General features: G+C 61.3%; 41 protein-coding genes, 1 tRNA gene and 2 pseudogenes. 33 read left to right on the top strand and 11 right to left on the bottom strand.

Annotation, left to right across the window (positions count from 1 at the left end; genetic code table 11):
- The 10 genes and pseudogenes from HMPREF2712_RS09165 to mutM form a co-directional block, all read left to right on the top strand.
- Positions 1-903, top strand: a pseudogene (locus HMPREF2712_RS09165) (hypothetical protein); the annotation flags it as partial.
- Positions 904-981: 78 nt separating this feature from the next.
- Positions 982-2,349: a thiamine-phosphate kinase gene (locus HMPREF2712_RS06185; RefSeq protein ID WP_070819517.1), complete on the top strand. Its 1,368-nt coding sequence runs from the start codon at positions 982-984 to the stop codon at positions 2,347-2,349.
- A 254-nt stretch (positions 2,350-2,603) separates the two neighbouring features.
- Complete coding sequence (locus HMPREF2712_RS06190; RefSeq protein ID WP_070819518.1) at positions 2,604-3,899, top strand: DAK2 domain-containing protein; 1,296 nt, start codon at positions 2,604-2,606, stop codon at positions 3,897-3,899.
- On the top strand, positions 3,896-7,546 hold the full coding sequence (locus HMPREF2712_RS08945; RefSeq protein WP_083323945.1) for an ATP-dependent DNA helicase RecG: 3,651 nt from the start codon (positions 3,896-3,898) through the stop codon (positions 7,544-7,546). Before HMPREF2712_RS06190 ends, HMPREF2712_RS08945 begins: the two co-directional genes overlap by 4 nt.
- Before the next feature lie 109 nt (positions 7,547-7,655).
- Complete coding sequence (gene rsmD, locus HMPREF2712_RS06200; protein WP_070615964.1) at positions 7,656-8,315, top strand: 16S rRNA (guanine(966)-N(2))-methyltransferase RsmD; 660 nt, start codon at positions 7,656-7,658, stop codon at positions 8,313-8,315.
- A 132-nt stretch (positions 8,316-8,447) separates the two neighbouring features.
- The gene (gene coaD / locus HMPREF2712_RS06205; RefSeq protein ID WP_060824643.1) at positions 8,448-8,924 is read left to right on the top strand and encodes a pantetheine-phosphate adenylyltransferase; all 477 of its coding nucleotides are present in this window, start codon (positions 8,448-8,450) and stop codon (positions 8,922-8,924) included.
- Between the two features lie 225 nt (positions 8,925-9,149).
- Positions 9,150-9,758, top strand: coding sequence for a YceD family protein (locus HMPREF2712_RS06210; protein WP_049337938.1), 609 nt, complete (start codon positions 9,150-9,152; stop codon positions 9,756-9,758).
- A gap of 30 nt (positions 9,759-9,788) precedes the next feature.
- A complete protein-coding gene (gene rpmF, locus HMPREF2712_RS06215; RefSeq protein WP_005505656.1) occupies positions 9,789-9,992 on the top strand; it encodes a 50S ribosomal protein L32 in 204 nt (67 codons plus the stop codon).
- Between the two features lie 16 nt (positions 9,993-10,008).
- On the top strand, positions 10,009-10,698 hold the full coding sequence (rnc, locus tag HMPREF2712_RS06220; protein ID WP_012903342.1) for a ribonuclease III: 690 nt from the start codon (positions 10,009-10,011) through the stop codon (positions 10,696-10,698).
- Positions 10,699-10,773: 75 nt separating this feature from the next.
- The gene (gene mutM, locus HMPREF2712_RS06225; protein WP_070819519.1) at positions 10,774-11,847 is read left to right on the top strand and encodes a bifunctional DNA-formamidopyrimidine glycosylase/DNA-(apurinic or apyrimidinic site) lyase; all 1,074 of its coding nucleotides are present in this window, start codon (positions 10,774-10,776) and stop codon (positions 11,845-11,847) included.
- A 224-nt stretch (positions 11,848-12,071) separates the two neighbouring features.
- On the opposite strand, the gene HMPREF2712_RS06230 is transcribed toward mutM, so the two are convergent.
- The 3 genes from HMPREF2712_RS06230 to HMPREF2712_RS06240 form a co-directional block, all read right to left on the bottom strand.
- Positions 12,072-13,328 carry an NAD-dependent epimerase/dehydratase family protein gene (locus HMPREF2712_RS06230; RefSeq protein ID WP_070819520.1) on the bottom strand — a complete coding sequence of 419 codons (1,257 nt, stop codon included), beginning with the start codon at positions 13,326-13,328 and terminating at the stop codon, positions 12,072-12,074.
- A gap of 33 nt (positions 13,329-13,361) precedes the next feature.
- Positions 13,362-16,358: an alpha/beta fold hydrolase gene (locus HMPREF2712_RS06235; RefSeq protein WP_070819521.1), complete on the bottom strand. Its 2,997-nt coding sequence runs from the start codon at positions 16,356-16,358 to the stop codon at positions 13,362-13,364.
- Positions 16,359-16,441: 83 nt separating this feature from the next.
- A complete protein-coding gene (locus tag HMPREF2712_RS06240; RefSeq protein ID WP_070819522.1) occupies positions 16,442-17,494 on the bottom strand; it encodes a 3-oxoacyl-ACP synthase III in 1,053 nt (350 codons plus the stop codon).
- A 324-nt stretch (positions 17,495-17,818) separates the two neighbouring features.
- On the opposite strand from HMPREF2712_RS06240, the gene HMPREF2712_RS06245 reads away from it, so the two are divergent.
- The 6 genes from HMPREF2712_RS06245 (at position 17,819) to adhP (ending at position 27,804) form a co-directional block, all read left to right on the top strand.
- Positions 17,819-21,133 (top strand): chromosome segregation SMC family protein, encoded by a 3,315-nt coding sequence (locus tag HMPREF2712_RS06245; RefSeq protein WP_083311394.1) that lies wholly within the window; start codon positions 17,819-17,821, stop codon positions 21,131-21,133.
- Between the two features lie 326 nt (positions 21,134-21,459).
- The gene (gene trpB / locus HMPREF2712_RS06250; protein ID WP_070615949.1) at positions 21,460-22,794 is read left to right on the top strand and encodes a tryptophan synthase subunit beta; all 1,335 of its coding nucleotides are present in this window, start codon (positions 21,460-21,462) and stop codon (positions 22,792-22,794) included.
- Complete coding sequence (gene trpA, locus HMPREF2712_RS06255; protein WP_049327777.1) at positions 22,794-23,648, top strand: tryptophan synthase subunit alpha; 855 nt, start codon at positions 22,794-22,796, stop codon at positions 23,646-23,648. The genes trpB and trpA overlap by 1 nt, the downstream gene beginning before the upstream one ends.
- Positions 23,648-24,652, top strand: coding sequence for a prolipoprotein diacylglyceryl transferase (gene lgt, locus HMPREF2712_RS06260; protein WP_070615948.1), 1,005 nt, complete (start codon positions 23,648-23,650; stop codon positions 24,650-24,652). Before trpA ends, lgt begins: the two co-directional genes overlap by 1 nt.
- A 306-nt stretch (positions 24,653-24,958) precedes the next feature.
- On the top strand, positions 24,959-26,341 hold the full coding sequence (locus HMPREF2712_RS06265; RefSeq protein ID WP_070819523.1) for a phosphoenolpyruvate synthase: 1,383 nt from the start codon (positions 24,959-24,961) through the stop codon (positions 26,339-26,341).
- A 422-nt stretch (positions 26,342-26,763) separates the two neighbouring features.
- Complete coding sequence (gene adhP / locus HMPREF2712_RS06270) at positions 26,764-27,804, top strand: alcohol dehydrogenase AdhP (RefSeq protein WP_246828683.1); 1,041 nt, start codon at positions 26,764-26,766, stop codon at positions 27,802-27,804.
- Between the two features lie 935 nt (positions 27,805-28,739).
- Here the strand turns inward: adhP and HMPREF2712_RS06275 are convergent.
- Together HMPREF2712_RS06275 and HMPREF2712_RS06280 are read right to left on the bottom strand one after the other, a co-directional pair.
- Positions 28,740-30,668, bottom strand: coding sequence for a GH25 family lysozyme (locus tag HMPREF2712_RS06275; RefSeq protein WP_070819524.1), 1,929 nt, complete (start codon positions 30,666-30,668; stop codon positions 28,740-28,742).
- 738 nt (positions 30,669-31,406) lie between these two features.
- Entirely contained in the window at positions 31,407-31,979 is a 573-nt protein-coding gene (locus HMPREF2712_RS06280) for a flavodoxin domain-containing protein (protein ID WP_049327782.1), read from the bottom strand.
- Between the two features lie 522 nt (positions 31,980-32,501).
- On the opposite strand from HMPREF2712_RS06280, the gene pyk reads away from it, so the two are divergent.
- Positions 32,502-33,965, top strand: coding sequence for a pyruvate kinase (gene pyk / locus HMPREF2712_RS06285; RefSeq protein ID WP_049327783.1), 1,464 nt, complete (start codon positions 32,502-32,504; stop codon positions 33,963-33,965).
- Positions 33,966-34,179: 214 nt separating this feature from the next.
- On the opposite strand, the gene HMPREF2712_RS06290 is transcribed toward pyk, so the two are convergent.
- A tRNA-Leu gene (locus tag HMPREF2712_RS06290) sits at positions 34,180-34,262 on the bottom strand.
- 358 nt (positions 34,263-34,620) lie between these two features.
- On the opposite strand from HMPREF2712_RS06290, the gene ffh reads away from it, so the two are divergent.
- The 8 genes and pseudogenes from ffh to HMPREF2712_RS06330 all read left to right on the top strand — a co-directional run bounded on the left by ffh (position 34,621) and on the right by HMPREF2712_RS06330 (position 42,697).
- A complete protein-coding gene (ffh, locus tag HMPREF2712_RS06295) occupies positions 34,621-36,198 on the top strand; it encodes a signal recognition particle protein (RefSeq protein WP_005505683.1) in 1,578 nt (525 codons plus the stop codon).
- Between the two features lie 114 nt (positions 36,199-36,312).
- Complete coding sequence (locus tag HMPREF2712_RS06300; protein WP_070819525.1) at positions 36,313-38,955, top strand: hypothetical protein; 2,643 nt, start codon at positions 36,313-36,315, stop codon at positions 38,953-38,955.
- A gap of 12 nt (positions 38,956-38,967) precedes the next feature.
- On the top strand, positions 38,968-39,456 hold the full coding sequence (locus tag HMPREF2712_RS06305) for an NUDIX domain-containing protein (protein WP_070819526.1): 489 nt from the start codon (positions 38,968-38,970) through the stop codon (positions 39,454-39,456).
- Between the two features lie 276 nt (positions 39,457-39,732).
- Positions 39,733-40,155, top strand: coding sequence for a 30S ribosomal protein S16 (gene rpsP / locus HMPREF2712_RS06310; RefSeq protein WP_005505689.1), 423 nt, complete (start codon positions 39,733-39,735; stop codon positions 40,153-40,155).
- Between the two features lie 2 nt (positions 40,156-40,157).
- Positions 40,158-40,403, top strand: coding sequence for an RNA-binding protein (locus HMPREF2712_RS06315; protein ID WP_005505691.1), 246 nt, complete (start codon positions 40,158-40,160; stop codon positions 40,401-40,403).
- A 181-nt stretch (positions 40,404-40,584) separates the two neighbouring features.
- Positions 40,585-41,247, top strand: a complete 663-nt coding sequence (gene rimM / locus HMPREF2712_RS06320) for a ribosome maturation factor RimM (RefSeq protein ID WP_005505693.1) — start codon at positions 40,585-40,587, stop codon at positions 41,245-41,247.
- Positions 41,248-41,250: 3 nt separating this feature from the next.
- A pseudogene (trmD, locus tag HMPREF2712_RS06325) lies at positions 41,251-42,200 on the top strand (tRNA (guanosine(37)-N1)-methyltransferase TrmD).
- Between the two features lie 209 nt (positions 42,201-42,409).
- Positions 42,410-42,697: an antibiotic biosynthesis monooxygenase family protein gene (locus HMPREF2712_RS06330; RefSeq protein WP_049327787.1), complete on the top strand. Its 288-nt coding sequence runs from the start codon at positions 42,410-42,412 to the stop codon at positions 42,695-42,697.
- 728 nt (positions 42,698-43,425) lie between these two features.
- On the opposite strand, the gene HMPREF2712_RS06335 is transcribed toward HMPREF2712_RS06330, so the two are convergent.
- Together HMPREF2712_RS06335 and HMPREF2712_RS06340 are read right to left on the bottom strand one after the other, a co-directional pair.
- Complete coding sequence (locus tag HMPREF2712_RS06335; RefSeq protein ID WP_070819527.1) at positions 43,426-43,842, bottom strand: MmcQ/YjbR family DNA-binding protein; 417 nt, start codon at positions 43,840-43,842, stop codon at positions 43,426-43,428.
- A 111-nt stretch (positions 43,843-43,953) separates the two neighbouring features.
- The gene (locus tag HMPREF2712_RS06340) at positions 43,954-44,706 is read right to left on the bottom strand and encodes an MBL fold metallo-hydrolase (RefSeq protein ID WP_070819528.1); all 753 of its coding nucleotides are present in this window, start codon (positions 44,704-44,706) and stop codon (positions 43,954-43,956) included.
- A gap of 90 nt (positions 44,707-44,796) precedes the next feature.
- Here HMPREF2712_RS06340 and HMPREF2712_RS06345 point away from each other — a divergent pair, with 90 nt between their 5' ends.
- From HMPREF2712_RS06345 to HMPREF2712_RS06355, 3 genes are all read left to right on the top strand, one after another.
- Positions 44,797-45,402: a CGNR zinc finger domain-containing protein gene (locus tag HMPREF2712_RS06345; protein ID WP_070615918.1), complete on the top strand. Its 606-nt coding sequence runs from the start codon at positions 44,797-44,799 to the stop codon at positions 45,400-45,402.
- A 78-nt stretch (positions 45,403-45,480) separates the two neighbouring features.
- Positions 45,481-47,160, top strand: a complete 1,680-nt coding sequence (ettA, locus tag HMPREF2712_RS06350; RefSeq protein WP_005508129.1) for an energy-dependent translational throttle protein EttA — start codon at positions 45,481-45,483, stop codon at positions 47,158-47,160.
- 254 nt (positions 47,161-47,414) lie between these two features.
- Positions 47,415-47,969 (top strand): DUF308 domain-containing protein, encoded by a 555-nt coding sequence (locus tag HMPREF2712_RS06355; RefSeq protein WP_246828684.1) that lies wholly within the window; start codon positions 47,415-47,417, stop codon positions 47,967-47,969.
- Between the two features lie 118 nt (positions 47,970-48,087).
- On the opposite strand, the gene HMPREF2712_RS06360 is transcribed toward HMPREF2712_RS06355, so the two are convergent.
- On the bottom strand, positions 48,088-48,996 hold the full coding sequence (locus tag HMPREF2712_RS06360; protein ID WP_070819530.1) for an acyl-CoA thioesterase: 909 nt from the start codon (positions 48,994-48,996) through the stop codon (positions 48,088-48,090).
- 205 nt (positions 48,997-49,201) lie between these two features.
- Between HMPREF2712_RS06360 and HMPREF2712_RS06365 the strand changes: the two genes are divergently transcribed.
- Positions 49,202-50,065 (top strand): DUF8185 domain-containing protein, encoded by an 864-nt coding sequence (locus tag HMPREF2712_RS06365; protein WP_070819531.1) that lies wholly within the window; start codon positions 49,202-49,204, stop codon positions 50,063-50,065.
- Positions 50,066-50,341: 276 nt separating this feature from the next.
- Positions 50,342-50,947: a phosphatase domain-containing protein gene (locus HMPREF2712_RS06370; RefSeq protein WP_005508133.1), complete on the top strand. Its 606-nt coding sequence runs from the start codon at positions 50,342-50,344 to the stop codon at positions 50,945-50,947.
- A gap of 143 nt (positions 50,948-51,090) precedes the next feature.
- Here the strand turns inward: HMPREF2712_RS06370 and HMPREF2712_RS06375 are convergent, their stop codons facing one another.
- Together HMPREF2712_RS06375 and pepN are read right to left on the bottom strand one after the other, a co-directional pair.
- A complete protein-coding gene (locus tag HMPREF2712_RS06375; protein WP_246828685.1) occupies positions 51,091-52,248 on the bottom strand; it encodes an SGNH/GDSL hydrolase family protein in 1,158 nt (385 codons plus the stop codon).
- Positions 52,249-52,498: 250 nt separating this feature from the next.
- Positions 52,499-55,048 carry an aminopeptidase N gene (pepN, locus tag HMPREF2712_RS06380; protein WP_070819533.1) on the bottom strand — a complete coding sequence of 850 codons (2,550 nt, stop codon included), beginning with the start codon at positions 55,046-55,048 and terminating at the stop codon, positions 52,499-52,501.
- Between the two features lie 379 nt (positions 55,049-55,427).
- On the opposite strand from pepN, the gene HMPREF2712_RS06385 reads away from it, so the two are divergent.
- The 3 genes from HMPREF2712_RS06385 (at position 55,428) to HMPREF2712_RS06395 (ending at position 57,472) form a co-directional block, all read left to right on the top strand.
- Positions 55,428-55,919 (top strand): ribose-5-phosphate isomerase, encoded by a 492-nt coding sequence (locus tag HMPREF2712_RS06385; RefSeq protein ID WP_070605377.1) that lies wholly within the window; start codon positions 55,428-55,430, stop codon positions 55,917-55,919.
- Between the two features lie 103 nt (positions 55,920-56,022).
- Positions 56,023-56,907, top strand: a complete 885-nt coding sequence (locus HMPREF2712_RS06390) for an Fpg/Nei family DNA glycosylase (protein WP_070819534.1) — start codon at positions 56,023-56,025, stop codon at positions 56,905-56,907.
- Positions 56,908-56,926: 19 nt separating this feature from the next.
- A complete protein-coding gene (locus HMPREF2712_RS06395; protein ID WP_070819535.1) occupies positions 56,927-57,472 on the top strand; it encodes a cysteine hydrolase family protein in 546 nt (181 codons plus the stop codon).
- The last annotated feature ends 199 nt before the right edge of the window (positions 57,473-57,671 follow it).

Consider the following 57,671-nt stretch of genomic DNA (forward strand, 5'->3'; position numbering starts at 1 on the left):
ACTCCCGAGCCGACGAAGGACGTAACTCCCGAACCGACCCCGGAGCCAACCCAGGACCCCGCTCCGGAACCGAATCCGGAGCCCGCTCCTGAACCAACCAAGGATGTAACTCCCGAGCCGAACCCGGAGCCCTCTCAGGTTCCAGTTGTTCCGGCCCCGGTTCAGGATCCGACTCAGGAGCCCTCCAAGGAAGCTAAGCAGGAGCCGACTAACGAGCCGACCAAGGACGCGGTCATCCCCGTGATTCCGGTAGCTCCGGTAGAGGATAACAAGGACAGCTCGGACTCCAAATCGGTTACCCCGATCGAGACCGAACCTGTTGCTCCGATTCCTCCGGCGAACAACCCGGTGACCGTCCCCGGCAATCGTCAGGAAGTCTCTGGGGAAGATGTCATCATCTCCATTGAGCTTCCGCGACCGGGCAACTCCTCTGAATCCTCAAGTTCCTCTTCGGGATCTTCGAGCTCTTCACCGAGCAAGGCACCGAGCGACAGGCTTGATGGCGACGATGACGATCCGTTGCGTTCCGGCGGTACCACCCTTGGACGAATTGCAGCCAATAACGGCTCGAATGACTCCATCCCGGGTGCGGCAGACTGGGTTGCTGGATACCTCTCGCGCAATAAGACCGACGAGGACCACTCCCGCGAGGTAAGCCCCTCGAGCTCCTCAAGCTCGGTATCGGCTTCGAAATCGCCTAGCTCCTCCACCTCGGCTAGCGCCAGCCGCTCCGCAAAGAGCGTGGCAAAGGCTGACGGCGCGAATGCCGCCCAGGAGCAGGCCGTGAAGAATGCGGACGCGGACGATTCCGGACTTTCCGGCATTGCACCGCTGATCCTCTTCTCACTCATCGGTCTGGTGCTGATTGCTCTGGCAATCCGCTACTTCAGCCGCGGAGCATAAGGCGAACATAACGCGTAAGAATACGCGATAATAGAGGATGTGAATCCTCAGACTTTTAGCGAAACGCGGGACAACCCCATGCGAGAGACACCTCTCTCAAAGCTGGGGGAGTCCCGCGTTCTGCGCGCTTTCATGCCGATTATCAACGCCCACAACGAGCAGGTTGCCGCTGCAGCACGTCAGGCGGGGCGCATCGAACCCCTCGAGGTGGGCCCCGGCGACGACTGTGCCGTCCTCGCCGCGCCCGCGCCCGGGCAGCGTACCGTGGTCACCACCGACACTCTCGTTGAGGACCAGGACTTCATGAACCTCTGGCCCGGCGGTATCGCACGGGCGGGTGAGGCCGGTGAGTTCATTCTGGAACCCGCCCGCAGTAGCGGCTACGATGTGGGGCGCAAAGCCGCGACCCAGAACCTCGCCGACGTTGCCGCCATGGGTGCGCGCCCGGCGAGCCTCTTCATCTCCTTGAGCCTGCCCGGTAGCACGCCTTACGGCTGGATTGACGGCTTTGCCCACGGCATTGTGGACGGAATCAACGCCTGCGGAGCCACCGAATGTGTGATTGGCGGCGGCGATATTGGCGACTCCACCGAAATGTCGGTGACCGTCACCGCTCTGGGCTACACGGATCGCGCCGTGCTACGCTCCGGTGCACGCCCCGGTGACACTATCGCCCTGGCGGGGCGTACCGCCTGGTCCGATGCCGGTCTGCGCCTGCTGCTCAACCCTCTCTCCCTGCCCGCCACGGCGCTGTTGCGTGCCATCGCCGCAGGTCAGGATGCTGAGGCGGCGCTGGGGGCGGTGGGACAGGCGTGGGCTCAGCGGCAAGCTGAGAAGCAAGCTGAAGGCTCTGGCGCTCTTCCTACTGGCGCTCTTCCCGAGGGGCTCATCGAGCTTGTCCGCACCCTCAGCCCCGAAGATGCCGCGCACATGATTGCGGTCTGCGAGCGCGCCGTCGCATCGCAGCACAACCCGGTCAGCCCCATCCCCGCCGGTGAGGTGGCGCGCCAGCATCAGGCAAGCTCCATGCTGGATCTTTCTGACGGACTCGTCAAGGACGCCGGGCGAGTTGCCGCCGCCTCCGGGGTGCAGATGCGCCTCGACCGCGCCGCCGTGGATGCGTTCGCCGAGCCTCTGCTGCCGTTGGCGCGCCTGCTGTTGGCGATTGGTGAGCGCAACGAGGCGGGGGAGAGCCCCGCATCCCTGGCGCGCACCTTCGTGCTGGTCGGTGGAGAAGACCACGGCCTGCTGGCGACCTTCCCCGGTGAGGTGCCCGAAGAGTTCGTGCCCCTGGGCACCTGCGTTGCGGACGCCCCGGAGCGCGGCCTGAGTGCCGAACTCTACGGTGCCGAGCGCCGCCACAATGCGGTGACCGGCGCGGCGGTCGTCATGGACGGCCGATCCCTGGACGGCATGGGCTGGGAACACTACGGGGCTTCCGCGTAGGAGTTCCACCGAGTGCCGCGAGGTGCGTGCTGTTTGTATGTTTAGTCTGTGCTTTCATCCCGCGGGATAGACGACGGGCAATACCGTACATTTAACCGAAATTGCCTAGAATAGAAGTACGAAACAGGCTGGATTCTGCCCATGCCGCGGGCACTGAGAAATCAGCCGGGAACTAGCCACAAACTCAGCCGAGAACTAGTTGAGAACTCAGCCGAGAACCGCGCGAAACTGACGAAACTGACGAGGAGGGTAGCGTGAACGCAGAACAGAACCAGCGCACCGAAGAACGCGAGATTTACCGCCGCGCCTGCGTGCGTGCCTACCGCTTCGGTGTAGCGTGGTCAACCGCCGCCCGCACCACCATCGAACGCTACCGCGAGGCGCTCAATGAGCTCAACGGGTTCCCCGTGCCCGATAAGGACACCGGCTCCAATATCGCCCATACCTTGCTGACCCTGACCGAAGAGTTTGAGCGTGGCATGGAACAGGTTCTGCCCAGTGAGGCTCTGCCCGCTGGCGAAATCCCCGGCGGGGAGGGCGCGTGCGTGCCCGAGGCGGCGGGCACCTCCGAAGAAGAAACCCTCGCCCACCTGTGGATTCAGCTGGGCGGCATCTACGAGCACGCGATTATGCGCGCATCCCGCGTGGCGCGCGGCAACTCTGGTACTCTGCTTTGCGCTTGGGCGCTTGAGGCGGTGCGCAGCTACTGGTTCCTGCCCGGAAACCTCGCCCAGGAGCTTGGCGATGCGGCTGCCGAGTTGCCGCTCGTGCGCGCCCTGGAGGCAGACTACGAGCGTGTGCTGGCTGGCGGTTCCCTGCCGAAGCACCGCGAAGTGAAGCTGGAGTACGCCCACGCGGAGGCGCGCGCGATGGCGTTCGCGGCTGAGCGCATTCGTGCCAGCGTGGGGGAGCAGATGGTGCCCTCCACGATGCTGTCGGTCATGGTGGAGCTCGCTCGCCTGGACGCACACTATGATGCATCACAGGACGCAGAAGCCGCTGACGAGGTGCTGAAAGAGCGTCGACGTGCGCTGATGCGTGCCGCTCTGGAACGTACCGCGCAGTTCCCGCCCTCGCCCGAGCTTGCCGGTTTCGTGGATGCCGGTGCGCTCGGCTTCTACCTTGCCGTGGTGCACTCCAACCCGCGTTGGGAAGGGGCGACCCTGAACGAGGCGCAGGTGGAGTCCATGCTCCGTGCGCCCTCTGCCGGTGTGACTTCTGTAGCCGGTTCTGCGGCGCAGGCAGACTCATACCCCGCCGAGCACGCAGAACACGCGGGGCAGAGCGGCTGGGAGCTCATGGGTACGCTGACCTGCGAGCCCCTCGCCCTGGCGCAGCTACGCCCCGAACTTGAAGCCATGGGCGACAGCCTGCTCATTACGCCCCTGGACATGGCGGCTGGACTCTGGGCGCTGCACGTGCACGTGCCCGACATCGACCCCGCCCGCGAGCTGATTATGGGCTACGGTCAGTGGTCGGATGAGCGTATTTCCTCCCTGGCGGACGGTCGTCACGCCGACCACGCGTGCGGTGCGGAGGGCGGCGCATGAGCCCCGCCCGACGTTCCGTAAATCCGCAGCAGGAAGCCCTGGACTTGGGGCTTCCCGAGCCTGTTCCGGTCAAAACTAAGCCGACAAATAAGCCCGCGAAAGCTGAGGCACCCCAGGGGGAGCCAGTAGATTCAACGGTTGTGGAGCCTACCCGTGCTGATTCCGCGCCCCGTGACGGTTCTGCGGCCCGAGCTCGGCAGCGGAAAAAGGATGCGCCGCTACTGAGCGATGAGCAGCTCCGCACCACCGCCGAGCTGACCGTGCGCGATCTTGCCGCCTACGCCCGGGGCGAGGTGAACCGCGCCGAGTTGAGCGAACGCGCGGCACAGCGCGCTAGCGCCCCCTACCGTAAGGCGCTCAAGACGCTCAAGCATTCGCTGGGTCCCGCCGCGCACACCATGACCGACGACGCTATCTATGAGCTGGTCGATATTGCGTTGGCGGCACGGCAAGCAACTCAGCCGGACGTAAAACAGCCGGATGCACATCAGCCGGGGGAACCCGCTCAGAAGAAGGCAGCTCAGAAGAAAACAGTTCAGAAGGAACTAGTCCAGAACGTACTGAGCCCGCAGGAGAATGAGACTCCCGTGCGGGCAACCTCGGCGCGCCCGCAGAAGGTGGCGAAGGCGAGCGAAGAGGGCGAGCAGAAGCCTGCGCAGAAGGTTCCCGATGCGAAGAAGAGCGCTGCCGAGGCAGAAGCTGAAAAGCCCGCGATCAAGAAGGTCGTAGCGAAGAAGGCCGCTCCCGCAGAGAAAACGCCTGCCGCTCAATCTGCTACCGCCGAGAAGACTCCGGCAAAGCCGAAGACCGCTGCGCCGAAAACCACGCTGAAGAAAGCGCCCAAAGCTGCCGCGAAGAAGGCAACCGCTGAGAATGTCGCGGCTGCGAAGCCCGCATCAGCCGCCGCAGAGGCTAAGAGCCGTGCCCTGGCGCGCTATGCCTCCGAGGACCGCATCGAAAACGCGCCGCTCAAAAAGTACCTGCCCGCGCCCAGCGCCAAGGCAATCTCCACGCACCTGGACCTGCACACCGTCGGAGAGATGCTCGAATACTTCCCGCGCAAATACCTGCCGCGCGGTGAGCTCAGCTCCTTCGCCGAACTCGTTGAAGGCCAGGACGTCACCATTATCGCCCGCGTGGTGCACGTGAGTACCCGAACCATGGCGGCGCGCCGCGGCAAAATCATGGAAGTGACCATCACCGACCGGCTCTCCGACGCCACCGGGCAGGACGCACCCGCAGGTTTTGGGGCTGCCGGTTTTGGTGCCACTGGTTTTGGGGCTGGCGGTCCTGTATCCGTGGTGCCCGGGCGCGCTAACCGCCCCGGCGCATCCAGCGTATCCAGAGTATCCGGTGCGCCCGCGCAGAACTGGCAGGCAACCGGGATGCACAACCCGCGCATTAACGCGCTCGCTAACTCCACGCAGAACCCAGCTGCCCAGAACCCCGTGCAGGGCAGGGGAGCACAGCCCGCCTCCTACAGCGGCTATGCAGACAGTTACGGCCAAGATTCGTTCGCGCAGGACAGTTTTGCGCAGGGAGGCCTCTTTGGCGTGCCCGCGCCCAGCATGATGAACCCCTGTGCGCTCATCGGCTCGCAGATGAAGCTCTCTTTCTTCAACGCCTGGACCGCCGCCCGCGAAATCCGCGAGGGTGAAACCATGATGTTCTCCGGCAGGGTCGGCATCTACCGCGGCGAATACACCCTCACCAACCCGCACTACGCCCTGCTCTCGAAGGACGCCTCCGGCGCGGACGTTACCGACGCCGCCACCGCCCCCGTGCCCGTCTACCGCGCCCCCGTGAAGCTGCCCACCGACCGCATTAGCGGCTACATGGCGCAGCTGCTCGAAAAGGTACCGCTCAAAGAACTTGAAGACCCGGTACCCTACATGATTCGTCGCGCCCGTAAGGTGCCGTCCTTGGAGTGGACGTACCGCGCCCTGCACACCCCCGACTCGGAGGACACCTGGCGTGCCGCGCAGGCGCAGATGCGTTACCGCGAGGCGTTCGTGCTACAGAGCGCGCTCGCCCGCCTGCATTCGGTGCGTGCCGCGCACCTGACCCAGCCGCGCCCCGCCGTGGAGGGCGGCCTCGCCGATCGGCTGCTTCAGGTTCTGCCCTACGAGCTGACCGAGGGACAGCAGAAGGTGGGCGCTGAGATTGCCGCGGATTTGTCGAGTGAATCGCCCATGAACCGCCTGCTGCAGGGTGATGTGGGTTCCGGTAAGACCGTGGTGGCTCTGCGCGCCATGCTGCAGGTTGCCGATGCGGGCGGCCAGTCCGCGATGCTCGCCCCGACCGAGGTGCTTGCCGAGCAGCATTTGCGTTCGGTGCTGGACATCCTGGGGGATATGGCGGCGCCCGAAGACTCTGATGCTGACGATTCTGCCGCCGGTTCCGCCGAGGGGATCCCCGCGGGGAGCGGGGCGGAACCCGGCCGTGTGCGCGTGCGCCTGCTGACCGCCTCCATGGGCACCCGCGCCAAGCGCAAGGTACTGCAGGAACTCGCCGACGGCACCGCCCAGATTGTGATTGGCACCCACGCCCTGCTTTCCGATGAGGTGAGCTTCCACGATTTGGGTCTGGTCGTCGTGGACGAGCAGCACCGTTTCGGCGTAGAGCAGCGCGACAGCCTGCGCGGCACCGGCGGCGCCCTGCCGCACCGCCTGGTCATGACCGCAACGCCTATTCCTCGTACCGTCGCCATGACCGTGTTCGGTGACCTGGACGTATCCGTGCTCGACACCCTGCCCGCGGGCCGCCAGAAAATCTCAACGCACGTGGTGCCCCTCGCCGAGAAGCCCGCCTGGGCGTCCCGGCTGTGGAGGCGCGCCCGCGAAGAAATTGATGCGGGCCACCAGGTGTACGTTGTCGTACCCAAAATCGGGGAGGACGGCGACAGCCTGGAGGAAGGCGCCGCGTTTTTTGGCGCATCCAGCCTGAACGGTGCTGGAACTGGCGCGGGCGCGGGCAACTCTGCCCAGGGCTATTTCGGTCAGGGCGGTAGCACGAGTAGCGATGGCAAGGTTCAGCTGACCTCGGTCGCCTCAATGTACTCTTACCTGAGTGCTGAGGACGCCCTCGTCGGCGTGCGTATCGGCACCCTGCACGGCCGCATGGACCCGGCGGAGAAGACCGCCGTCATGACCGCTTTCGAGCGCGGCGAAATTGACCTGCTCATCAGCACCACCGTCATTGAGGTGGGCGTGAACGTCCCGAACGCCACGCTCATGATCATCATGGACGCCGACCGTTTCGGCATCTCTGGCCTGCACCAGCTGCGCGGTCGTGTGGGCCGCGGCGGCTATGCGGGCACCTGCCTGCTGGTTACCCGCCAGGAGGAGGGCGGCGTGTCCCGAGAGCGTCTGGATGCGGTCGCCTCCACCACGGACGGCTTTGAGCTTTCCCGCATCGACCTGGCGCAGCGCCGTGAGGGTGATATTCTGGGTGCTGCACAATCGGGCTCGAAGAGTACCCTGCGGTTCTTGCGGGCGCTCGCCGATGCCGACATTATTGAGCGTGCCCGCGAGGATGCCCGCTCGGTGGTGGAGAAGGACCCGACGCTGGCTAAGCACCCGTCGTTGGCGCGTACGATTGACCGCGCTCTGGACGCTGACCGTGAGGCGTTCCTCGGCAGGGGATAAGCGCCCAACGGGGCAGAACGCTCTGCCCGCTCCGCCCATCAACCAGCCTTGCCCACCACTCGCTGAAACCCTGACGTCAACACACCGCACTAGTTAAGAGGAGAGACCTATGAGCCGTATTATTTCCGGTGCTGCCGGAGGCGTTCGCCTTGCCTCGGTTCCGGGGGATAATACTCGCCCCACCACCGACCGGGTGAAGGAATCCCTCTTCTCCAAGCTGGAGAGCTACGACATTATTCGTGGCGCCCGCGTGCTGGACGCCTTTGGTGGCTCGGGTGCGCTGGGCTGCGAGGCACTCTCACGCGGTGCCGCCTCCGTGACTCTGCTGGATACGTACCCGAAGGCTGTTGCGGTGATTCGCAAGAACGTTGCCGCGGTGGAGAAGGCGATGGGCCGCACCGGTTCTTCTGGTGCTACCGGTTCTGCGGCGCGCGTGCAGCAGTCTCAGGCGCTGACCTACGTGAAGTCCGCCTCCGGGCCGTGGGATCTGGTGTTTGTTGACCCGCCCTACGCCATGCCGAATGAGCAGGTCAGTGAGCTGCTGGAGGCGCTCACCCCCAAGCTTGCCGAGGGTGCCGTGGTCGTGGTGGAGCGTTCTTCGCGCGACCCCGAGCCGGTGTGGGGCGAGGGCCTGTACTGTTTTTCGACCCGTCAGCACGGCGAGACGGTTCTCTACTATGTGGAGCCTGACGAGGTGGAGGAGCAGGCGGGCGACGAGCCCGGCACGAACCTTGAGCCCGGCGAAGACGCTGAAGAGCTCGCCGCCTAAGATTGCCGCCGCATCTCACCGCCCGATCTTGCTACCTCAGCCTGCGCTCGTCCGCATGCCACTAACCCGCATCCTAAATTCACCCGCATCTACTCATTCCAACGTCTGATATTTATTCGTGAAGGGACCGCCATGATTGCCCTCTGCCCCGGATCTTTTGACCCCGTGCACCACGGCCACCTGGAAATCATTGCCCGCGCCGCTCAGCTCTTTGACGAGGTGATCGTGGGCGTGGCGCACAATAGCTCCAAGAAGTACCGTTTCTCCCTGGAGGAGCGCGTGCAGCTGGTGCGTGAGTCTCTGCAGGAGCTCGGCATTGAGGGTGTGAGCGTGGAGCCGATTCCGCCGGGCGTGCTGCTTGCCGAGTATGCGGCGGAGCGTGGCGCGAAGGTGCTGGTGAAGGGTCTGCGTTCGGCGACGGACTACAGTTATGAGGCTCCGATGGCGAGCATGAACCGCCACCTGGCGCAGGTTGAGACGGTGTTCTTGGCGGGTGAGGACCGCTACGGTGCGGTATCGTCCACGATTATTCGTGAGGTGGCGTCGCTGGGTGGTGATGTGACTCCCTTCGTGCCGGAGGCGGTCGCCCGCGCCCTGAAAAACGCCTAGAAAAACGCTTCATCAACCCAGGCGCACACCACCTTGTGCGCACCCATCCGACACGCCCACCGGCAGGGCCCCGGCAGAATAACTCGCACCGCCGACCGGGCACTTAAGTCCCCCAGTAGTAGCCCCGACCGGCCGATTAAATGCCGCGCGGCGCCTCCTTAAGGGAATATTTAAGAGGTGAGCGCCACTTAAAGAGATTTAAAAGGCGCTTAATCTTGATTAACGGTGCGAATGACCCCTAAAATGGGACTTTGGTTTATACATTTCGTAAGGAGAAACGCCATTTCACGTGCAGACGCATCGCCGCTGGTGGTATCGGTTACTAACCTGATTCACCGCCCCGGCACCATGGAAACTCTCGCTGAGGTCCTGCCCGCACCGGCAGACCTGGGTAACACGCTCATCGGCGTGGAAGAGGGTTCGGATATTGACCTCGATATTCGTATGGAGTCTGTTGTTGATGGTATCCTAGTTACCGGCTCCGTCGTTGTGGATGTACACGGCGAGTGTAGCCTCTGCTTGGATCCGATTGATTACGAGATGTCGGCCAATATTCAAGAGCTTTTCGTCTTTGAGAAGGCCCCGGCTGGCGGCCCCGAAGACGAAGTAGATGAGCAGTACGCCGTTGAGGATGATTCCATCGACCTTGAACCGGCTCTGCGGGACGCAGTAATCCTTCAACTGCCGTTCCAGCCTGTTTGTAGGGACACCTGCCAGGGTCTGTGCGCCGATTGCGGTGCGCGCCTGGAGGATGACCCCGGGCATCATCACGAGGTGTTGGATCCGCGCTGGTCGGCCCTGCAGGGCCTGCTCGGTGCAGATACCGAAAACTAAATTGTTGTTACTAGAGATTGTGAGATAGCTGTGGCTGTTCCCAAGCGCAAGATGTCCCGCGCTAACACCCGCGCACGCCGTTCCCAGTGGAAGGCATCCGTGCCCCAGCTGGTTAAGACCGTTGAAAACGGTCGCGTGACCTACAGCCTGCCCCACCAGGCAAAGGTTGTAACCGACGCTGCAGGCAACGCCCTGTTCCTGGAGTACAAGGGCCGTAAGGTTGCAGACGCCTAAGAAGCGGTGAATCCTTATGACTGAATTTCCTAGTGTTGATACTAGGGAGTTGCGTAAACGTCTCGGAGTCGATATCGACGCCGAGACGTTTTTGCTATCCCTAACCCACCGCTCCTACGCCTTCGAGAATCCCGGAGTGGAGCATAACGAGCGCCTGGAGTTCCTGGGCGATTCGGTGCTTTCCCTGGCGATCGCTGAAGAAGTGTACCGACGCTACCCCGACCTGCCCGAGGGTGAGCTCGTGAAGCTGCACCACGTGGTGGTGTCTACGGTGGCGTTGGCGAAGGTGGCACGCGACCTGGATCTGGGCAGGTACATCCTGCTCGGTAAGGGCGAGATTCACACCGGCGGCGCCGATAAGGACTCGATCCTTGCCGACACCATGGAAGCGATTTTTGGCCTGACCTACCTGGAGTGCGGTCGCGAGGCGGCTCGTGACCTGGTGCTGCGCCTGATTGCCCCGCTGCTCGACGATGAGAAGGTCCTGAACTCTGGACGCGACTGGAAGACTGAGCTGCTGAACCTCGCCACCGCCCGCGGCTGGGGAGACGTGCGCTACGAGGTCACCGGCGAGGGCCCCGACCACGCGCGCGTGTACACTGCGGTCGCTATTGTGGCGAACCAGCAGGCCGGTACCGGTGTGGGTCCGAGTAAGAAGGAGGCGGAGCGCCTTGCCGCTGAGCAGGCGTACCGCGTTCTGGTTTAGGCTCATTCAAGCATCCTGCAGGTCTGTTAGCTCTGTGGGCTCTTGATTCTGCAGCCCCGCTGATTGGAGGGAACCATGCCCGAACTGCCCGAGGTGGAAACCGTTCGCGCAGGTCTAGCCGAGCACTCGGTGGGTCGGCCCGTGCAGGCGGTGCGCGTGGTCGATGCCCGTTCGCTGCGCAGGCACCTGCCCGGTCCCGCCCACTTTGAGGCGGCACTCACCGGCAGGACGTTGCGCGGTGCATACCGCCGCGGCAAATACCTGTGGCTGACCCTGAGCGAGTCGGATGGCACGCTTGCCGACGAGGCGCTCGTGGTGCATCTGGGCATGAGCGGTCAGCTGCTCGTGCGCGATGAGCCGGGCAGTGACTCGGGTAATGATGCGGAGGCTCGCGCGGCCTTTGACGAGCAGCCGCGGCACCTGCGCGTGGCGCTCGAGCTAGGACCGGCGGGAGCTACCGGTGACACGGGAGCTACCGGCGGTGTGGCGAGCGTCAACCGGGCAAACACCGGGCAGCGGTTGCTCTTCGTGGACCAGCGCATCTTCGGCGGCATGTTCCTTAGCCGGCTGGTGCCGGACGTACCCGCGGCAGTTGCAGTGAATGAAGCAGCGGCGGATGAAGCAGCGGCGGATGAAGCAGCGCCGGGTGAAGTACCTGAGCGTTTTCTAGTACCGGAGGCGGTCAAGCACATTGCCCGCGACCCGCTGGACGAATTCTTCGACCCCGCGGCGGTGCGCCGCAAGTTCCTGCGCACCTCCAGCGGCATTAAGAAGGTGCTGCTGGACCAGTCGGTCATCTCCGGCGTGGGCAATATCTACGCCGACGAGGCGCTGTGGCGTGCGCGGCTACACTACGCGAAGCCCGCACGCACCCTCAGCGCCGCCCAAACCCGCGAACTGCTGGAGGCGGTCACGCAGGTGCTGCGCGAGTCCCTGGCGGCGGGCGGCACGAGCTTCGATGCCCTGTACGTGAACGTGCTGGGCGAGTCGGGCTACTTTGAGCGCTCGCTGAACGCCTACGGGCGTGCCGGGGAGCCTTGCCACCGTTGCGCGGAGGCGGGCCGCACCTCCCTGATAGTGTGTGAGCCCTTCCAGAACCGCTCGTCCTACCGTTGCCCGCACTGCCAGCGGGCGCCGCGTTCTCGCTAGATAAAGGCTCACGCTAGGTAGAAGCTTACGACAGGTAAAGGCTTACGACAGGCACAAGCTCACGCTAGATATGCGAATGACGGCGTAGCTACGTTCCTCCCGTACGGGGGATGTAGCTACGCCGTCATTTGTATAAACCTCAGTTGTATAAACCGGGGGCCGGGGAGTCAACCCGAAAACCACCCTAACAAGAAGCAACTGGCGGCTGTACCTATCGCCTGCACCTAGCGGCTGTACCTGTCCCCGTAGAACAAGCCCAGACGCTCGTAGCCTTCCTCAATCGACACGGCGGGCTCCCACTGCAGAAGCTCGCGGGTGCGGCGCTGATCAAACCAGTGCGCGGTCGACAGCTGCTCGGCGAGGAACTCCGTCATCGGCGGCTCATCACCGGCGGTCACGTTCTTCGGCAGACGCTCCCAGACGCGCTCAATGACCTTACCCGCCAGGGCCGCAACCTTCGCCGGAACCGAGAAACGCGGGGCGGGAACGCCCACCGCCTCACAGAAACCACCCAGTAGCTCAGCGATAGTGCGCGGTTGGCCGTTCGTCACCACCAGCGCCCGGCCCGCAAAAGCGTCGAGGCGCTGATAGCCGCGCACCACGGCGTCCGCGGCGTTATCAATGTAGAGCGTATCAATCAGACCCGTACCGCCAGAGAGCAGCGGCAGACGGCCCGCGGCGGAACGCTCCAGAATACGCTCGACCAGCTGGGTATCGCCCGGACCCCACATCAGGTGAGGACGCAACGCACCCACGCGCAAAACCCCGCCACCGGGCAGGGCAGTGCCGTTCGCCTCCAGGGCAAGAAGCTCAGCGGCAGCCTTCGAACGCGCATAGTTACCGCGCGCATGCTCCGGGGACGCCACGCCGGCACCGTCACCCACAATCGCCGCGCCAGCATGAGCCACCGACGGCGACGAAATGTACAGGAACGAACCCACCGAATGGTTCAGCGCCGCCTGCAACAGGGTGCGGGTGCCCTCAATGTTGATGCGCTCATAGTCAGCCCACTCGCCGCTGACCGAAACCTTCGCCGCGGCATGCACCACGCCGTTGACACCGGTCATCGCCAGATCCACAGCCTGCGCATTCGTAATATCGCCGCGCACCTGCTCAAAACGCGGGCGAATCGAATCGGGCAGAAGCGCCGCAATACCCGAATCGCCACGCTGAAAAACGCGCACATCATAGCCGGCACGTAGCAACGCCAGCACGCTCTCACGACCCAGCAGGCCGCTCGCACCGGTAAAGAGGATGCGCTCGCCAATACGCGGCGCGAAATCGGGCTCCTCAACCGGGCGCAGCGAACGCGGGGCGGGGTCAGTGTAGCGTGCCGCGAGCGGCTGCGCAGGCTTGCGGAACCGAGCCGTCGGGGAGGTCACCGCATGCGCAGTCGACAGGCGGTGTCCAGATGGGTGGGACGCAGACAGGCGGGGTGCGGGCTCGTGGGAAGAGGGCTCACACGAAGAATGAGGGGACATCATACTCCTTAGACTTAGAGATCCGGCAGGCGCTTAAGCCCCCGCAAGGACCTTCGACGCCCACTCACCCAGGGCGGGGCGGTCAATCTTCGAATTGTGGCGAATATCGGTCGGATGCTCGTGCACCACCAGCACCGCGGCAAGTTCCACGCCGGTATCCTCGGCAACCTTCTGACGTACCAGCTGCGAGAGCTCAAAGGGGGCCACACCCTCCGCAATGGGGAAGCGGCGAGCGCCGGGCACGCGATCGAGCAGGGCACGCTTGAGACCCGATGCCGACTGGCGCGCCTCCAACGCGGCAGTATTTGCGGACGCCTCAATGACCAGCACCGGAGCGGCAGTACCGGCAGGGCCCACCGCGACCAGGGCGGCGCGGCGCACCTCGGGCAGGGACTCGGCGGACTGCTCAGCCGCAACCGGGGTCAGCACGCCCTGCGAAGTCAGTAGCACGTGCGCGAGGCGCCCCTCAACCCACAGGCGACCCGAAGCGTCCAGGTGCCCGACGTCACCGGTATGATGCCAACCCGGAGTGCTAATGGACCGCTCCTCAGTCACCCACAGGGTGTCGTAGCGGTCCTTCACATGCGGCGCCGACACCAGAATCTCACCGGTCACACCCGGCTCATGGGTCAGCTCATCCGCCACCGAACCGTCCTGCAGCAGCGGGGCAATAGCCACCGCCGCACCGTACACCGCGAAACCAACGCACACGCCATCACGGGCGAACGGGTCAAGCACCTCACCGGCAGCATTCGGGGTGCCCTCAGCAATCGCCTGGCGAATCATCTCGAAAGACACATCGGTCACCGGCAGACCCTCGGTCATGCCGTACGGGGTGTGCAGGGAGGCGTTCGGCACCAGGGCGGAGAGCGCCTCCAGCAGCGGCACGGGAATCGGCGCGCCAGCACTCAGCACGGTCTGAACCTTAGCCAACGCCGCACGCTGCTCAGCGTTCAGCTCATCGGCGGTCGCCACCACATTTACCAGGGCGGCGGGGGAAGCGAACACGACCGACGCATCAATAGCCGCCGCAGCAGACGCCAGGGCAGAAGCCGTCAGGGTCTTCGGGCGGGTCACATCCATCGTCGGGGTCACGCTGGTAGCACCCAGCGCCGGGCCCAACAGCGCAAACGGCGCGAAGCCAGCCACCAGGCCGCTACCGGGCGCAAAACCGTACGTATTCGCAATAGCGTCGCGCATACCCGCCAGCTGACGCTGCGTGTACACCACACCCTTAGCCGGGCCGGTCGAACCGGAGGTGTACAGCACCGCCGCATCAGCATCCGGCACGGGGGAGGGGAACTCCACCACGGTCGGGGTTGGCACCGGCTCGCCCGGAGTACCGTCAGCGGCGGGCGCGGTAAACACCGAACCGGCAACGCCCAACAGCTTCTCCTGCACCGACCCCAGCGGCTCCACAGAAATACGCACACCCGGCCACAGCAGAGTACGGGCGGCACTGAGCGCGGCAGGAATACCCACCAGGAAGCTCGGGTTAGCGCCCTTCAACGCGCGAGTCAGACCCGGAATACCCAGACCGGTATCAGCCACCACAATGACAGCGCCCAGCTTCATGCAGGCGTAAATCAGGGTGGTCAGGCGGGCACCCGGAGGCACCATCAGGTTCACGCGGTCGCCCGGACGCACACCCAGGGCGTGCAGGCGGGTCGCGGCGGCGTTGACTTGCTGGTTCAGCTCAGCCCAGGTCAGGGTCATGCTCACGGTGGTGCCGTCGCCCTTGGGGTCCATATCCACCACGGCGGTGGAGGCGTCATCGGCGCGTTCTGTAAGGGCCGTGAGCATGGGGCGGAACGCCGCGGGAACAGCACCCTTAGCGGTAGCGCCCTCGCCGGCAGTCAGACCGTGGCGGCGCGCGCGGGCGGCACGATGCTCCGCCTCCGCATTACGCGCCGGAACCAGCATGCCGTCCTCCAGCGTGCCGAAAGTCTGCGCAAGCCACGAAATCATGGGGGAGGCAATATCGTAATCCTCAATGACCAGGTGTGAGGCCTTCTCGTAGCGGTGCACCTTCGCCTGCGGCATGCGCTCCATCAGGTCGAATAGGTAGCGGCGCTGGAACACCGGGTCCTTCGTGCCCCACTGGAAGAACGCGGGCACGTCCAGGTCACGGATCTGCTCGGCAATACGCTGCATCGGCGTATAGGAAGGAATATCGGTGCCGGTCGGAATATCGCCCACAAAATTACGCACACCCTCACGCCACGCCGAATGAGCGTACGGCGCACGGTACGTACGGTAAATCGCCTCGTTCAGAGGGCTCGGGTACAGGCGCTTGGGCTGCTGACCCACCGGCTGCGGCAGGGCACCATCAAGCGCCCCGGCACCGGCAGAACCCGGCGCGGGCAGGCGGCCCTCATTCTGAGCCAAACCCAAAGTCACATCAATAAACGCGGTCGAATCGTGAGTACCCCACTCGTGCACACCCAACGCCAGGCGCAGGGCGGCAGGGATATTCTCAATGCCGTCATGGTAGACCGCGGTGTTCGTCAGCATCACGCCCGAAAGAATCTCACGATGCTCCAGCGCCCAACCAAAGGACACCAGCCCGCCCCAGTCATGGGCGAGGGTCACGACCGGCTTATCAGTCTCATCCAGACCGAGTGCCTTCGTGAAATCACCCAGATCAGCGATACGGTCGGTCAGGGAGCGGCGCTCACCCTCCAAATCCAGGTGGGTGCGCTCCGAATAACCCATATCAATCTGATCAACCGCAACCACACGCCACGGGGCGCGCTCATTCACGCCCGCATCCAGCACGGTGCGCCACAGGTACGACCAGGTCGGGTTGCCGTGCACGCACAGGATCGTGCCAATCGGCTCCAAACCCTGCTCGACCAGCACCGGAAGGTTATCCAGGTAGTGCCAGCGGCGCGCGCCAGCCTGCTGCGCCCGCTGCTCAATGGGGGCGGAGGTGGGCACCTCCAGAAGGTGGGAGTAGCGCGGGTTCACGCCCGCCCATTCCTCCGGGTTATACGGGGGCTGAGCCTTAGGGAAGTTCAAATGGCGCATGCTGGGAATCCTTCCGGATCGAATCGGTGAATGTCTACCGCAAAAGCTAACGGGTTACCGGCTAAAGGTTGCTGGCTACCGGGTTACCACTGAATCTCAAGCAGGGCAGTGTTCAGGCCAGAACCCACACCCATGCACAGAATACGGTCGCCCTCCGTGTAGGTCGGCGCGCATTCGGCGAGAGTCATCGGCAGAGCCGCCGCAGCCACATTGCCCCACTTCGGGAAGGTCAAGGGGATGCGCTCACGCTCAATACCGACCGCCTCAATAATGGCGTTCGTGTGGGCGTTAGAAATCTGATGGGTCACGTAGGAGGTCATGTCGTTCCACTCCCAGCCGTCCTGATGCGCCTGCTCCCACGCCTGCGCCACCAGCTCCAGGCCGTGCTTGAGCAGGCCCTCGGCGTCAGTGTTCATGCCCTGATCCGCCTCGCCACCGATGCACAGGTTACGGTGCTCAGTGCCCGCGCGGGACACCGAACCGACGATGCGGTGACCCTCCGGGTGGCGGTCAGCGCGACCAATTACAGCCGCCGCCGCACCCGAACCGAGGGTCAGGGTCGCGAACTGAGCCAGCACATCCTCGCGGGTCGAATCTGGGTTATTCAGGATGCGCACCGCGGTGCGGTGCCACGGGGAGGGGTCCTCACCAGCGACAATCAGGGCGTAGTCGATAGCGCCCGCATCAATCATGGTGGAGGCGACAGTCATCGCGTTCACGAAGCCCAGGCAGGCGTTCGTAATATCGAAGTTCAGGGCGTGACGCGGCAACTCCAGGCGGTCGTGCACACCCACCGAAACGGCGGGCTCAAAGTTATCGCGAGTCACCGAAGCGTTAATCAGCAGGCCAATCTGGGAACGGTCAATACCCGCCTGTTCGATAGCCTTCTCGGCTGCGGCAACCACGCCGTCCTCGAAGGTCTGACCCTCAGCCCAACCGCGGCGAGTGCTAATACCGGCAAGACGCTCCAGCAGGCCCTTCGGCATGCGCAGACGCTTATAGGTTTGGGCCAGCTGCTCATCGAAGTAGTCGCTCGTGACGACCTCCGGAGGCAGCTCATGGGTAATAGACAGCAGAGCTGCATTAGCGTGGCGAATGTCAGAGTTCGTGCCGACCTTATCGGCGGGTGCATTCATCAATGGTGTGGCCCTTGAAAATAGAAGTCAGTGGGATACATAGAAAAACGCGGGGATGCGAACAGCGGCCCCGCAGAATTCGTGATGCTCATTCCAATCTACCGCACCGACCGGGCGAACCCGTATCCGTAGACCCAATATGAACGCGCCCGTTCACCCCGCGCGTAAGATGATGCAGAATGAGGAACTTTGAACCCCCTTCACTCCGTGCACGTTCACGCCGCCTGCCCGCCGCACCGCGTACACTAGAGGGATGCCGCCACGCACCACAAAACGTGCCCGGCACACACCAGTTCTTCTGCAGAAAGGCCCCTTGTGCACCTGATGTCGCTGACCCTGCGCGGGTTCAAGTCTTTCGCCTCCGCCACCACTTTTGAGTTCACCCCCGGCATTAACGCGGTGGTCGGCCCCAACGGCTCCGGCAAGTCCAATGTGCTGGATGCGCTCGCCTGGGTTATGGGCGAGCAGGGCGCTAAGAGCCTGCGCGGCGGAAGCATGAAGGACGTTATCTTCGCGGGCTCCGGCGAAGCTGGTTCGGGTGACGGTGCCCAGCGTGCGCCCCTGGGCCGCGCCAAAGTCACCCTGACTTTCGATAATTCTGATGGCACCCTCAGCATTCCCGCTGATCGGGTGCAGATTTCACGCACCATGTTCCGCTCCGGCGGCAGCGAGTACGAGATTAACGGCTCCCCGGCGCGCCTTGCCGACATTCAGGACCTGCTCTCGGAGGCGGGTCTGGGTCAGCAGATGCACGTGCTCGTCGGCCAGGGTCAGCTGGATGCGGTCCTGCACGCCACCGCGCAGCAGCGCCGCGACATGATTGAGCAGGCGGCGGGCGTGGTCAAGTACCGCCGCCGCCAGGAGAAGACCAGCCGCAAGCTGGAGTCTGTGGCATCGAACGTTACCCGCCTGAGCGACCTGGTTGCCGAGCTGGATTCGCAGTTGCAGCCGCTGAGCGAGCAGGCAGAATCCGCCGCGACCGCGCGCCAGCTGCAGGCGCGCATCCGCCAGCTGGAGGCGGTACTTTTGGCTCGTCAGCTGGGTGTTCTGCAGGCTGAGCAGGCGCAGGCTCTCGCCTCCGAGGCGGAAGGTACCCGCCGCGCCGAAACCCTGAAAGAACAACTGGAGGCGGCACGTACAGCGTCCGCGAAGCATCAGCAGGAGCAGAACCGCCTGAACGCCGAGGTCACCGCCTGCCAGAAGGCCGTGTCGACCCTGCGCGAGTCCGCTGCGCGCGTGCGCACCGTGCAGTCCATCGCCACCGAGCGCGTGCGCACCTACCGCGTGGAGCTGACCGAAGCGACCGCCGCCGCCCGCGCCGGATACGAACGCGCCCTGGAACTGCTGGAGGAGCGCCGCGAAGAGGCAGAGCGCGCGGTGGAAAGCTACGCCAGCTTTGAGGAGCGCTACGATGCGGCGCTGAAGAACGTTGAGAAGGCGGCGTCCGAGGTGGCGCAGACTGAGCGCGCCTCGGGTGAGGCCGCGCAGTCTCGTGCCCGCGCGCAGGCCCAGCTGGATGCCACCCGCGCCGCTGCGGTGGAGGCGACCCGCGCCTACGCGGCGGCGGCTGAGCGTGCCGCAACCCTGCGTGAGGCGCTGGGTCAGAGCCTGGGCGAGGAACCCGCCGAGCTGGACACTGAATCTGCTGAGGCGGTGTTCGACCCCGAGACCGGCGAGCTCCTGGATTCTTCGAGCGAGGGCGCGAGCCTGCTGCGCGTGCTGGATGCCGTGCAGATTGACCCCGAGTACGCGCGTGCGGCATCTGCGGCGCTGACCTCGCTGGCGACCGCGGCGTTGAGCGTGCCGGTTGAGGGCGCCGAGGTGTCGCAGCTGCGTGGTGGTAAGGGTGATGAAAGCAGCGAATCTGCCGCGACGGAACTTTCAACAGAACTGCCCGAAACCACCCTGCCCGATTCCTGCGCCGCTGAGCTGCGCGAGCTGGGTGTCCACCCCGCCACCGAGATGATTGAACCGCTCAGCGAGGACGCCGCCGCGCTCGCAGGCATCGACGAGCACGCCCTGGCGCGCGTCACCGCGGCGCTGGGTGAGCGCCTGGCGGGCGTGCTGTTCGCGCCGGATGCCGCCTCCGCAGAGCAAGCCCTGCACCTGCTCGCAGAGAATACCCTCGCAGGTCAGCGCACTATATGGCGTATTTTTGACCCCGCAGGCACCGAGCACACCCGCTACAGCCTGCTCTACCCGGCTGAGGGCGCCAGCCCCCTGGAACTTGCCGCCGCATACCGCGCCGCCTCCCAGGTCGTGACCCGCACACGCGCCGAACTGGACGAAGCCGAACATGCCGTTCAGCAGGCTCAGACCGCGGCAGAATCGGCGGTCGAAGCAGAACGCGAGGCGGCGAAGGCGGCGGGCGTGGCGAGCGCCGAGCATGCCCGCGCCCGCGCCCAGGCGGATTCCCTGGAAGCCTCCGCGCAGAACATTCAGAATGAGCGCGCCCGACTGAACGAGCGCCTCACCGCCGCAGAGGAATCCGTGGCACAAGCGCGCACCGCCTACGAGTCGGCGCGCACCCGCGAGGATTCCTACCTGGCGGGCACGGGGGAGCAGGCTCCCGCGGCGACAATTGAGCGCCGCGCCCAGCGTCTGGGTGAGGTGCTTGCCGAACAGGTGAGCGAGCGTGAGCAGCAGTTGCACGAGCTGAGCGGCGCCCTGAAGAACGCTCAGGAGGGCCTGACCAGCACGAATGATGAGGTGCAGGATTTGCAGGCGGCGCACGCGGCGGCACTGACCCTGTTGGCGCGCACTCAGACGGAGGCGGCGCGCGTGCAGGAGCGCGTGCAGGCGCTGGCTGAGCGTGCCCGCCTGGTGACGGGATTGACCCTGGAGCAGCTGGAGGAGGAGTACTCCGAGCAACTGCCGGTTGACTTGCCCGCAGATGAGGCTTCCGAAAATGCTGCCTCCGAAAACGACGCTCCCGAAAATACTGCTACCGAAACGGCATCAGAGACTACCGAAGCCTCCACCGAGAGCGTCCGCGCTCGCCTCAAGGCAACCCGCGCCGAACTGGAGGCGCTGGGCGCCATTAACCCGCTGGCGCTGGAGGAGTACGAGGCACTGTCCGAACGCCACGCCTACCTGAACCAGCAGATTGAGGATTTGAAAGCGACCCGCCGCGACCTGAACACGGTCATGGACGAGGTCAGCAGCCACATTGCGGAGGTGTTCACCGCCGCGATGGAGGACGTTAACACCCACTACCGCCGCATCTTTGAGACCCTGTTCCCGGGAGGCGAGGGCCACCTGGAGCTGGACGACCCGTCCGATCCGTTGAATTCGGGTGTGGAGATTCACGCGCGCCCGGCGGGTAAGAAGGTTAAGCGCCTGTCGCTGCTGTCTGGCGGTGAGCGTTCGCTCGCTTCGCTGGCGCTGTTGATTGCGATTTATATGTCTCGCCCGTCGCCGTTCTACGCCCTCGATGAGGTTGAGGCGGCGCTGGATGACCGCAACCTCTCGCGCCTGCTGCAGGTGATTGGTGAGTTGGGGGAGCGTTCGCAGCTGATTGTGGTGACGCATCAGAAGCGCACGATGCAGATTGCGGAGACCCTGTACGGGGTGTCGATGCGCGGTGGTGTGTCGACGGTGCTTTCTCAGCAGATGGAGGAGTTGCGCGAGCTGCTGTAGCCCGCCGCGCTTGCCAGACCCTGCCCGACCCGGCCAGACCCAGCCGAGCGCCCCTGCCTCGCCGCTTCTTCCCAGCGTTTAAACCTTCCCATGCGAGCCGCCCATACCCGCGAGCACACCCACCCCGGCGAACGTCACATGTCCTAGGAATGGTCATGTGCACCCCGGGGTACAGGTCACCGCCTGTACCCGGGTACTATAGGGGGATATGTGCGAACACCGCCCGCCTATTCGCGGTTGGCGTGGTGTTTCGTTGTGATCAGGCCTGATGCCCCGCCCTACCCGCGGTGCGCATCCGGCGGCAACCATCCAGGGAAGGAATAGTGATGAGCGAGAACCTGGCAGATGCTTTCCTCAACGGCGAGTCGTTGAAGAATGCCCCCGGCCCCTATTTTGGTGAGTACGGCGGGCGGTGGATGCCCGAGTCGCTGATTGCCGCCATGGATGAGCTGGAGGCAACCTTTAACGAGGCGAAGAACGACCCCGAGTTCATTGCTGAGTTCCAGCGTCTTTCTGCTGAGTATTCGAACCGTCCGTCGCTGCTGACTGAGGTTCCGAAGTTCTCTGAGCATGCTGGTGCGCGTGTGTTCCTCAAGCGTGAGGACCTGAACCACACGGGTAGCCACAAGATTAATAACGTGATTGGTCAGGCTCTGCTGGCTAAGCGTATGGGTAAGACCCGTCTGATTGCTGAGACCGGTGCGGGTCAGCACGGTGTTGCGACTGCGACCGCGGCTGCGCTCTTCGGCATGGAGTGCGTGGTCTACATGGGCGAGGAAGACACTGAGCGTCAGTCGCTGAACGTGGCTCGTATGCAGCTGCTGGGCGCGAAGGTGATTGCGGTTCAGAACGGTTCCCGCACCCTCAAGGACGCCATTAATGAGGCGCTGCGCGACTGGGTTTCGAACGTTGAGAACACCCACTACCTGCTGGGTACCGCTGCGGGTGCGCACCCGTTCCCGGCGATGGTGCGTTTCTTCCACGACGCTATCGGTGAGGAGGCGCGCGAGCAGATTCTGGCTGAGACCGGCCGCCTGCCCGATGGTATTGCTGCCTGCGTGGGTGGCGGTTCGAACGCGATTGGTCTGTTCCACGCGTTCTTGGACGATTCTTCGGTTGAGATTTACGGTTTTGAGGCTGGCGGCGACGGCGTGGAGACCGGCCGCCACGCGGCGACCATTACTCTGGGCCGCCCGGGCATGCTGCACGGCGCGATGACCTACCTGATGCAGGATGAGGACGGCCAGACCATTGAGTCCCATTCGATTTCTGCTGGTCTGGATTACCCGGGTGTGGGTCCGGAGCACTCCTACCTGTCCGATATTGGTCGCGTGACCTACGAGCCGGTGACTGATACCGAGGCGATGGACGCTCTGCGTCTGCTCTGCCGCACCGAGGGTATTATCCCGGCGATTGAGTCCTCACACGCTCTGGCGGGCGCGTTGCGCGTGTGCCAACGTTGGGCTGCTGAGGATCCGGAGGCGGCACGCGAGAAGACGATGATTGTCTGCCTGTCGGGCCGCGGCGATAAGGACATGGAGACCGCACTGAAGTGGTTCGGCCTGGGTAAGGCGATTCCGTCCTCGACCCTGATGACCGGTAATAAGGAAGCTGCCGCATCCGCTACACAGAACGCACAGGCTGAAAGTGAGGCTAAGTAATGAGCTACCAGGACGCTATTTCTCAGTCGGCACCTTTTACGGTGCTGGATGGTTCTTTCCCCGCTCCGAATGCGCAGTCGCCTCTGGCGGCTCGTTTGGCTGAGTGCGAGAAGCAGGGCCGTGCGGCGCTGATTGGCTACCTGCCGGTGGGCTTCCCGACCCTGGACGAGTCGATTGACGCGGCGATTGCTCTGGGCAATAACGGCGCGGACATTATTGAGCTGGGCGTGCCTTATTCTGATCCGGTCATGGATGGCCCGGTGATTCAGAAGGCTACCGGCGTGGCGCTGGAGAACGGTTTCAAGCTTCCTCAGCTGTTTGAGGCGGTCCGCCGCATTACCGAGGCGACCGACGCGGTGGTTGTCGTGATGACGTACTGGAACCCGGTTCTGGCGTACGGTGTGAAGAATTTCGCGCGTGATTTGGCGGCTGCCGGCGGTGCGGGCATGATTACCCCGGACCTGGTGCCTGATGAGGCGTCGTCGTGGTTTGAAGCTTCTGATGAGTACGGTCTGGACCGTATTTTCTTGGCTGCTCTGTCTTCTTCGCCGGAGCGTCTGGCGACTATTGCGAAGGCGTCGAGCGGCTTCGTATACGCCGTGTCGGTGATGGGCGTGACCGGTGCCCGCACCTCCGTGTCGGAGGCGGCTCGCACCCTGGTTGCGGACATTAAGGCTGCCGGTGCGCCTCGTGCGTGCGTGGGTCTGGGCGTTTCGACTCGTGCCCACGTTGAGGAGATCGGCGAGTATGCGGACGGCGTGATTGTCGGTACCGCACTGGTGAAGGCTTTGGCTTCTGGCGGTGTTGAGGCGGTGGCTAAGCTGACCCGTGAGCTGGCGGGGCGTGAAGGCTAATGTCTGATGTGCTGTCGCTGGCGAGCGTGCCGGTAGCTAACGTGCTGGCTTCGATTCCCTCTCCAAGCGTTTCGTACCTGCAGCTGGGCCCGTTCCGTGTGCATTTCTATGCCCTGTGTATTCTTGCGGGTATGGCGGTGTGCTTGTGGCTGGGTTCTCGCCGTTGGAAGGCGGCGGGTGGTACCCCTGAGCGCGTTTTTGACGTGGCGATGTGGGCTATTCCGGCGGGCATTATTGGTGCCCGCGCCTACCACGTGCTGATTACTGACCCGGGTAGCTATTTCGGTCCGAATGTTGCTGATCCGTGGGCTTTCCTGAAGATTTGGGAGGGCGGCATCGGCATTATGGGTGCCGTGTCGGTTGGCGCGTTGGGCGCCTGGTATGGTTGTCGCCGCTACGGCATGAATTTCCCGGCTTTTGCGGATGCGGTAGCGCCGGGTATTCTGCTGGCGCAGGCGTTTGGCCGCTGGGGTAACTGGTTCAACCAGGAGCTGTTCGGCAAGCCGACGACTCTGCCGTGGGGTCTGGAGATTAGCGCGTCGAGCGGTAATTTCCCCTCGCAGTATCCGGCCGGCACGCTGTTCCATCCGACGTTCCTGTACGAGTCGCTGTGGAACCTGCTGGGCGTGGCGTTGTTGCTGTGGCTGAGCCGTAAGGGCGTGCTGAAGCTGGGTCAGACCCTGTGGCTGTACGTGTTCTACTACGGCGTGGGTCGCCTCTTCATTGAGATGTTCTTGCGTATTGATACCTCGGAGATGCTCTGGGGCGTTCGTATTCACGTGTGGACTGCTCTGCTGCTGGTTCTGCTGGGTGCTGCTGGTTTTGTGGTGGCTGGTCGTCGTGCTGTGGCGAAGGCTGCTGCGGGTATTGAGCCGGCTCCTGCAGAGATTGCTCCGAAGCCTGCCGCAGATGAGCCTGCAGATGGCGCTGAAGAGAAGGCATCTGAGAAGGCAGAGCCCGCCGAGGATTCTGACTCTTCGGAGTCTTCGACGAAGGGCTCCTAGCTTTCATCTTCTAGCTCTATCTAAATTTCATAGAAAAACCGCCGGACGGGGGAGCGCCCCCCGTCCGGCGGTTTTTTGTGCCCGCTATTTGTGCTTGCTGTCTGTTTCTTGCTGGTGGATGTTCTCATGGTGGCACGTGCCGGTGCCCTGCGTGGATTTGGGCTGTTGAGAAGGCATAATAGAGGTATTGCGTGTGGCGGGTGCCCGCGTAAGGGGCATGAGGCTCCGCGTAAGGAGTATGAGGCTCTTTGAACGCCCGTCGCGTCTGCGTTTAGAAACACCCACTCAACGTACAGGATTTTTATCGTGAGCTCTTCTGCCGGCGATTCTTTGCGCCCCGTTTCTCCTTCTTCTCGCCCTGGTCTGTCTCGCCGCCGCCTGGTGGCTGGTGCGGCGTGGGCTGCCCCGGTTGTTGTGGCGTCGTCGGTGATTCCGGCGTATGCGGCTTCTGATGAGGAAGGCGAGTGCACCGGACCTTACGAGGATTCGACGATGATCACTGCCGGTGACGGCGTGAAGAAGGTTGCCGTGCTGACGGTTCCTGCGGGCGCTAAGCGTATGCGTTTTACCGCTGTGGGCGGTGCTGGCGGCACGAACTACACTGTGGCTGATGCCGGTTCCGGTGCCATGGTGGAGGGTTCTATGGCTGTGCGCGGCGGCCAGACTATTACTCTGACTGCCGGTTCGGGTGGTATCGGTAATGGTGAGCTGAAGCCCGCTGAAGGCGGCGACGGCTACGGTGTGGGCGGCTCCTCGAAGGCTTCTTCGCCGGTTCCTGCGAATGTTGTTTCTGCGATTAATGATTTGACCCGTATTTCTGGCGGTGTGACCGGTCGCGGCGGCATGAGCGCTGTGTTGTATTCGGCGTCCGGTGGTGGTTCCTCCGCTATTGAGGTGGATGGCGTGCCGATGATTGTTGCCGGCGGCGGCGGCGGTGCTGGCGTTTTGGCGTCGTATGCGACGGTTCTGCCGAACCCCGCGAATGCGGGTGCTGTGCGCCCGACCGCGCACTATTCGCTTGATAGCTCCGGTGGCGAGCACCAGTTCAGCACCGGTGGTGGCGCTGGTTCGGGTGATGGCGACGGTTCGCCCGGTTTTGTTGGTTTCACCTCGTATGAGGTGCAGTCTAATCCGATTCTGACGGTGAACCCGGGTTCGGGTGCTGCCGGTGGTGTGGGCGGTGCTGGCGGTGAGAAGCTGAACCCGCCGACTGTTGATGGTTCGGTGATTGGTTTTTCGAGCACCTCCACCCAGAAGCTGGTGAGCACTGCGACTGCCGGTGCGGCGGGTGCGAGCGGTTTCCGCGCGAAGGGCGCCGATGGTGTGGCGAGCTATTCGTACCAGTGGGATCAGACCCCGGAGGGTACCGATAACCGCCCGTCGAACGCTGGCGAGCTGTTTAACGGCTACCAGTCGGTGGTTTCTGGAGGCGGTGGCGCCGGTTATGGCGGCGGCGGTTCCGGTGCTGCGTTGAGCGTTTCGGCTCGTGTGGTGTCGCAGAAGTGGAATAACGATTCGGCTCGTGCCCGCTATGCGGTGGGTTCGGTGCAGCTGGCTGGCGGTGGCGCTGGCGGCGGTACGTTCATGGACTCTACGGTGCGCATCATGGATCTGGGTTGGGCGTTGAATGCTCCGAATGGTCCGGGTGAGCGCGGCGCTGGCTATATTGAGGTTGCTTTCTGCTTCTAAGCAGCTAAGTCTCATCGGCTAAGAGTTCCTATGTGCCTGTAGGAATCGTATAGGTGTAGATTGAACCCTTTCTTTAGGGTGGTATGCGCCTCAAACTTAATATTTAAATTTTTTCTGAGTGCCTCCCAAACCGCTTGTTTGGGAGGCATTCTCATCTTCTGTGTTGTTTCGTCATAGCGTCATATCAACCTTTGGCGGTTTAGCGCATTGGTCGGAATAGACCTTATCGAAAGCTCATCCTTGCTCGTGAGAACGCCTCTATCTAACCCCTCTGTCATATTCGGGGAAGGTCCTTTAGATTGGCGGCTCATCATTTTACGGTGGAAATGTAAAGAATACGCGCGCCCACCCCGCTAGGTTGCAAAGCGTAAATTGCAGATTGCGGCTTGAGCGCGGCCACCGATAACTAAGGAGTTTAGGTCATGTGCAAGGAAACCATGAAGGCTGTTGTTGTCCCTGAGAAGGTTGACGGTTCGGTTGTTGTCCGTGAGGTTCCCGTTCCGGCTGTCGGTCACGGCCAGGCGCTCGTGCAGATTGAGTACTCGGGCGTGTGCCACACTGACCTGCACGTGGCTTCCGGTGACTTCGGTGAGGTTCCAGGTCGTATTCTGGGCCACGAGGGCATCGGTCGTGTCGTCAAGGTCGGCGAGGGTGTTGAGTCCCTGAAGGAAGGCGACCGCGTGTCGGTGGCTTGGTTCTTCGAGGGGTGCGGCCACTGTGAGTACTGCACCTCGGGCCGTGAGACCCTGTGCCGTTCGGTGAAGAACGCAGGCTACTCGGTTGACGGCGGCATGAGCGAGTACACCCTGGTGACCGCTGATTACGCTGTGAAGGTACCCGAGGGCCTTGACCCGGCACAGGCAAGCTCCATTACCTGCGCTGGTGTGACCACCTACAAGGCAATCAAGGAGTCGCTGGTCCGCCCCGGTGAGTGGCTGGTTGCTTACGGTGCGGGCGGTCTGGGTAACCTGGCTGTTCAGTACGCTAAGAAGGTTTTCGGTGCCAAGGTTATCGCTGTTGATATCAACGACGACAAGCTGGCTCTGGCTCGTGAGACCGGTGCTGATCACGTTATCAACGGCCGTGAGGTTGAGGATGTCCCGGCTCGTATTCGCGAGCTGACCGGCGGCGGCGCTCACGCTGCTGTGGTGACCGCGGTGTCGAAGGTTGCGTTCAACCAGGCTGTTGAGTCGGTTCGTGCGGGCGGTTCCGTGGTGGCTGTTGGTCTGCCCTCGGAGATGATGGAGCTGTCCATTGTGAAGATTATTCTGGACGGCATCCGCGTGGTGGGCTCCCTGGTGGGTACCCGTCAGGATCTGGCGGAGGCATTCCAGTTCGGTGCTGACGGCATCGTGGTTCCGGTGGTTCAGCTGCGTGAGGTTGACGAGGCACCGGCTGTCTTCGAGGAAATGGCGGCGGGTAAGATTACCGGCCGTATGGTTCTGGACTTCGCTAGCCTCTAAGCTAGCGATGGTTCGAGGCGCCCGGTAGGGCCTCAAGATCTCACTCGGCTGGGGTCTTGCCGGTAGTTTCGATGGTTATAGCGCCTAGGGCGCATCCCGTGTGGCGGGGGAGTAGGGGTACTCTTTCTGCTGTGCATACGACGCGGGGTGCGCCTTAGTGTTTTTAACGCGGCGTTTTAGGGTTCCGGATTGTTGAGAGCCGTTATCGTGAGGAGCCGAATTCCTCTGTGAGTACTAGGCACCTAAACGTAATATATCCGGGAATTTATTTTTGAAATATCCGGTGGATTATCTCAAAATCCGCACTAAACTAATGCAAGAGAATACTTTGTTTGACATCTATAGACCTCAAAATGTATTCTCGTAGTGAAAACATTCAACCATTGATTGAAGCGTAATATTTGCCGAAGAGATAGGTTTCGCACGTCGCTACACCTACCCTAGATGTAACGGGATATGACGTGTGAAGGTTTCGGCCCTCCTAGATATCGATTCCTTCTTACGGAACGCCATACCCGGGTGAATTTCAGCATCTTCGTACCGTGCCGTTATTCGCCGTTGAGTCCTTACTTCCGGTCAGGCGCCCCTCTAGACACCTTCGGGGTGAGGTCTCACCAACGATTAGTGTGGGCCCCACGGACATAGTCAATGGGGATTATGTCCGCCACACTAATCCGGGGCTTTTAGGACATTGCATGACTTCGTGGTGGTTCGCCCGCCACGCTATAAATTTACCTGCCGGCACGGGTAACATAGCCGGGTTCTCTACTCACTCGGTAACCCACCCGCTGCAGAACGCATCTTGATTTTTGTGTTGTTCAGAAGATACGTCCGGTAGCAAAAGAACGAGGGGCACCTCTGCCAGGTGCCCCTCGTTTTTATATGCGCGTTGCAGTGTTTATTAGCTGCCACGCCGTTGAGTAAATGCCACGCTCTTAGTAGATACCGCGCCGCGCGGTCCAGCGGATAGTGCCGCGCTCAAAGTCCATATAGTACACGCCGTTCACGTAGGATTCGTCGCCGCGTGCCGCACCGTAACGGGCGGTGTTCTGCACCCAGTGCTTGAAAATCGCGCCGTTACCGTTGGTTTCGTACGCGCCGTACGCATCCGACCAGAGCAGTACCTTGCCGGAGGCGAATCGCACCTGAGCACCCGTGGAGGTGGCGGTTTCATCGGTCACCGGTGCACCCCAGGTGCCGCGGTGCTGCAGGAAACGGTGGTAGAACGCGCCGCCGGTGTGCAGGCGGTGGGTGCCGGTCTGTGCGGACCACACGTAGGTGGTGCTGCCGGTGAATTCCTGCTTGATGAGGCCGTTGCCCAGGCTCTGCTCATCGGTGGTGGGCACGCCCCTCATGCCAGCAGCACGCCAGGTCGCATAGATGGAGCCACGCTCATTGATGATGTGGGTGCCGTACGCGTTGGACCAGTAGCCACCCTCACCGTTAGCGAAGGAGACTGCGATGGTGTCGGAGCGGGTTTCCTCGTTGGTGGTCAGGCCGCGGAATCGTGCCACGTCCGAGCGGAACTTATGATCCAGACCGCCGTTGGTGACCAGCCAGTGCGAACCGTGAGAGTTCGTCCAGTAGATGGTCTTACCGTTGGTGAACTTCTGCGCATACACGCCGTGACCCAGAGAGTACTCGGTGCCAATCGGGTTGCCGTAGAAGGAACGATTCTTATTCCAGAAGTTACCGATGCCGGTGCGAATATCAATGGAGCCGGTCGCGGTGGTCACCACGTTAGAATCCTGAGCGGCGCGATCTTCTGCCGCGCGCTCCTCAACTGCGCGGTCCTGGCCGTTCGACCAGTTGCGGTGCACAGCCTTCGGGTTCTTCGCCAGAACCTTCAGATCGTTCACGGTGCCGGGGAAGAAGTTCGAATCACCCACGAACGGGCCCGAATCGGTGAACTGCCAAATGTCGTAGCCGCTCCAACCCGCCGGAATTGCACCGACCACGGTTGAGTAGCTCGCCAGGTGCAGTGGCAGAGCGCCGAACTGCTGCGAACCCACGCACTGCGACCACCAGGAGGTTGCGGTGTACACCATCGGGGCGCGACCGGTCAGCGAACGGTAAGTGTCCACGAAGTCGCGGGTCCAGGCGGTCAGCTGCGCCGGGGTCATGTTGAAGCAGGTGTTGCCGTAGGCGGGGTAGGGGTTGAACTCGATGTCCAGCAGGCCGGGCAGGGTCTGGCCGTCGGCAGTCCACGCGCCACCATTCTGCACGAAGTAGCGTGCCTGATCGGCACCCGAGGAGGTGCGGGGGTTTGCGAAGTGGTAGGCGCCGCGCACCATGCCGACCTGCGCCGAGCCGTTGTACTGCTGACCGAAGTAGGGGTTGGTGTAGTAGGTGCCCTCGGTTGCCTTCACGTAGGCGAAGCGGGAACCTGCGGCGTAGGCGCTCGCCCAGTCCACGTTCTGCTGGTGCGAGGAGACGTCCATACCGAGGGTGCCGCCGGAGGGGGTCCATGCGGAGCGGCCCTGTGCCAGTGCCTGACCGGCTGCCGGAGCTCGACCAGCTCCCAGACCCTGCGCGGAGCTCTGGGTCGCGGAAATACCGCTCAGAGTTGCGGTAGAAGCGGGGGAGGTGGCGCCGGTTCGCGCGTTGGCGGTGCCCAGGCGTTCGCGCTCGCCCGCACCCATGGCGGGGTTGGAGCGTTCGACCAGGGATGCATCCGGGGCGGGGGCGTAGGTGAGCTCCTCGTAGGAGGCATTGGGGTTGACCTCTGCGGCTGCGCTCGCGTTGGGGGCGGCGAATGCGGCGGGAACGGAGGTGAGGGATGCGGCGACCAGGGAGAGCGCACCTGCGGACGCCATGATGGAGCGGGCTGCCGCGGAGCGTGCGGCAGTCTGGAGTTTCTTCATAGATTTTGCCTGTGTTTGAGAGGTGGATGTGTCGATGTGGCCCTGTGTGGGGGCTTCTGACACGAGTGAATATGTGGGGTAGTTGAAGTGATGTGTGTGTCGGCTGCCGGGTATGTCATGCGGCTGACACAGCTAACAGCGTACGGTACCTGCACCGATGTGCGCAATGATTTGGGGTGTCATTCTGGCGGCATATCTTTCGCAGAGTGCACAGTAACCTAGAATCTTTGGGGTGCCTGTTTTACTTTGTGGCTTGTTGGTGCATTTATTGGCTCAAGTTTTTGGGACAAAATTTTAGGCACGCGACACGCCGGGGTGTTGCGAATTTCACTCTGTGGACTGCTGTATTGGGGCGTCGCTGTGTCGGTTCGTTGTTCAGGGTGGGCCGCAGCATCTAGAGCTACGTTGCCGGGATGCAGTCGGGTGCTGATGCGCCGGGCGGTGCCTCTTGCGACTTTTGAGTCGGCTTTTGGGCATAAGGAAAGGGGTGGGCCGCACACACAAAGACCCACCCCTCATGTTCCGGGTACTGTATTTGGCGCGGCCTCGCACCGGCACCCGGAGTTTCATGGTCGATGCAGGAGAGATGAAGAGTCATCGACCACGTATATGGTGCCTGTTGGCACGTTTTTCTCGGCTCTTCCCGCCCGCTCTTTCAGGTTCTGGTGTCCGGCTGAAAGATCGGGAGGGAAGAGGCGAAAGTTTATTTTTCCTCGAATTTTTTAAAATTTCGAGGGCTTAGAGGAACTTGGCGATGTCCTCGACCAGCGGCTTGAGGGTCTCGCGGTCGATGTACTCAGCCTTGCCGGTCTTGTAGCATTCGAGCATCTGCTGAATACCTTCGTTCGGGTGCGGGTTCGCCATGAGCCATGCGCGCACCGGGCCCTTCAGGGCGGTCTTGTGAGCCAGCGAAATCTTGTCGAAGTCGATGCCTCCACGCAGGTGGTAGACGGGGCGACCTTCGGTCAGTTCGGGGGTGTAGCTCTTGGCGACAGCCTTGTCCAGCAGCTTCTTGGAGTATTCACCGGTGAAGGAAACGGTGAAGAACGCGGTGCGGTTCTTCTTGGGCGCAATGATCGGCAGGATCTTCTTGCGAAGTGCCGGTGCGCCGTTGAGGAATCCGCCGTAGTCGCTGCCGGCGATCACGAAAGCGTCGAATGCCTCTGCCTGCTCGGGGGTGACCTTGGAGGCGGGGACAGTCTCAACTTCGGGGGCCTGCGGGAGCGCACGCAAATCTTCTGCCAGCCAGGTGGCGTACTGTTCGGTGTAGCCGTAGGTGGAGCCGAAGATAATCAGCACGCGAGTAGTCATCTGTGAACCTTCCAGATATATTTCGCATTTCAAATACTAATTATGGGTTCCAATATAGGCTAGGCGCGCGAAAATGTGAAATCGCCTAGCTCTTGGATGCCCTATCTATCTTCTCATAGCCCACTCTGAGTGTCTCTATGTTTTTGAAATATGCTCGAACGTTCTCGAGTGCGACTAAATATTGTGCAGTGCTGGCTATCTATGGGTAAAAAGTACCCTAATTTACTTTCCGGGCGAGGCGGGGGTGGTGGGGGTGAAAACCGGCTTTCTGTGGTGTACTCGATGGGGAAGGGGCGATATTTAAAATGCGACGTGAAACACAATTTCTTCGGTGGAAAGAGTTGGGAGAAACATACCCAAGAGGGCGCAAAACCCCTATAATTGAGAAAGAGTCCCACGCATCCGGCATGTGGTTACTTGTTAGAACACGTGGGAATAATTGGGAATTTGACGTTAGTCTTCCCCGGAAAATCAGTGTGACCCCTGAGGGGTCACACAAAACAACACACAAAGGTTAGGTACATGAGGCGCGCAAAAATCGTTGCAACCATCGGTCCGGCAATCGAGTCCCCCGAGAAGATCTCCGAGGCAATCAAGGCTGGCCTGAACGTCGCCCGTCTGAACATGAGCCACGGTGACCACGCCGAGCACCAGGCACGCTATGACACCATCCGTGAAGAGTCTGCAAAGCTCGGTAAGGACGTTGCTATCCTCGCCGACCTGCAGGGCCCCAAGATTCGCCTTGAGCGTTTCGCAAACGGCAAGGAATACCTTGAGCCCGGCGCAGACTTCACCATCACTTCCGAAGACGTTGAAGGTACCGCAGAAATCTGTGGCACCACCTACAAGGGTCTGCCCGGCGACGTAAAGCTCGGCGACAAGCTCCTGCTCGACGACGGTAAGATCCGCCTCGAAGCTATTGAGGTAACCCCCACCCGTGTTCGCACCCGCGTGGTCGTCGGTGGCCCCATCTCCAACAACAAGGGCATCAACCTGCCCGGCGCAGCAGTCTCCCTGCCCGCGCTGACCGAGAAGGACGCAAACGACCTGCGCTTCGCACTGAAGATGGGTGCAGACATCATTGCACTCTCCTTCGTCCGTACCGGTGCAGACGTTGACCCCGTCCACAAGATCATGGAAGAAGAGGGTATCCGCGTACCCGTCATCGCCAAGATCGAGAAGCCCCAGGCAGTTGAGAACCTGCAGGACATCATCGACAAGTTCGACGGCATCATGGTCGCTCGTGGTGACCTCGGTGTTGAGCTGCCCTTCTCCGAGGTTCCCCTCGTCCAGAAGAAGGCAATCGACATGGCACGCCGCTGGGCAAAGCCCGTCATCGTGGCAACCCAGGTGCTCGAGTCCATGACCGACAACCCCGTCCCCACCCGTGCAGAGGTTTCTGACTGCGCTAACGCAATCCTCGACGGCGCAGACGCAGTGATGCTCTCCGGTGAGACCTCGGTCGGTAAGTACCCGATCCTGACCCTGCAGGCTATGGCTGCAATCGTTCAGGATACCGAAAAGGGTGGCCTGTACCGCGTGCCCGAGCTGGATCGCAAGCCCCGCACCCGCGGTGGCGCAATCACCCGCGCAGCAGTGAACATCGCTGACCAGCTGGACGCAAAGCTCATCGTAACCTTCACCCAGTCCGGTGACTCCGCACGTCGTCTGGCACGTCTGCGTCCCGAGACCCCGATTGTCGCGTTCACCACCAGCTCGAAGGTTCGCTCCTTCCTGTCCATGCTGTGGGGCGTTGACGCTGAGCAGGTTGAGATGATCACCAATCAGGAAGGTCTGTTCCACTTCGTGGACGAGTACCTGCTGAAGAACGGTCTGGCAGAAGCTGGCGACCTGGTCGTCGTTGCTGCCGGTGCTCCCGCAGGCCGCGCAGGTACCACCAACATGGTTCAGGTACACCGCGTCCACGGTGCTGAGGGCGAGCGCGAGGCTCTGCGTCCTTACGAGGAGGACGAGGTCAAGCGCTAAGCCGCTCACCAATCTTTTTCGATGCGTAGCTGAGGGTAATCCTCAGCCTGCACGCTAGGTATATAGAACCGCCGCCCGGTCGTGACTCTCACGGCCGGGTGGCGGTTTCTTGTGCCTTTATTGTTGCCGCATCCGATGCGCGGGTGGGCGTAAAAGTAGAAGTAGATACGCAAAAGCGGCGGGAAAGCTTCAAGCTTTCCCGCCGCTTTTGCGTTGGTGCCCGAGGTGGGACTCGAACCCACACTCCGAAGAACCTGATTTTGAGTCAGGCGCGTCTGCCAATTCCGCCACTCGGGCGTATCACGCATTTGTGCGTAACACCTTTAGAATTCTAACCCAGGCTGTCTAGAAAATCTAATCTATCTGACGTGTTGAGCAACCTGAGGCGGGGTGCGGAACATTTGCTGAGGGTTTCTGTTGCGCCTCTACACGGGGATGTCTGGTACCTGCCGCGCATTTGCTGAGGGGTGCGGGAGGGGATGTTGAGTGTAAATCCTGAGCGTAAATCCTGAGCTCAGGGTGAACCGGCGCCACTTATCCACAGGTGGAGGCGGGGGAGAAAGCGCGCATCCTGTATCCTTAAAGACTGACTAACCATCCCCGTTCGCCTTCGCGGCTGGGGGCCACCTCAACGTTAAGAAAGTGATCACGGCTCGTGTTCAATTCTCTCTCCGACCGCTTGACGGCAACTTTTAAGAACCTGCGCGGCAAGGGCCGCCTCTCCGAGGCAGACATTGATGCAACCGTCCGCGAAATCCGCCGCGCCCTGCTCGACGCTGACGTCGCCGTCCCCGTGGTCCGCGAATTTACCGCCCACGTGAAGGAACGCGCTCTTGGTGCGGAAGTTTCCGAGGCGCTGAACCCCTCCCAGCAGATCGTCAAGATTGTGAACGAGGAGCTGGTGAGCATCCTCGGCGGTTCGACCCGCCGCATCAACATGGCGAAGAGCGGCCCGACCATCATCATGCTGGCGGGTCTGCAGGGTGCCGGTAAGACCACCCTGGCGGGCAAGCTGGCTCACTGGCTGAAGGGCCAGGGCCACACCCCGATGCTGATTGCATCCGACCTGCAGCGCCCCAATGCGGTGACCCAGCTGAAGGTTGTTGGTGAGCGTGCGGGCGTGCCCGTGTACGCGCCGCACCCCGGTGTGACCAGCGAGTTTGACGTACCCACCGGCGATCCCGTGCAGGTGGCGCGTGACGGTGTGGCTGAGGCTCGCGCTAAGCTGCACGACGTGGTGATTGTCGATACCGCGGGTCGTCTGGGTGTTGACGCTGAGCTCATGCAGCAGGCACGTAACATTCGTGACGCTATTGAACCGCACGAAGTTCTGTTCGTCATCGATGCGATGATCGGTCAGGACGCCGTGAACACCGCTAACGCCTTCAACGAGGGTGTGGACTTCACCGGTGTGGTCCTGTCTAAGCTTGATGGTGACGCCCGCGGTGGTGCAGCGCTGTCGGTGGCTTCGGTGACCGGCAAGCCGATTATGTTCGCGTCCACCGGTGAGAACGTCACTGACTTTGAGCAGTTCCACCCGGACCGTATGGCAAGCCGCATCCTGGATATGGGTGACATCCTGACTCTGATTGAGCAGGCTGAAGCTCAGTGGGATAAGGCTGAAGCCGACCGCATGGCGAAGAAGTTCATCGATCAGGAAGACTTCACTTTTGAGGACTTCCTGGCTCAGATGCAGCAGATTCGTAAGCTTGGTTCCATGAAGAAGCTGCTCATGATGATGCCCGGTGCGGCTCAGATGCGTCAGCAGCTTGAAGCGTTTGATGAGCGCGAGATTGACCGCGTGGAGGCGATTGTTCGCTCCATGACCCCGCATGAGCGTGTGGCTCCGCGCATCATTAACGGTTCTCGCCGTGCCCGTATTGCTAAGGGCGCGGGTGTGACTGTGTCTGAGGTGAACCAGCTGATGGAGCGTTTCGCTCAGGCTCAGAAGATGATGAAGAAGCTCGCTTCGGGCAAGATGCCCGGCATGCCCGGTGGTATGCAGATGCCCGGCATGGCGGCTGCGGCCGGTGGCGCTCGTAAGAACGCGAAGAACAACAAGAAGAAGAAGGCTCGCTCCGGCAACCCGCAGAAGCGTGCGGCGCAGGAGGCGGCAGCAGCCAAGGCGCAGCAGGCTCGCGCCGGTGCTGCATTCGGTCAGCAGGCTCAGAACCAGGAGATGGATCTGTCCAGCATGAACCTGCCGAAGGGCTTCGAGAAGTTCCTGCAGTAAGAGCAAATATGAGCCCGGTAAGGGGTGGTACGGGTGCGCACGTGGTGACGGGCGCACCCGTACCGGTATGGTGCCCGGTTTGGGTGCATGAATGGGTGTGAAGGGAAGGTATCAATGGCTCAGAACGAGCAGAACTGGGATCGAGAGAACGCGGATGATCAGCTGAATGAGCAGGTCACGCCGTGGTCTCAGCGCGCCTTCGCTGATGATGCTGTAGAGGACCCTGCCGGCGCATCTGCCGCTGAGTTTGTAGAGGAGCCTGCATGCGAGTTCTCGGAAGACCTCGTGGGCGATTTCGACGATGATTCGAGCATCCTTCCCGGGTACACTCCCGTCTGGGCGCGTATTGCCCTCGAGTACGGTGAGCACTCCGCCGAACTGGCTGGCGACCTCGTCTACTCGAGCGAGAGCGACGACCCCGCAGTCGACGACGTTGCCGCAACCATTCTGAACCTGATTCGTGAAGCCCGCAGCATGCACGATGAGGTGAAGGCGGAAGATCCCGATAAGCAGCGCGCCTGGAACGACCGCACGAAGGTTGACCGCCTCGCCGCCGCCCTGGAGAGCGAAGAGTGGACCGTCGATAAGCTCACCGACATGTGGGACGGTGCCCCCGCGCCCGCCGGTAGCGGTGAGTCGGATAGCCCCGAGTACCTGCGCGCCCAGGATGAGGAGCGCACCGCCGAGAAGCAGCGCAATGAGCGCATCGAGCAGACCATGGAGCTGGAGGAGACGATTCAGCGCCGCCGCATCATGGCTCGTTCCACCACCGATGAGGAGCTGATTGCCGCCCTCATTGAGGCGACTGCCGCCTCCCCGGAGCTGATTGCCTACGAGATGGGGGAGCATCAGGTGCAGCTCTACGTGCTGTGCGCCGTGGATGATGAGGGCTACATGAACGTGCTGGAGGTCGCTGACGGCCACCTGCACGTGGGTACCCCCGTTGAGGATTACGTGGCGCAGCTGGTGGATCAGCTGCCGGTTACTGGTGCCGCCCTTGAGGGTGAGGCGACCGTGTGGGAGGAGCTGCCCGGTGGGCAGGGTGAGCTGGAGTTCCTGGTGGACGGCGACGCCGCCATGCTCGTCGACCTGCCCATTGACATGATTACCGGACTTCTTTTGGCGTACCTTCCTGCCGGTACCCGCCAGGTTGTTGCCGCGCCGGCGGGGGAGTGGACCCTCATTTCTGCCGACCCGGTGGATCTGATGGCGCTGCTGGGCCTGCTGAACTGCAACGCCCTGATTGCTGAGGGCAACGCGAACCAACAGCACCTGGTGGTCTATGAGGAGCCCGCCCGCGAACCCTACTCGGATGAGGAATGGTACCTGGAGACGTTCGGTGAACCCTACGAGAATATCGTGGAGGAGTTCACCTGGCAGCGTGTGCCTAAGCGCCTGAACCGTGCCCTCAGCCGTGAGGAAGTCGCCCGTTTTGGCGGCGTGCTGGAGGACCTGCTGTCGGAGCTTCCCGGTAGCGCCCCGGAGCTTTCGGGTTCGAAGATTTTCGGTTCCGATGAGGAAGAAATCGAGCAGGGCATCGCTAATGTCATGGCGATGTTTGGTGTGGAGGCTGATTCCATTACCGGCCGCCGCCTGAACGCGTACCTGCGCGATACGAGCAATATCCTGGCGCTGGAGTCGGTGCTGCAGCTACTGGACGTTCCTACCGAGCTGGCGCTGGTGCCGACCACCGGTTTTGATGTGGCGTCGATTAGCACGGCTCGCGTGTTCGGCAACGAGGATGAGGAGCTCGCGCAGTCCGCCGATGCGACCGTATCTATTGATGCTGAGGCTACCTTCTCCGAGAGTACTCCCGCCGAGGATGCTTCTTTTGACGATGAGGAGATTGAACCCTACCCGGGCGGCTACACCTCGCCCCTGGACCGTAGCTACCGCCTGGTGGCGACCGGTCGCCGCGTGACCCTCTCCGAGTGGATGGACGCTCTCAACAACGCGCACATCCCCTACGAGTACACGCACATGGGTTCGCCGGAGGGCTCTGCGCCGGATTCCTTCGTGGAGACCGAAGAGGGCTACCTGTCTCTTGACAGCGCCCTGCACGAGGCTGACTCTTCGCCTACCGAGGAGCAGGCATCGCACGAGGCAAAGGTAAGCCAGCAGGCTCCCGAGCCTTCTGTCGCGCTCGCACCTCAGAACGAAGCCACCCCGAGCGTTGAGACCGTGCCCGATGCTTCCTCAAGCTCTGCAGATCAGAGTCCTGCACCCCAGGCCCCCGCACCGCAGAGCACTTCCGCTCAGAGTCCCGTGCCTCGTTCGCGCCGCAAGCGCCTGACTCCGGAGCAGATTCGTGCGAAGACCCGCCGTGTGGGTCTTGTCCTGGGTGCGGATGTGACGGCTCAGAGCGCTATCGCTCTGACCTTGGCGAATGTGGCGCGCCGCCGCCGTGCTCAGGGTAAGGCGAGCCGTAAGTTCTCGGTGGCCGCGGCACTCTTTGCGCTGAATGCTACGGTTGAGTCGGCTCTGATTCCGACGGTTCTGCGTTCATTTGAGCAGACGCAGATGAAGAAGCATGCCCGCCCGGTGGCGGATGCTGAGCTGGTGCATCCTGGCGATGCTACCTCGGAACAACCCTCGACCAAGAAGCGCACTCTGATTGATGATTTGCGTGAGGGTCACTACCGCACGGTGGAGGATGCCGCCCCGTCCACGGAGCAGGCACCCTCTGGACTGCGTGAGCGTGCCCTGGGTATAGTGCGTAGCATCAGGCAGCGCGCTGCAAAGAAAACCGACCGCTAAAGGAAAGAAGCCATGAAGGATTCCTATCTGAGCGATGAAGAGCTGAAGGCTTTTATCGCCACCTTGCCCACGCGCCGTTTGGCGGCGGGCGCGCTGATTCGTAATGAGCGCGGTGAGATGCTGCTGGTGAAGCCGAACTATAAGGACGGCTGGATTCTTCCCGGCGGCACCGTGGAGGCTGGCGAGGCGCCCAAGCCCGGTTGTGAGCGTGAGATTGTGGAGGAGCTGGGCCTGGATGTGAAGCTGGGTCGTGTGCTGCTGATTTTCCACGGCTTGTCGCTGGGTGTGTGGGGCGATTCGACCTACTACATGTATGACGGCGACGTGATTGCGGCGGATACGAAGATTACCCTGCAGGATGCTGAGCTGGTGACCTATGAGTGGGTTGCTCCGGAGAACCTGGAAGGCTACGTGCGTCCGTCGATGGTGGAGCGTCTGCGTGAGTGCTACCGCGCCCTGGAGACGGGGGAGACTCTGGAGATGAGCAACCTCGACTCCTAACAACCTCGACTAGCGGCGGCTACAGGGCGGTTGCGCAGGGGGGGGGCTGCCGGGCACAGAACGCTGTTTAAAAGTGATGTTCGGTGCCTTGGGCAATTATTTTTCCGTGTCGCTAGCTTAAAATCTTGGGCTCTGATACCCTAGCTGAGTACCCGGCGACGCGCGACCCCTCTCTTCGCGCGCCGTTGTGTCCATAGAGGCGCCGTGAATGGCCCGCCCCACGGGTGCTGAACCGCGTGCCTCGCACCAAATTATGAAACAGGAGTAACCACTAAAGTGGCTGTTAAGATTCGTCTCAAGCGTATGGGTAAGATCCGCGATCCTCGTTACCGCGTCGTGATCGCTGATTCGCGCGTCAAGCGCGACGGTAAGACCATCGAAGAGATCGGTATTTACCACCCGACCGAGCACCCCTCGCGTATCGAGATCAACTCTGAGCGTGCTCAGTACTGGCTCTCCGTCGGCGCACAGCCGACCGAGCAGGTTCTGGCTCTGCTGAAGCTCTCGGGCGACTGGGCTGCATTCAAGGGCGAGAAGGCAGAGTCCAAGGTTCTGCCCGTCGAGGCTAAGGCCGAGTTCGTTGTTCCCGAAAAGGGTTCCGTGATCCTGCCCGAGGCTATCACCCCCAAGGCTGAGAAGGCTGAAGAGGCTGCTGAGGAAGCAGCACCCGAGGCTGAGGCTGAGGAAGCAGCTGAGTAATTATGTTGGCTGACGCACTCGAACACCTGGTTCGAGGGATTGTCGATCGTCCGGAGGATGTGAAGGTGCGCCTGCGCACTCAGCGTCACCGTGAAACCCTTGAGGTTCGCGTGCATCCGGATGACCTGGGCCGAGTTATCGGCAGGTCTGGTCGTACCGCCAAAAGCATCCGTCTGGTGATGGACGCTATTTCTGATGGCGAGCCGATGCGTATCGACATTATCGACACCGACAAAAAGCGACGCTAGCTCGTAAACGCTTGAAGCCCCCGCTCCCGGAGTTTTTCCGGAAGGCGGGGGCTTTCGCGTACCCGGGTCCCGGTGGTAGTGCGGGCGGCAGAATGCGCCCGCCCTAAGTGCCCGGTAGAATAGTGGGAGCCGTGCACGTGCACGGCGTAGGTTTTTAGCTTGTATCCAGCGGAGGGAAAATATGCAGGTTGTGGTGGCTCGTATCGGTAAGCCTCACGGTATTCGTGGTGAGGTGACGGTTCAGCTCTTTACTGATGCCCCGCAGGAGCGTTTTGCCCGCGGTGAGGTGCTCGGTATCGAGAATTTCAAGCCCGGCTCTGCTGCCGCTTCGGTGGCGCCTACCGGTGAGCTGACGGTTGCCGGCGCCCGCTGGAACAAGAAGATTCTGGTGGTCCGTTTTGATGAGGTGACTACCCGCAACCAGGCTGAGGAGCTGCGCGGCAGCCGCCTGGTCTACGAGGTTCCCGAGGACGAGGGCGATGAAGAGGGCTTCTACGAGCAGGAGCTGGTGAACCTGCCCGTGTACCTGCTGGCGGACGTTCCCGAGGGTGAGAGCCCCGTGGATAACCCGGCTGTGGGCAAGCCGCTGGGTAAGGTGACCGGTCTGCAGACCATGCCGGTTCAGGATTTGCTGCTGATTAAGCTGGCTCGTTCGCCGCGTCTTGCCTCCGGTGCGGGTGAAGAGATCATGATTCCTTTTGTTGAGGAGATTGTGCCCGAGGTGGTTCCCTCGACCGAGGATGAGCCCGGCTTTGTGCTGCTGACCCCTCCGGCGGGTTTGATTGACCTGGTCGAGGACGCTGAGCAGGATTCTGCGCAGGCGACCGAGCAGGCGGGGGAGTAGTCCGTGCGCTACGATGTGGTCACTATTTTCCCCGAGTATCTGGAGCCGCTGAAGCTGTCCCTGCTGGGTAAGGCACGCGAGAAGGGTCTGGTGGATCTGCACCTGCACGATCTGCGTGAGTACACCTTTGACCGTCACCGCACGGTGGATGACACCCCGTACGGCGGTGGCGCTGGCATGGTCATGAAGGCGGAGCCGTGGGGTTTGGCGCTGGATGAGGTGCTTGCCGCCTCCCCGCTGAACGCTTCCGAAGACTCTACTGAGGGTGCCGAGCCTGCCGAACCCGCCGCTGATACCCGCCCGCTGCTGATTGTCCCGTCCCCGGCGGGTGCCGTTTTCGGTCAGGCGATGGCGTATGAGTTGGCGGAGGAGAAGCATATTGTCTTCGCTCCGGCGCGCTACGAGGGCATTGACGAGCGTGTGCTGGACTGGGCGCAGGAGAGCTTCCGCGTGATGCCCGTGTCCCTGGGCGATTACGTGCTATACGGTGGTGAGGTTGCGGTCATGGCGATGATTGAGGCTATCCCCGCCTGATTCCGGGCGCGATGGGTAACCCCGCCTCCCTGGAGGAGGAGTCGCATACGGGCGGTCTGCTGGAGTATCCGGTGTACACGAAGCCCGCCGTGTGGCGTGACCGTGAGGTGCCGGAGGTGCTGTTGTCGGGTAATCACGGTGCGATTGCGCGTTGGCGTCGTGACCGTCAGATTGAGCGCACCCTGGAGCGCCGCCCGGACCTGCTGGAGGCGTACCCGGTGGAGCAGTGGGATAAGAAGGATCGCCGCTTCTTGGCTGAGCGCGGGGTGCATTTTGCGAACCCGGCGAAGGCGGCTCAGAAGAAGGCGAAAAAGAACCCCGCACCGCAGGCTGATAGCGCGGCTCAGGCGGCACAGCCTGATACTGCACAGTCTAATACCGTGCAGCCTAATACCGTGCAGACCCAGCTGGAATCCTAAGCTTCGAACGGGTGCCTGTGGGTGCCTCGTGATTCTCTGCATGGGGGTTAGCGTCATATAACTGTTAGTTGGCGCTAACCCCTATTTTTTGTGCCCGCGACCCGTTATTCTGAGGTTAACCTCGCTAAGAACATAGCTCACCTATAGCTGGTGCGAGGTAGTAGCCCGCTTTCATCGTTGAAAGCATGTACTCAACAGAAGGAGGACACATGTCCGTTGTTAAGGTTCACCGTTTGGCTGTCGTTGGCGACAACCGTGCTGAGCTGGAGAAGCGCTTTGCCGCTGCCCGCCACATCGCTGACTCTTTCCCCGGCTTTGAGGGTTTTGAGCTGTGGCGCCCCCTGGATGAGGGCGGCGACTATTTCGTGGTGACCCGCTGGGTTGATGAGGCAAGCCATGATGCGTACGCGGCGGCTCGTCGTGAGCGTGACCCGAATACTGTTGTTTCTCACGCTGATGGCACCATGAGCTTCGAGAAGGTGGAGTTCAGCGACTAACGGGTCGCGGCGAGTAACCGGTCACTCTGGGGAATTAATAGATAAATCCCGTCGGTAATCGCTCTGAGTAGGGGTCTATCTCATTTTTATCTCAAATAGTGAGGGGCTGCACTAACTTTTCTACATATTGCTTTAAGTGGGTATTAGACCATGTGGAGGCGATATAAGGAGGGTTTAGGGCGGCTCCTCCTTGATTTTTCGGGGCTTAAAATCCGCAGGTATTTCGCTGTGATTGGATATGTGGGTTCGGCACTATAAAACACCTGAAATACGCTCAATAGGAACCGGTGGAATACCTCAATCCAAAAGTGACACCATGGTGCAAAAAGGTTATTATTGTTCCCGAGAGCACGCTTCGCCCGAGTCGGTAGTTCGGGCGGGGACAGCGATCCCCTCTCAGCTGCATCGCATGACGTAGCTGAGTCACTCAAGGGAATATTCAGTGCACCCGTGTGAGCCATCCTCTGCATAGGAAGGTCTGGCAAGGGTGCCGACTCAACTATCACGTATTCACGCATGTGGTGCATGGTACTGGACCCCGCAATATATGGGATGGGAGCTTGGTGGTTCGAGCGTTCATTGTGGTTGATGACCCTCCTAACCGTGGATAGGAAAGTGCTTTGCAAAGCGGGTGAGCAAGCCGGTGGTCCGGACCGGTGCTCACCCGCTCCGCTGTTAAACGTTGCCTTTGGTAAGTCGTTCCTTCTATGCTCGTCATGTTTCTCTGTCTAGTGCTTTTCGGGTACCGGGCGCTCGCGGAACTCGATGGGTCGCTTCGCCTTGGGTAGTGAGTACATGACGCGCAGGTACGCATCCTCCACCAGCTCTTCTAGTACCCGCTCGGTTATGCCTTCGCCGGCGCCCATGGAAATCCAGTGCCGCTTATTCATGTGCCATGCCGGGATGATGCTCGGGTAGATGCGCCGCAACACCTCGGATTCTTCCGGGTCGGTTTTGAGGTTCACGATGGGGTAGCCGATGCCCTCCGTGTACATGGCAAAGATCTTGCCGCCCACCCGGTACACCGTGTGCTCGGGCCCGAATGGCTGATCGCGCGTCGCCAGCGGCATGGCGAGCGCGAGGCGGTCAACGGCATGTTCGAGGTCTTCGGAGGCCAGAAGTTTGGGGGAGGGGTTTGTGCTCATGGGTTCGATTCTATCCGGTTGTCGGTGGCTCTACGGTGTTGATACCTAAGGGCTGATACAAAAATTGGGGTGTATGCAATGGTTCGCATACACCCCAGATTTTTTAGTGCCCTACTTATTCATGAGCTTGTGGTCAATTCCCTCGCGGGTAAAGGCCTGAATCGTATCCTGCAAGTCTTCACCCAGGTGGCCCCAAGAATCAGTGTGAGCAATGTACACCCGCTGGGCGCCCAGAAGCTTTGCCGCCTTTGCGGTATTCTCGGCGGTCATGGTCATGTCGAATTCGGGTCCGATGGGGTGTGCAGCACCCGCAAAAAGGATAGCGTCATCAACGGGAGCAATGCGCTGAGCAATTTCCTCTACAACGTGAAGTTCGGAGTTGTCGCCAGAAATGTATACGGTCGGTTCTCCTGTAGCCTGCAGGAGGAAACCAATAACGGGACCGGCCTTCTCCTGAATTTCGGGGATGTTTGGGCCGTGAAGTGCAGGCATTGCGGTGACGGTAACTTCAGTGGATCCCTTTGCCACGATGAAGGTATTCCAGGGTGCCAGGCCGGTGACATTGGTGAGGCCTTCTGCCTGAAGATTCTTTTCGCCGTCTTCGGTGGTGATGACGTGACCGACCTTGGGGAGGAGGGCGCGACCGCTGGTGTCAAGGTTGTCGGGGTGGGTGTCGTGCGAGAGCAGGACTGCATCGATGGGGAGGACTGACTCAGGGGCGATGGGTGCGCCGGCAGTCTTCTTGAGAACGGTAATGCCCAAGTCGTAGTCCTGAGGTGCGTCAAAGGTGGGGTCGGTTAGGAAGCGCAAACCCGCGTATTCGATGAGGACGGTGGGGCCGGTGATGACGTTAATTGCAGGCATAAAAGTATTCCTCTCATGGATAAAATGTATTTTTGCCGTGATTAACAATAGGTATATTCACGGAAAAATACAAGTGATACCATGAGAAGTATGGAAAAATCTCACCGAACCGCCCGCCTTCCTGCGGCACCCGGAAGCCAAGAACACCCCTGCATAGCGTTAGCAAATACGCTCTATACAACACCCGGTGGCGAACAATACGATCTGCTCAGAACCCCAGAAACAGCCACTGAATGGGCGCACGAACACCACATCGTGAATAACTCGTATGAGCTACAAGCCTATTGCGCCAGCAGATTCATCAGCTTTCGATACGTCATCAAAGAACTGTTTGACGCGTACCTAGAGCAGCGCGCTCCCTACCCGGGTGCGCTTCACGCCGTTAATAAGACAGCGCATGAAGCGCTCACCATGAACGCTCTAGCGTGGGATGCAGAAAACCGGCGGTACACGCGGCGGATTGAAGACCCCCTCACCCAAGAGGTGGATTACGCCATCGCCCGCATCGCTTATGATGCCATCACATTACTGACTGGCGAAGAAGCAGATAAACTCTCTGAATGCGAAGCACCCGACTGCGACCGCATCATGTTACGAACCCATGCGCGACGTAGATGGTGCAGCGTGCGTTGTGGTGACCGCATCCGAGCCGCCCGCTCCTATGAACGTAAACGCGCGCAGGCTGAAGGTGACTAAAAATCGTGCATGCTTGAAGGTGGGGAATATTTGACTAAGTCGTCAGCGCGCCGCAGAATCACGCTAAAATAGGTAACTATGGCTGAATTTATTTATCAGATGATCAAGGCCCGCAAGACTGTGGGCGACAAGGTCATCCTTAACGACGTGACGATGTCGTTCTTCCCCGGCGCCAAGATCGGTATGGTTGGCCCGAACGGTGCGGGTAAGTCGACCATCCTGAAGATCATGGCTGGCCTCGACCAGCCCTCCAACGGTGAGGCACGCCTGACCGCAGGCTACACCGTGGGTATCCTCATGCAGGAGCCGCCGCTGAACGAAGAAAAGACCGTTCTGGGCAATGTTGAAGAAGGCGTGGGCGAAATCAAGTCCAAGCTGGACCGCTTCAACGAAATCTCCGCCCTCATGGCTGAGCCCGATGCTGACTTCGACGCCCTCATGGAAGAAATGGGTCAGCTGCAGGAGGCTATCGACGCCGCTAACGCATGGGACCTGGACTCCCAGCTGGAGCAGGCAATGGAGGCGCTGCGCTGCCCGCCCGCTGACATGCCCGTCACCCACCTCTCCGGTGGTGAGCGCCGCCGCGTGGCACTGTGCAAGCTGTTGCTGCAGAAGCCCGACCTGCTGTTGCTCGACGAGCCCACCAACCACCTGGACGCAGAGTCCGTGCTCTGGCTGGAGCAGCACCTGCAGTCCTACGAGGGTGCCGTCATCGCGATTACCCACGACCGTTACTTCCTCGACCACGTGGCAGAATGGATCGCCGAGGTTGACCGCGGTAACCTGTACCCCTACGAGGGTAACTACTCCACCTACCTGGAGAAGAAGCGTTCCCGCCTCGAAGTTCAGGGCAAGAAGGACGCTAAGCTCGCTAAGCGCCTGAGCGAGGAACTGGACTGGGTCCGCTCCAACGCTAAGGGTCGCCAGGCTAAGTCGAAGGCTCGTCTGGCACGCTACGAGGAGATGGCTGCGGAGGCTGAGAAGACCCGCAAGCTTGACTTCGAAGAGATTCAGATTCCTCCGGGACCCCGCCTGGGTAACGTCGTTATTGAGGCTGAGAACCTGCAGAAGGGCTTCGACGGCCGTTCCCTGATTAACGGTCTGTCCTTCTCCCTGCCCCGTAACGGCATTGTGGGTGTGATTGGTCCTAACGGTGTGGGTAAGTCCACCCTGTTCAAGACCATCGTTGGCCTGGAGCCCCTGGACGGCGGTGAGCTGAAGGTCGGCGAGACCGTGAAGATCTCGTACGTCGACCAGAACCGCGCGAACATCGACCCGGAGAAGAGCCTCTGGGAGGTCGTCTCTGACGGTCTGGACTACATCCAGGTCGGCAACGTTGAAATGCCTTCGCGTGCGTACGTTTCCGCGTTCGGCTTCAAGGGCCCGGATCAGCAGAAGAAGGCGGGTGTGCTCTCCGGTGGTGAGCGTAACCGTCTGAACCTGGCGCTGACCCTCAAGCAGGGCGGTAACCTGCTGCTGCTCGATGAGCCCACTAACGACCTGGACGTTGAGACCCTCGCATCCCTGGAAAATGCGCTGCTGGAATTCCCCGGCTGTGCAGTAGTCGTCTCTCACGACCGTTGGTTCCTGGACCGCGTGGCAACCCACATCTTGGCGTGGGAGGGCACCGATGAGAACCCGGATCAGTGGTACTGGTTCGAGGGTAACTTCGAGTCCTACGAGAAGAACAAGATTGAGCGCCTCGGCCCTGAGGCTGCTAAGCCGCACCGCGTGGTGCACCGCAAGCTGACCCGATAGGGTTTGGTGGTGAGCCCCGCCTCCTGATGCTGTTACGGCGCAGGAGGCGGGGCTTTGCTGTGCCCGCTGGACGCCGTATGTGCTGTATTCCGTATGCGCTGGCGAGGGGAGGTGCGCGTGTTCACCGGTAGAAATAGTTCGCCCAGTAGTGACCGGTACGTCGTAGCAGAGTACATATTCGCGGTTTAATGGACGTGTATAACTAACGCATTTGATACGAAGGGTAGAGTGTCATGCTTTCAAAATATAACTGGATGTCCTTAGCCACCGGTCTGCTGCTGGTCGCAACGGCAATCTACATGTTCGCCAACCCCGCCACCCCGCTGGCTGTTCTGGGTTTCGTGTTCTCCATCGCGGTGCTGCTCGGTGGCGTGTTTGAGCTGGTCCGCTACTTTGGCGCGTTGAAGCCGGCACGTACCGGCTGGGACCTGGTTAACGGCATCCTGACCGTGGTGGTTGGTCTGATTCTGCTGAGCGCTTCGGCTGGTGCGCAGGCGACGTACATTCCGACTATTGTGGGCGTGTGGCTGATTGCGTGGGCACTGATTCGTCTGATGACTGCTCAGGGCCTGAAATACCTGAGCTTCGCCGCCGGACGCCACCTGCAGTTCTCTGCTATCGGTACCCTGATCCTGGGTTTGCTCGTGCTGCTGTTCCCGATGTTCTTCGGTGCGGTGGCAGTGTGGCTGATTGCCCTGGTGCTCCTGCTGGCTGGTCTGGTGTTTGTGGGTGACTTCTTCGTTTCCCGCCGCACCAAGCGCACCGTGCACATTTCCCCGGACGGTGTGATTGACGTCGAAGCCAAATAAGAGCTTCCAAACGGCTTCTAGACCGTACACTAGAACATAAGAAAGACCGTGTGAGACAACCACCTCACACGGTCTTTCTGCATGCTCTAACGTTTTGAGCTGTCGCTGCGCCGAAACTCTATCGGTACTCGGGCAGGCGGAACATCATTTCCTGCGCCACGGTCGCCACCAGCTCACCGGAACGATTGAAAATTGAACCCTGCGCGAGCATCCTGCCACCCTGCGCGCTCGGGGAATCCAGCACGTACAGCAACCACTCGTCGGCGCGCGCCGAACGGTGGAACCATATCGCGTGATCCAGCGAGGCGCTCTTCAGACCCGGCTCCAGCCAGAACTTGCCGTGACGGCGCAGGGCAGGCTCCAGCGGCAGGTAGTCCGAAGCGTAGGCGATTGCGGCGCGGTGCTCCGCATCCGAAGCCTCGGAACCATCAGCGTGCACCAGGCGGTCAAAGGTCTTGAACCACACGCAGGCACGCGGCTCCGTCGAGGAGGAATCCGGCTGAGTGTACAGGGGCGCATCCACGTGGCGCATATCAATCGGGCGCTCCCACGCCACCGCCTGCGCAATCGGATGCGGCAACTCGCCCAGGTAGTCGCTGACCTTCGGCAGGGACTCGGGGTCCGGGACATCAGGCATGGTCACCGCGGTGTGCTCGGGGCCGCGGCTATCGGACTGGAAAGACATAATCGCCGAGAACATGGGCGCCTCATCCTGGAACACCTGCACGCGGCGGGTCGAGAAGGAACGGCTATCGTTCAGACGCTGAGTGGCGAAGAACAGTTCACGCTCAATATCGCCGGGACGCAGAAAATAGGCGTGAATCGAGTGGATGTCCTTGCCCTCCACCGTGCGGTCGGCGGCAATAATCGACTGGGCAAGAACCTGACCACCGAAAGTACGCGGCTGTTCACGGGTGAGCGTCACGCCGGTAGACACTTCATCACTACCGAAGGAGGCGGGTGCCGCTTCCACGGGGGAGAGGTCCAGCATCCGCATGAGGTTTTGGGTCACAGTGGGCTTGGTCATGGTTTTATTCTCGCACGTTTTCAATGAACCAGTTTCTGGCGTAGAGTGGGAGAGCATGCTCTGAGACAACCACGACAGGTTGATTCGGAACATTGACTAGGAACGATGACCCGGATTGTCGATCCGAAACGTCTGCCTAACACACCATCGCAGATATCACCCACCAACTTGCCACCGAGCAGGCCAACGCCGAAAAGGAGCAGAAATGACTACGCCGTCTGAAACTATCCCTGACAATACCCCCGTGCAGGAGAACGCTCCCGACCAGAACAGCGCATCGAACGCGGCAGCACCCATTGAGCTCAAGTACAACCCCCACGAAGGCGTGGAGGAGCCCTACCTGATTCTGCCCGGCGGCGCGCAGGGTGCCGCAGTGGTCAAGGATCTTGCCACCTACATTTCTCGCGCTCTGGCGGTGAACCCGGACGCCGCTATCCGCCTGACTGCGCGTGGCCGCGTGGTGGCGGTATTCGCCTGCTCCCTGGAGCCGGAGGACGCCTCCTCGAACACCCCGGTCATTATGGGTCTGCGCGCCCTGCACCTGCTGGCTGACTCCACCCTGGACATGACCGTTCAGGCGCAGGCGCTGCTGGACCGTCTGGCGCGTCTGCAGAAGCAGGCAGAAGAACAGGGTAACGAAGAGAACCCGCAGCTGGTGCTGTTCATGCCGCCGGTGACCGTCAACGCTAGCTGGGCTGGTAAGTCTGCCCCGCTCAGCGGCTGGTACGAGGTTGGTACCGTCCCGGTTGAAGAATTCCACCGCGCCACCGCAGAGGGCCTGGAGGCGGTAGAACGCGCCCTGCCCGAGAACCCCGGTGCCGCGGTGCTTTCCACGGTGCGCTCGCGTATTTGGTCCTCCGATATGGTGCTGGAGTACCTACCTGAGTTCGATACTGTGCTTGTACCGACCGGCGCGGCATTCGCCCTGCGCGTGTTCGGTTTCATCCCGGAAGGCTTCACGGGCGATCTGCCGCTCTTCGCTGCGCATGTAGGTTCGGAGGAGTGGCTGCGCATTGTGGCGCCCGCCGGTATGGTGCTGGTGCGCCGCGGTTCCGGTTCGCTACTCTAACTTTCCTCGAGACATTTCTAGATTTTTTACGCTGGTGGTGTGGGCTCTTTGCCTGCGCCACCAGCGGTTTTTCTATGCCGTATGACATCAACGGGGTAGTTGTAATAATGACATTCGATAGGGCATTACTTTACGAAAATAGGGTATTCTAGAGAGACTACGCCCTTTCACCGGGGCGTCTTTGACACACCGATTACCAGCCACACCGCACGGGAACTCTTCCGCCGCGCCCTCACCAGGCGCATTCTTCCCGTACGGATCGAAAGTGAGACCTATATGGATCTGATTGCAGTCGACATTGACGGTACCCTTGCCAGCAACCGAGATCAGATGGACAAGTACCTGACCGGTTTCTTCGCAAGCAACCGCCGATTCTTCAAGGCCATCCGCAACGCCACGGTCAATGTTGAAATTGCCGACCGTGTTCGCGAAATCGCGGCAGACACCGGCGCAGAGGTCGTAGTAATTACCGGCCGCGATGGCACCTACATGAAGGAATTGAACCAGTTCATCGCCCGCGCAGGTCTGGAACCCAAGCACGTGTTCGCTAAGCCCGGCAACGACGGCTCCAACAGCCCCGCATGGAAGGACTCCGTCATTGAGTCCCTGATTGCTGACGGCAACCGCATTATCCACGCTTTTGAAGACACCGACCACGAGGTGTACCTGCGCCGCGGCATTCCCGTCACCTGGGTCGCCCCGATTCGCGACTACATTGGCGAATGGCACTACGAGTCGATTGACATCGACCCGGTCGCCTGGGCTGCCGAGCAGCGTGAGAAGGAAGCCGCTCGTGAGCGTCAGAAGCGTCGCCTTGCGGAGGGCGTGCTCGCACACCAGAAGGCCGAGGCGAAGGAACGCCAGGCAAACGTCGCGGCATAAAACCCGCACACCAACTTGAGAGCTGCGGTGGGTAACCCACTCAAACGAATGAGGCGCCGGAAGGATTCAATCCTCCCGGCGCCTCATTCTAATGCTATATGCGTTGATCGAAGCTGATGTACTCGGCTGATTACACAGTTAGTTTACGCGGTGCCGAGCAGTTCACGCAGACGAGTCGCAAAGGGGCCCGCCAGCTTATGGTGCGCCTTCTCCTTCAGATGCACGCCATCAGCCATGTCACCCTCAGCCAGGTAGAGGCTCTGCCAGCCCGAGGTGTCCATGAACAGCACGCCGGTCTCGCGGGCACCCTGCCTTGCCACCTCGTTTGCCACGTGACGCTTATGCGCCACCTGCTTATCCGGTGCAGACGCCTCATCCATAGACACCACACCACCGAACACAATCTTCGACGACGGGTACATACGTCGCAGCTGCTCAATGACCTGAGTCTGGTGAGCGTTCACGTGCTCGCGAGCCTTCGTCTCATCCTCGTGAATGTAAATGTCATTGCCGGAGGCATCCAGGTAAATCACGCCGGGGTTACCGCTCGGCAGAGCCCAACGGCCACCCATCACACCCTGATAGTAGGAGGGGCACACACCCTCGCGGGCAGTCACAAAACCGATGCCGCCGCAACGGAACAGGTACGGGGCGAAACCTGCCTGCTTCAGACCCAAACCAACCCAGGAGGTTGCGGTCACCTGCGAGTCACCAATCACCAGGGCATCCTTAGCGCCAAGAACATTGGTGTTACGCGGCAGACCGTTCGCCTTATCCCAGTAGAGTTCAGCCTTCTCAAACTTGGTGTACAGAACGCCCTTCTTGGATCGCCAGCTCACCGGCAGACCCTCCCAACCGGCAAAGTCGCTGTACCCGCGCTGCTTCCACCAGTGCTCGTAGACGCCGGATTCCACCGCAACCGGACCGTACTTGGGGGTGTACATGACCACGCCACCCTTGAACTGCTGAACCAGCATGTCGGCGGCATCAGCGGAGGTGGGGAACGGCGCCTGAATCTCACCGGTTGCCTGCGCACCCTCCTTGCCGAAGGCGTTCTTCGCGGTGCGTTCCATCTTCTGCGCCGGGGTGGTCGGTTCCGGAGTCGGCTCGGGGGAGGGGGACTCGCTGGGGCTTTCCTGCGCCGACTGGGTAGGCTCGGCGCCCGCAGCAGCGGTAGCGGCAGTGCCACCGGGCGCGATGAAGCCTCCTGCGGAGTACACGCCAAAGGAACCGGCAGCAACCACAGCAAGGATTGTGCCGGTCAGAGAAACTTTCGCGATAGGAGACTTGATAGAAGGCATGCACAACAGTATACGATAGGCGCAACCCCAAGTAGAGAGCTTTTGAGGGATATTCAAATGAAAATAACAAAAAATATGCACCGCAGTGACAAGAATTAGACTCGGTGCGCAAACCGGTGCACAACTCAAAATAGAACCGGCATAAACCCCATATAGAAACGTCCCCTCCCACCCCGAATCTCGGGGTAGAAGGGGACGAATAAAAACTTATGAGAGCAGGTGGCGAACCTGCCTCAGCTCACAAGCATTGTTAGATGTCAGCCGCCTGAACCTTCAGCGCACGAGCCACGCCGTCGCGTGCCTCCGCAATCTGACGGTACAGAGCCGCAGCATCCTCAGGCAGAGAAGCCAGGTACGCCTCGGTACGCTCCAGCAGCTCAGCGGTCGGCTCGCTCGGGTACATGCCACCAATAATCTGCATGGAAATCTCGTGCGAACGCGAACGCCAAATACCCTCAATCTGCTCGAAGTACGGCTCATTGTACTGGGCAATCAGCTCGGGCTTGCCGGACTTGAAACCGGAAATAGCGTAACGCTGAATCATGTTCGACAGCTCGCCGGTCACCATGATCTTGTTCCAGTACTCAGCCTTAGCCTCAGCAGTCGGAATCGACGCGTATGCCTGAGCGGCGTACTGCTGACCGTTTGCGGTGTTGTCGTTCTCCAGCTCCGCAGCAATCTGCTCGGCGGAGAAACGGCCACCGGTAGCCAGGCGGCACACCAGGTTCCAACGCAGGTCAGCGTCAATATCCAGGCTCTCAAGGGTCAGCTCACCCTCGAAGAGACGCTGCACGTTGTCGTACTGCTCCTCGGTGCGGGTCTGGTTGATGAACGCCTGCAGCAGCTGCAGCTGAGCATCCGAATCGGGCTCTGCAACGCATGCCAGCTCCCAGAGACGGTCAGCGGCACGGTGGCGGGTCTCCTCGCGAGCCTCAGGAGCCACGAAGGAGTGCAGGGTAGCGGACAGGTTGTTAATCTGGGTGCGCAGAGCGGTGGAGTTGGTCTCCTTACCGATGTTGTTCAGCACCAGGTCAACGTACTTACGTGCCGGCATCTGAGCGTCACGCACAGTATCCCAGAGCGAACCCCAGACCACGCCGCGAGCCACGGACGAATCAATGTCGCCCAGGTGCTTGATAGCGGTCTCGATGGAACGCTCGTCCAGGCGAATCTTAGCGTACGCCAGGTCCTCATCGTTCAGCAGCAGCAGGTCGGGGCGCTTCTTGCCGATAGCCTCCTCAACCACGGTCAGCTCGCCGTCAATGTCCAGCTCGATGCGGTCGGTGCGGGTCAGCTTGCCGTCCACCAGGTTGTAGAAACCAATTACCGCACGGTGCGGGCGCAGGGTCTCGAAGCCCTCAGCGTAGGACTGGCGGATGCCCAGGTTCGAAATGTTGCCCGCCTCATCATTCTCAACCTCAACGGCGAGAGTGTTCACGCCAGCGGTCTCAAGCCACTTAGCGCTCCACGCACGCACGTCACGGCCGGAGGTGCGCTCCAGCTCAACCAGCAGGTCATCCAGAACGGTGTTGCCCCAGCTGTGCTTATCGAAGTACACCTTCAGAGCAGCCATGAAGTTCTCCTGGCCAACCCACGCCACCATCTGACGCAGCACCGAAGCGCCCTTCGCGTACGTAATGCCGTCGAAGTTCACCTGAACATCGGCAAGGTCACGAATCTCAGCCACAATCGGGTGAGTCGAAGACAGCTGATCCTGACGGTATGCCCAGGTCTTCTCCGACGCGGCGAAGGTAGCCCACGCCTCCTTCGCGTAGCGGGTGTTCTCCGCAGCAGCCAGGGTCGACATGAACTCAGCGAAAGACTCGTTCAGCCACAGGTCGTTCCACCACTTCATGGTGACCAGGTCGCCGAACCACATGTGAGCCAGCTCGTGCAGAACGGTGATAGCGCGGCGCTCACGCAGAGCCTCCGCAACCTTGGAGCGGAAGACGTAAGTCTCCAGGTAGGTCACGCAGCCAGCGTTTTCCATCGCACCGGCGTTGAACTCGGGCACGAACAGCTGATCGTACTTCTCGAACGGGTACGGGGTCTTGAACTGCTCCTCGTAGAACTCGAAGCCCTGACGGGTCAGCTCAAACATGTCCTCAGCATCCACGAACGGCATGAGGGACTTACGAGCGTACACGCCCAGCGGAATCACACGACCCTCAGAGTTGGTCAGCTCGCTGGTGACCTTCTCGTAGGGGCCAGCCACAATCGCGGTAATGTACGAAGACATGCGCGGGGTCGGCTTGAAGAACCAGGTCTTCGCACGGCCGCAACCGCACTCCTTCTCCTCAACCTTCACCTCGGGCTGGTTAGACACAACCACCCAGTGCGAGGGAACGCGCACAATAAACTCGAATTCAGCCTTCAGGTCGGGCTGCTCAAAGACGGGGAACACGCGGCGGGAGTCCGGCACCTCAAACTGGGAGTACAGGTACACTTCGCCGTCGGCGGGGTCCACGAAACGGTGCAGACCCTCACCGGTGTTGGTGTAGAACATCTCTGCGTCAATGACCAGGGTGTTCTCGGCAGCAAGGTTCGGCAGCTGGATGCGCTCGCCGTCCGCCAGGTCGGTGCTCAGCTCTTCGCCGTTGAGGTTAATGGACTTGACCGAGGAGGTGATGGCGTCAATGAAGGTGGAGGCACCTTCCTGAGCGTCGAAGCGGATTTCAACCTTCGAGGAGAAGACGTCTTTGTCCTTCGGCAGGTCGAGTTCAATACGGTACGAGTGCACGCGCTTAATAATGGATGCGCGTTCGGTTGCCTCATTGCGGGTTAGGTTCAGGCCGGGCATACAGCTCCCTCTCCTTAGATGTGAATAGCGTGCCGTGTTGACACGCCCTGTCATGGTGCGCTGGTTCCCGAGGTGCGCGGCTCCTGCGACGCTGCATACGTAGCGCTGGAGGCGTTCAAACTTGGGCGCGGCGAATCGGGACACCAAAAAGTGCCATATCCCACAGTCTACCGTATAGGTGGGGGTCTAGAAGGCTCCGCATTACCCGAACCCGCGCGAATTCGATACAGTTAAGACAGAAAAAACCCAAACGGGGAAGCGTATCCCACCTGATGGATGCGCGGCGCACTCTAGCAACGGCGCTCAGAACTGAGAACCGGCGCCTCCCACGAACGCACAAACGCACGTCACACCAAGACAAAATCACCAGGAGAGTACCTTGCGCGTACACATCGCAACCGACCACGCTGGCCTCGAACTGAGCCACTACCTGATCGAGTCCCTCACCGCTGCGGGCTACGAAATGATTGACCACGGCCCCGCCGACTACGACCCGCTGGACGACTACCCCTCGTTCTGCATTAACGCAGCCCTTGGTGTGAAGCGTGACCGCGAGGCTGGCCTGGACTCCCTGGGTATCGTTCTGGGCGGTAGCGGCAACGGCGAGCAGATGGCTGCGAACAAGGTTGAGGGTATCCGAGCGGCTCTGGCATGGAACCACGACACCGCGGCACTGGCTCGCGAGCACAACAACGCACAGGTTGTAGCTGTGGGCGGCCGCCAGCACAGCAAGGAAGAAGCACTGGAAATTATCAAGGTCTTCCTGGCTACCCCCTGGACCAACGAGGAGCGTCACGCACGCCGTATCGGTCAGCTGGCTGAGTACGAGCAGACCGGCGACATTGCCGGCAAGCAGATTGACGCTGCCTAAGCTCTAAAATCTGAGGCGCATAGTGCAGGCTATGCGCCTCAGTTGTCTCTGCGCTCCATATAATCCGCACTATTTCTAGCCGACAAGTTTTCGAGGAGAACCCGTGCCCGAAGGCCACTCTATCCACCGTATCGCCCGCCAAATCAGTGACGTCTTCACCGGCGAGCGCGTGCAGGTTTCCTCCCCGCAGGGCCGCTACGCTGAGGGTGCCGCCCTGCTGGACGGGCACACCATCACCGGGGCGTACGCGCACGGTAAGCACCTGTTCGTGACCTTCGAGAACGGCCTGACCCTGAACGTGCACCTGGGTATTTACGGTAACTGGAGCTTCGGCGGGGACGAGACGTTCACGGGGGCTTCGAGCATTGGTGCGCCCCGCAAGATCGGCGAAAAAGAATACGCCGCGGGGGAGGGGGAACCCTACGCCGGTCCTCCCGAACCGAAGAGTACGGTGCGTTGCCGTATTGTTTCCGAGCACGGCTGGGCGGACCTGGTGGGCCCGACTATCTGCCGCACCCTCACCCCGGAGGAGGTGCGCACCGTCCGCTCCAAGCTCGGCCCCGACCCGCTCAACCCGGACGCCGACCCCGAACAGTTCTACCGCGCCGCACGCAAGAGCTCCCGCCCGATTGGCGTGATTCTGATGGACCAGGCGGCAATCTCCGGCGTGGGCAATATCTTCCGCGCCGAATCGCTGTACCGCCAGGAAATTGACCCGCTACGCCCCGGCAAGAGCCTCAGCGACGAGGAGCTGAAGCGACTCTGGGAGGACAATAAGCACCTGCTGGTCATCGGCGTGCGCGTGGGGCGCATCATCACCACCGAGCCCGAAGACCGCCCCGGCGTGCCCGAAACCGAAGCGTGGCCCGACCACGCCAACTACGTGTACATGCACCACGGCGAGCCCTGCCGCCGCTGCGGAACCACCATCCGCATGGAAGAAATCGCCGGCCGCAAACTCTACTGGTGCCCCGGCTGCCAGAAGTAGCTACAGGAGGAGAAGAACAATGGCTGAGGCTCTATTGGTGGTGGATGTTCAGAGGGGTTTTCTGCATCCGCAGCTACCGGCTAGAAATAATGACGGTGAGGAAGAGAAGATGCAGAAGATTATGGATGATTTCCGCTGTTCAGGGCGCGAAATAATCCATATTCAGCATCGGGGAACGGATTCGAGCTCCTTCTTTTACGATGAGGAAAATATTAGGTTCCAGAGCGGATTTGAGCCTCGTGTGGGGGAGAAGGTATTTACAAAAAATGTGAATAGCGCATTTATTGGTACAAATCTGCTTGCCTATCTGCGTGAACGCGGGATTGATCGGCTCACGGTGATGGGTTGTACGTTGCCGCATTGTGTGTCTACCACTGTGCGGATGGCGGCAAATTATGGTTTTCAGGTGACTCTTGTTGAGGATGCCTGCGTAACCTTTGCTCTTTCTGATGGTGCCGGTGATTTTCTTTCCCCGGAGATGGTGCACCTCTACAATATTGCGGCGTTGCGCGATGAATTCGCCACGATTGTCTCGGCGCAGCAGGTGCTTGAGAAGTATATATAAGTTAGGCTGGAGCGTGCGGATTCCGAGCGTGCGAGGGAATGTATTTTCACCCGGAAGCGATTCCCGTCATCCCGGAACGCAAAAGGCCCCGGCGTTTGCGCCGGAGCCTTTGAAGTGGACCAAAGGTGGTCACGATGGATACAAAGTTCGGGATGGGTGCGGTTGGTGGCCCGGTGGGTGCGTATCTAGCCGTGCTGGG

The organism is Rothia sp. HMSC064F07, assembly GCF_001837265.1.
GTDB lineage: Bacteria > Actinomycetota > Actinomycetes > Actinomycetales > Micrococcaceae > Rothia > Rothia mucilaginosa.

Excerpts from the sequence above, each read along its gene's own strand:
- HMPREF2712_RS06185 (WP_070819517.1), top strand. The coding sequence starts at position 982 with ATGCGAGAGACACCTCTCTCAAAGCTGGGGGAGTCCCGCGTTCTGCGC.
- HMPREF2712_RS08945 (WP_083323945.1), top strand. The coding sequence starts at position 3,896 with ATGAGCCCCGCCCGACGTTCCGTAAATCCGCAGCAGGAAGCCCTGGAC.
- rsmD (WP_070615964.1), top strand. The coding sequence starts at position 7,656 with ATGAGCCGTATTATTTCCGGTGCTGCCGGAGGCGTTCGCCTTGCCTCG.
- coaD (WP_060824643.1), top strand. The coding sequence starts at position 8,448 with ATGATTGCCCTCTGCCCCGGATCTTTTGACCCCGTGCACCACGGCCAC.
- rnc (WP_012903342.1), top strand. The coding sequence starts at position 10,009 with ATGACTGAATTTCCTAGTGTTGATACTAGGGAGTTGCGTAAACGTCTC.
- mutM (WP_070819519.1), top strand. The coding sequence starts at position 10,774 with ATGCCCGAACTGCCCGAGGTGGAAACCGTTCGCGCAGGTCTAGCCGAG.
- HMPREF2712_RS06230 (WP_070819520.1), bottom strand. The coding sequence starts at position 13,328 with ATGTCCCCTCATTCTTCGTGTGAGCCCTCTTCCCACGAGCCCGCACCC.
- HMPREF2712_RS06235 (WP_070819521.1), bottom strand. The coding sequence starts at position 16,358 with ATGCGCCATTTGAACTTCCCTAAGGCTCAGCCCCCGTATAACCCGGAG.
- HMPREF2712_RS06240 (WP_070819522.1), bottom strand. The coding sequence starts at position 17,494 with ATGAATGCACCCGCCGATAAGGTCGGCACGAACTCTGACATTCGCCAC.
- HMPREF2712_RS06245 (WP_083311394.1), top strand. The coding sequence starts at position 17,819 with ATGTCGCTGACCCTGCGCGGGTTCAAGTCTTTCGCCTCCGCCACCACT.
- trpB (WP_070615949.1), top strand. The coding sequence starts at position 21,460 with ATGAGCGAGAACCTGGCAGATGCTTTCCTCAACGGCGAGTCGTTGAAG.
- trpA (WP_049327777.1), top strand. The coding sequence starts at position 22,794 with ATGAGCTACCAGGACGCTATTTCTCAGTCGGCACCTTTTACGGTGCTG.
- lgt (WP_070615948.1), top strand. The coding sequence starts at position 23,648 with ATGTCTGATGTGCTGTCGCTGGCGAGCGTGCCGGTAGCTAACGTGCTG.
- adhP (WP_246828683.1), top strand. The coding sequence starts at position 26,764 with ATGTGCAAGGAAACCATGAAGGCTGTTGTTGTCCCTGAGAAGGTTGAC.
- HMPREF2712_RS06275 (WP_070819524.1), bottom strand. The coding sequence starts at position 30,668 with ATGAAGAAACTCCAGACTGCCGCACGCTCCGCGGCAGCCCGCTCCATC.
- HMPREF2712_RS06280 (WP_049327782.1), bottom strand. The coding sequence starts at position 31,979 with ATGACTACTCGCGTGCTGATTATCTTCGGCTCCACCTACGGCTACACC.
- pyk (WP_049327783.1), top strand. The coding sequence starts at position 32,502 with ATGAGGCGCGCAAAAATCGTTGCAACCATCGGTCCGGCAATCGAGTCC.
- HMPREF2712_RS06300 (WP_070819525.1), top strand. The coding sequence starts at position 36,313 with ATGGCTCAGAACGAGCAGAACTGGGATCGAGAGAACGCGGATGATCAG.
- HMPREF2712_RS06305 (WP_070819526.1), top strand. The coding sequence starts at position 38,968 with ATGAAGGATTCCTATCTGAGCGATGAAGAGCTGAAGGCTTTTATCGCC.
- HMPREF2712_RS06315 (WP_005505691.1), top strand. The coding sequence starts at position 40,158 with ATGTTGGCTGACGCACTCGAACACCTGGTTCGAGGGATTGTCGATCGT.
- rimM (WP_005505693.1), top strand. The coding sequence starts at position 40,585 with ATGCAGGTTGTGGTGGCTCGTATCGGTAAGCCTCACGGTATTCGTGGT.
- HMPREF2712_RS06330 (WP_049327787.1), top strand. The coding sequence starts at position 42,410 with ATGTCCGTTGTTAAGGTTCACCGTTTGGCTGTCGTTGGCGACAACCGT.
- HMPREF2712_RS06335 (WP_070819527.1), bottom strand. The coding sequence starts at position 43,842 with ATGAGCACAAACCCCTCCCCCAAACTTCTGGCCTCCGAAGACCTCGAA.
- HMPREF2712_RS06340 (WP_070819528.1), bottom strand. The coding sequence starts at position 44,706 with ATGCCTGCAATTAACGTCATCACCGGCCCCACCGTCCTCATCGAATAC.
- HMPREF2712_RS06345 (WP_070615918.1), top strand. The coding sequence starts at position 44,797 with ATGGAAAAATCTCACCGAACCGCCCGCCTTCCTGCGGCACCCGGAAGC.
- ettA (WP_005508129.1), top strand. The coding sequence starts at position 45,481 with ATGGCTGAATTTATTTATCAGATGATCAAGGCCCGCAAGACTGTGGGC.
- HMPREF2712_RS06355 (WP_246828684.1), top strand. The coding sequence starts at position 47,415 with ATGTCCTTAGCCACCGGTCTGCTGCTGGTCGCAACGGCAATCTACATG.
- HMPREF2712_RS06360 (WP_070819530.1), bottom strand. The coding sequence starts at position 48,996 with ATGACCAAGCCCACTGTGACCCAAAACCTCATGCGGATGCTGGACCTC.
- HMPREF2712_RS06365 (WP_070819531.1), top strand. The coding sequence starts at position 49,202 with ATGACTACGCCGTCTGAAACTATCCCTGACAATACCCCCGTGCAGGAG.
- HMPREF2712_RS06370 (WP_005508133.1), top strand. The coding sequence starts at position 50,342 with ATGGATCTGATTGCAGTCGACATTGACGGTACCCTTGCCAGCAACCGA.
- HMPREF2712_RS06375 (WP_246828685.1), bottom strand. The coding sequence starts at position 52,248 with ATGCCTTCTATCAAGTCTCCTATCGCGAAAGTTTCTCTGACCGGCACA.
- pepN (WP_070819533.1), bottom strand. The coding sequence starts at position 55,048 with ATGCCCGGCCTGAACCTAACCCGCAATGAGGCAACCGAACGCGCATCC.
- HMPREF2712_RS06395 (WP_070819535.1), top strand. The coding sequence starts at position 56,927 with ATGGCTGAGGCTCTATTGGTGGTGGATGTTCAGAGGGGTTTTCTGCAT.